Source organism: Variovorax sp. GW821-FHT09B01 (assembly GCF_059418345.1).
Map to the genome: position 1 here is coordinate 219,927 of NZ_JBWKPQ010000004.1, position 56,438 is coordinate 276,364.

53 protein-coding genes (2 of these 53 cut by a window edge) are annotated in these 56,438 nt (G+C 68.3%); 37 read left to right on the forward strand and 16 right to left on the reverse strand.

The window, feature by feature from the left end; all coding sequences use genetic code 11:
• The 3 genes from AC07RV_RS15515 to AC07RV_RS15525 form a co-directional block, all read left to right on the forward strand.
• On the forward strand, window positions 1-2,785 hold the 3' portion of the coding sequence (locus AC07RV_RS15515) for an alpha-2-macroglobulin (RefSeq protein ID WP_296774726.1). Its footprint begins 3,239 nt before the window's first position; 2,785 of the gene's 6,024 nt are visible here — the last part of the coding sequence; its start codon lies off the left edge, out of view; its stop codon occupies window positions 2,783-2,785.
• Between the two features lie 20 nt (window positions 2,786-2,805).
• Window positions 2,806-5,163 (forward strand): penicillin-binding protein 1C, encoded by a 2,358-nt coding sequence (gene pbpC / locus AC07RV_RS15520; protein ID WP_296774727.1) that lies wholly within the window; start codon window positions 2,806-2,808, stop codon window positions 5,161-5,163.
• Window positions 5,164-5,236: 73 nt separating this feature from the next.
• A complete protein-coding gene (locus tag AC07RV_RS15525) occupies window positions 5,237-6,592 on the forward strand; it encodes an esterase-like activity of phytase family protein (RefSeq protein ID WP_296774728.1) in 1,356 nt (451 codons plus the stop codon).
• A gap of 9 nt (window positions 6,593-6,601) precedes the next feature.
• Here the strand turns inward: AC07RV_RS15525 and AC07RV_RS15530 are convergent, their stop codons facing one another.
• The 4 genes from AC07RV_RS15530 to AC07RV_RS15545 all read right to left on the reverse strand — a co-directional run bounded on the left by AC07RV_RS15530 (window position 6,602) and on the right by AC07RV_RS15545 (window position 9,002).
• Window positions 6,602-7,177, reverse strand: coding sequence for a hypothetical protein (locus tag AC07RV_RS15530; protein WP_296774729.1), 576 nt, complete (start codon window positions 7,175-7,177; stop codon window positions 6,602-6,604).
• Window positions 7,178-7,391: 214 nt separating this feature from the next.
• Window positions 7,392-8,003, reverse strand: a complete 612-nt coding sequence (locus AC07RV_RS15535; protein WP_093343537.1) for a DUF3164 family protein — start codon at window positions 8,001-8,003, stop codon at window positions 7,392-7,394.
• Between the two features lie 49 nt (window positions 8,004-8,052).
• Window positions 8,053-8,487, reverse strand: a complete 435-nt coding sequence (locus tag AC07RV_RS15540) for a hypothetical protein (RefSeq protein ID WP_296774730.1) — start codon at window positions 8,485-8,487, stop codon at window positions 8,053-8,055.
• Window positions 8,484-9,002, reverse strand: a complete 519-nt coding sequence (locus tag AC07RV_RS15545) for a hypothetical protein (RefSeq protein ID WP_296774731.1) — start codon at window positions 9,000-9,002, stop codon at window positions 8,484-8,486. Before AC07RV_RS15545 ends, AC07RV_RS15540 begins: the two co-directional genes overlap by 4 nt.
• A gap of 350 nt (window positions 9,003-9,352) precedes the next feature.
• Between AC07RV_RS15545 and AC07RV_RS15550 the strand changes: the two genes are divergently transcribed.
• The 21 genes from AC07RV_RS15550 to AC07RV_RS15650 all read left to right on the forward strand — a co-directional run bounded on the left by AC07RV_RS15550 (window position 9,353) and on the right by AC07RV_RS15650 (window position 32,995).
• Window positions 9,353-10,033, forward strand: coding sequence for an XRE family transcriptional regulator (locus AC07RV_RS15550; protein WP_444852510.1), 681 nt, complete (start codon window positions 9,353-9,355; stop codon window positions 10,031-10,033).
• Window positions 10,034-10,129: 96 nt separating this feature from the next.
• Window positions 10,130-10,717, forward strand: a complete 588-nt coding sequence (locus AC07RV_RS15555) for a lysozyme (protein ID WP_296774732.1) — start codon at window positions 10,130-10,132, stop codon at window positions 10,715-10,717.
• The gene (locus AC07RV_RS15560) at window positions 10,714-11,358 is read left to right on the forward strand and encodes a hypothetical protein (protein WP_296774733.1); all 645 of its coding nucleotides are present in this window, start codon (window positions 10,714-10,716) and stop codon (window positions 11,356-11,358) included. The genes AC07RV_RS15555 and AC07RV_RS15560 overlap by 4 nt, the downstream gene beginning before the upstream one ends.
• Window positions 11,355-11,624: a hypothetical protein gene (locus AC07RV_RS15565; protein WP_281078879.1), complete on the forward strand. Its 270-nt coding sequence runs from the start codon at window positions 11,355-11,357 to the stop codon at window positions 11,622-11,624. The genes AC07RV_RS15560 and AC07RV_RS15565 overlap by 4 nt, the downstream gene beginning before the upstream one ends.
• Before the next feature lie 189 nt (window positions 11,625-11,813).
• Entirely contained in the window at window positions 11,814-12,305 is a 492-nt protein-coding gene (locus tag AC07RV_RS15570) for a hypothetical protein (RefSeq protein WP_296774735.1), read from the forward strand.
• A gap of 229 nt (window positions 12,306-12,534) precedes the next feature.
• Entirely contained in the window at window positions 12,535-13,464 is a 930-nt protein-coding gene (locus tag AC07RV_RS15575) for a phage tail tube protein (protein WP_093343524.1), read from the forward strand.
• A 37-nt stretch (window positions 13,465-13,501) separates the two neighbouring features.
• Window positions 13,502-13,852, forward strand: a complete 351-nt coding sequence (locus tag AC07RV_RS15580; protein ID WP_093343522.1) for a hypothetical protein — start codon at window positions 13,502-13,504, stop codon at window positions 13,850-13,852.
• A gap of 17 nt (window positions 13,853-13,869) precedes the next feature.
• Complete coding sequence (locus AC07RV_RS15585; protein WP_296774738.1) at window positions 13,870-14,220, forward strand: DUF1799 domain-containing protein; 351 nt, start codon at window positions 13,870-13,872, stop codon at window positions 14,218-14,220.
• A 91-nt stretch (window positions 14,221-14,311) separates the two neighbouring features.
• Entirely contained in the window at window positions 14,312-16,531 is a 2,220-nt protein-coding gene (locus AC07RV_RS15590; RefSeq protein ID WP_296774740.1) for a phage tail length tape measure family protein, read from the forward strand.
• Complete coding sequence (locus AC07RV_RS15595) at window positions 16,528-17,151, forward strand: hypothetical protein (RefSeq protein ID WP_093343518.1); 624 nt, start codon at window positions 16,528-16,530, stop codon at window positions 17,149-17,151. The genes AC07RV_RS15590 and AC07RV_RS15595 overlap by 4 nt, the downstream gene beginning before the upstream one ends.
• The gene (locus AC07RV_RS15600; RefSeq protein ID WP_296774742.1) at window positions 17,148-17,771 is read left to right on the forward strand and encodes a hypothetical protein; all 624 of its coding nucleotides are present in this window, start codon (window positions 17,148-17,150) and stop codon (window positions 17,769-17,771) included. The genes AC07RV_RS15595 and AC07RV_RS15600 overlap by 4 nt, the downstream gene beginning before the upstream one ends.
• Window positions 17,768-18,196, forward strand: coding sequence for a DUF6950 family protein (locus AC07RV_RS15605; RefSeq protein ID WP_093343515.1), 429 nt, complete (start codon window positions 17,768-17,770; stop codon window positions 18,194-18,196). Before AC07RV_RS15600 ends, AC07RV_RS15605 begins: the two co-directional genes overlap by 4 nt.
• 128 nt (window positions 18,197-18,324) lie before the next feature.
• Window positions 18,325-25,068: a hypothetical protein gene (locus AC07RV_RS15610; protein WP_492714061.1), complete on the forward strand. Its 6,744-nt coding sequence runs from the start codon at window positions 18,325-18,327 to the stop codon at window positions 25,066-25,068.
• Window positions 25,069-25,112: 44 nt separating this feature from the next.
• A complete protein-coding gene (locus AC07RV_RS15615) occupies window positions 25,113-25,337 on the forward strand; it encodes a hypothetical protein (RefSeq protein ID WP_296774746.1) in 225 nt (74 codons plus the stop codon).
• Window positions 25,338-25,365: 28 nt separating this feature from the next.
• The gene (locus AC07RV_RS15620; RefSeq protein ID WP_296774747.1) at window positions 25,366-26,010 is read left to right on the forward strand and encodes a hypothetical protein; all 645 of its coding nucleotides are present in this window, start codon (window positions 25,366-25,368) and stop codon (window positions 26,008-26,010) included.
• A 64-nt stretch (window positions 26,011-26,074) separates the two neighbouring features.
• The gene (locus AC07RV_RS15625; RefSeq protein WP_296774749.1) at window positions 26,075-26,740 is read left to right on the forward strand and encodes a DUF4376 domain-containing protein; all 666 of its coding nucleotides are present in this window, start codon (window positions 26,075-26,077) and stop codon (window positions 26,738-26,740) included.
• 16 nt (window positions 26,741-26,756) lie between these two features.
• Window positions 26,757-27,950, forward strand: a complete 1,194-nt coding sequence (locus AC07RV_RS15630) for a LamG-like jellyroll fold domain-containing protein (protein WP_296774751.1) — start codon at window positions 26,757-26,759, stop codon at window positions 27,948-27,950.
• A 4-nt stretch (window positions 27,951-27,954) separates the two neighbouring features.
• Window positions 27,955-30,537, forward strand: coding sequence for a phage head spike fiber domain-containing protein (locus AC07RV_RS15635; RefSeq protein ID WP_296774753.1), 2,583 nt, complete (start codon window positions 27,955-27,957; stop codon window positions 30,535-30,537).
• 117 nt (window positions 30,538-30,654) lie between these two features.
• Window positions 30,655-30,960, forward strand: coding sequence for a DUF3649 domain-containing protein (locus tag AC07RV_RS15640; RefSeq protein ID WP_093343508.1), 306 nt, complete (start codon window positions 30,655-30,657; stop codon window positions 30,958-30,960).
• Window positions 30,957-32,630: a PepSY-associated TM helix domain-containing protein gene (locus AC07RV_RS15645; RefSeq protein ID WP_296774755.1), complete on the forward strand. Its 1,674-nt coding sequence runs from the start codon at window positions 30,957-30,959 to the stop codon at window positions 32,628-32,630. Before AC07RV_RS15640 ends, AC07RV_RS15645 begins: the two co-directional genes overlap by 4 nt.
• The gene (locus AC07RV_RS15650; protein ID WP_296774757.1) at window positions 32,630-32,995 is read left to right on the forward strand and encodes a DUF3325 domain-containing protein; all 366 of its coding nucleotides are present in this window, start codon (window positions 32,630-32,632) and stop codon (window positions 32,993-32,995) included. The genes AC07RV_RS15645 and AC07RV_RS15650 overlap by 1 nt, the downstream gene beginning before the upstream one ends.
• 7 nt (window positions 32,996-33,002) lie before the next feature.
• Here the strand turns inward: AC07RV_RS15650 and AC07RV_RS15655 are convergent, their stop codons facing one another.
• Window positions 33,003-34,070 carry an aldo/keto reductase gene (locus AC07RV_RS15655; protein WP_296774759.1) on the reverse strand — a complete coding sequence of 356 codons (1,068 nt, stop codon included), beginning with the start codon at window positions 34,068-34,070 and terminating at the stop codon, window positions 33,003-33,005.
• A gap of 130 nt (window positions 34,071-34,200) precedes the next feature.
• Here AC07RV_RS15655 and AC07RV_RS15660 point away from each other — a divergent pair, with 130 nt between their 5' ends.
• Window positions 34,201-35,175 carry a LysR family transcriptional regulator gene (locus tag AC07RV_RS15660; RefSeq protein WP_296774760.1) on the forward strand — a complete coding sequence of 325 codons (975 nt, stop codon included), beginning with the start codon at window positions 34,201-34,203 and terminating at the stop codon, window positions 35,173-35,175.
• Here the strand turns inward: AC07RV_RS15660 and AC07RV_RS15665 are convergent.
• The 3 genes from AC07RV_RS15665 to speD are packed head-to-tail and all read right to left on the reverse strand — an operon-like array spanning window position 35,117 to window position 37,674.
• A complete protein-coding gene (locus tag AC07RV_RS15665; RefSeq protein WP_093351642.1) occupies window positions 35,117-36,514 on the reverse strand; it encodes an aminopeptidase P N-terminal domain-containing protein in 1,398 nt (465 codons plus the stop codon). The genes AC07RV_RS15660 and AC07RV_RS15665 overlap by 59 nt on opposite strands.
• Window positions 36,515-36,544: 30 nt before the next feature.
• Window positions 36,545-37,258 carry a nucleotidyltransferase family protein gene (locus AC07RV_RS15670; RefSeq protein ID WP_296775094.1) on the reverse strand — a complete coding sequence of 238 codons (714 nt, stop codon included), beginning with the start codon at window positions 37,256-37,258 and terminating at the stop codon, window positions 36,545-36,547.
• A gap of 29 nt (window positions 37,259-37,287) precedes the next feature.
• On the reverse strand, window positions 37,288-37,674 hold the full coding sequence (speD, locus tag AC07RV_RS15675) for an adenosylmethionine decarboxylase (protein ID WP_296774763.1): 387 nt from the start codon (window positions 37,672-37,674) through the stop codon (window positions 37,288-37,290).
• Between the two features lie 172 nt (window positions 37,675-37,846).
• Between speD and AC07RV_RS15680 the strand changes: the two genes are divergently transcribed.
• Both AC07RV_RS15680 and gap read left to right on the forward strand, forming a co-directional pair.
• Window positions 37,847-39,949: a transketolase family protein gene (locus AC07RV_RS15680; RefSeq protein ID WP_296774764.1), complete on the forward strand. Its 2,103-nt coding sequence runs from the start codon at window positions 37,847-37,849 to the stop codon at window positions 39,947-39,949.
• 59 nt (window positions 39,950-40,008) lie between these two features.
• Window positions 40,009-41,010, forward strand: coding sequence for a type I glyceraldehyde-3-phosphate dehydrogenase (gene gap / locus AC07RV_RS15685; protein ID WP_093351635.1), 1,002 nt, complete (start codon window positions 40,009-40,011; stop codon window positions 41,008-41,010).
• A 62-nt stretch (window positions 41,011-41,072) separates the two neighbouring features.
• Here gap and AC07RV_RS15690 read toward each other — a convergent pair whose 3' ends face one another.
• The 3 genes from AC07RV_RS15690 to AC07RV_RS15700 form a co-directional block, all read right to left on the reverse strand.
• Window positions 41,073-41,675 carry a hypothetical protein gene (locus AC07RV_RS15690; protein WP_296774766.1) on the reverse strand — a complete coding sequence of 201 codons (603 nt, stop codon included), beginning with the start codon at window positions 41,673-41,675 and terminating at the stop codon, window positions 41,073-41,075.
• A gap of 23 nt (window positions 41,676-41,698) precedes the next feature.
• A complete protein-coding gene (locus AC07RV_RS15695) occupies window positions 41,699-42,298 on the reverse strand; it encodes a hypothetical protein (protein ID WP_296774768.1) in 600 nt (199 codons plus the stop codon).
• A 125-nt stretch (window positions 42,299-42,423) separates the two neighbouring features.
• On the reverse strand, window positions 42,424-42,732 hold the full coding sequence (locus tag AC07RV_RS15700; RefSeq protein WP_057593255.1) for a putative quinol monooxygenase: 309 nt from the start codon (window positions 42,730-42,732) through the stop codon (window positions 42,424-42,426).
• A 138-nt stretch (window positions 42,733-42,870) separates the two neighbouring features.
• Between AC07RV_RS15700 and AC07RV_RS15705 the strand changes: the two genes are divergently transcribed.
• Both AC07RV_RS15705 and AC07RV_RS15710 read left to right on the forward strand, forming a co-directional pair.
• Window positions 42,871-44,199 carry an Nramp family divalent metal transporter gene (locus AC07RV_RS15705; RefSeq protein ID WP_093351627.1) on the forward strand — a complete coding sequence of 443 codons (1,329 nt, stop codon included), beginning with the start codon at window positions 42,871-42,873 and terminating at the stop codon, window positions 44,197-44,199.
• Between the two features lie 108 nt (window positions 44,200-44,307).
• Window positions 44,308-44,598 (forward strand): YciI family protein, encoded by a 291-nt coding sequence (locus AC07RV_RS15710; RefSeq protein WP_057593253.1) that lies wholly within the window; start codon window positions 44,308-44,310, stop codon window positions 44,596-44,598.
• A gap of 4 nt (window positions 44,599-44,602) precedes the next feature.
• On the opposite strand, the gene AC07RV_RS15715 is transcribed toward AC07RV_RS15710, so the two are convergent.
• A complete protein-coding gene (locus AC07RV_RS15715; RefSeq protein ID WP_444814409.1) occupies window positions 44,603-45,802 on the reverse strand; it encodes a pirin family protein in 1,200 nt (399 codons plus the stop codon).
• Window positions 45,803-45,822: 20 nt separating this feature from the next.
• The gene (locus tag AC07RV_RS15720; RefSeq protein ID WP_296774773.1) at window positions 45,823-46,239 is read right to left on the reverse strand and encodes a VOC family protein; all 417 of its coding nucleotides are present in this window, start codon (window positions 46,237-46,239) and stop codon (window positions 45,823-45,825) included.
• 222 nt (window positions 46,240-46,461) lie between these two features.
• Between AC07RV_RS15720 and AC07RV_RS15725 the strand changes: the two genes are divergently transcribed.
• Window positions 46,462-48,057: a CYTH and CHAD domain-containing protein gene (locus AC07RV_RS15725; protein WP_296774775.1), complete on the forward strand. Its 1,596-nt coding sequence runs from the start codon at window positions 46,462-46,464 to the stop codon at window positions 48,055-48,057.
• Between the two features lie 36 nt (window positions 48,058-48,093).
• Here the strand turns inward: AC07RV_RS15725 and AC07RV_RS15730 are convergent, their stop codons facing one another.
• From AC07RV_RS15730 to AC07RV_RS15740, 3 genes are read right to left on the reverse strand one after another with little or no spacing between them, the layout of a single operon-like run.
• Complete coding sequence (locus AC07RV_RS15730) at window positions 48,094-48,939, reverse strand: DUF6216 family protein (RefSeq protein WP_296774777.1); 846 nt, start codon at window positions 48,937-48,939, stop codon at window positions 48,094-48,096.
• Window positions 48,940-48,961: 22 nt separating this feature from the next.
• Entirely contained in the window at window positions 48,962-49,438 is a 477-nt protein-coding gene (locus tag AC07RV_RS15735; protein ID WP_093351617.1) for an FKBP-type peptidyl-prolyl cis-trans isomerase, read from the reverse strand.
• Between the two features lie 37 nt (window positions 49,439-49,475).
• A complete protein-coding gene (locus AC07RV_RS15740) occupies window positions 49,476-50,402 on the reverse strand; it encodes a LysR family transcriptional regulator (protein WP_296774780.1) in 927 nt (308 codons plus the stop codon).
• Between the two features lie 87 nt (window positions 50,403-50,489).
• Here AC07RV_RS15740 and AC07RV_RS15745 point away from each other — a divergent pair, with 87 nt between their 5' ends.
• The 7 genes from AC07RV_RS15745 to AC07RV_RS15775 form a co-directional block, all read left to right on the forward strand.
• Complete coding sequence (locus AC07RV_RS15745) at window positions 50,490-50,876, forward strand: DoxX family protein (RefSeq protein WP_296774782.1); 387 nt, start codon at window positions 50,490-50,492, stop codon at window positions 50,874-50,876.
• Window positions 50,877-50,912: 36 nt separating this feature from the next.
• Entirely contained in the window at window positions 50,913-51,500 is a 588-nt protein-coding gene (locus tag AC07RV_RS15750) for an NADPH-dependent FMN reductase (RefSeq protein ID WP_296774784.1), read from the forward strand.
• Window positions 51,497-52,360 carry a pirin family protein gene (locus AC07RV_RS15755; protein WP_296774786.1) on the forward strand — a complete coding sequence of 288 codons (864 nt, stop codon included), beginning with the start codon at window positions 51,497-51,499 and terminating at the stop codon, window positions 52,358-52,360. Before AC07RV_RS15750 ends, AC07RV_RS15755 begins: the two co-directional genes overlap by 4 nt.
• Before the next feature lie 100 nt (window positions 52,361-52,460).
• On the forward strand, window positions 52,461-53,663 hold the full coding sequence (locus tag AC07RV_RS15760) for a M20 aminoacylase family protein (RefSeq protein ID WP_093351605.1): 1,203 nt from the start codon (window positions 52,461-52,463) through the stop codon (window positions 53,661-53,663).
• 53 nt (window positions 53,664-53,716) lie between these two features.
• A complete protein-coding gene (locus tag AC07RV_RS15765; protein ID WP_296774787.1) occupies window positions 53,717-54,679 on the forward strand; it encodes a tripartite tricarboxylate transporter substrate-binding protein in 963 nt (320 codons plus the stop codon).
• A 92-nt stretch (window positions 54,680-54,771) separates the two neighbouring features.
• On the forward strand, window positions 54,772-55,236 hold the full coding sequence (locus tag AC07RV_RS15770; protein ID WP_296774789.1) for a helix-turn-helix domain-containing protein: 465 nt from the start codon (window positions 54,772-54,774) through the stop codon (window positions 55,234-55,236).
• A 20-nt stretch (window positions 55,237-55,256) separates the two neighbouring features.
• Window positions 55,257-56,438 carry the 5' portion of a HipA domain-containing protein gene (locus tag AC07RV_RS15775; protein WP_296775097.1) on the forward strand. It continues 132 nt past the right edge of the window, so the window shows 1,182 of its 1,314 coding nt (coding positions 1-1,182); the start codon lies at window positions 55,257-55,259; its stop codon lies beyond the right edge, outside the window.

Sequence of the window (56,438 nt, forward strand, 5' to 3'; positions counted from 1 at the left end):
CAACCGCGTCGAGTACAGCGTGGCGGGCAACGCCAACGTCAGCCGCTCGCTCGACCGCAATGCCGAGCTGCAGCTCACGCTCGACCGCAAGGACTACGAGCCCGGACAGGAGATCGAGGTCAGCATCCGCGCGCCCTACGTCGGCGCCGGCCTGATCACCATCGAGCGCGACAAGGTCTATGCGCATGCCTGGTTCAAGACCGACAAGACCGCCTCGGTGCAGAAGATCGTGCTGCCCAAGGACTTCGAGGGCACCGGCTACATCAACGTGCACTTCGTGCGCGACCCGGCCTCGGACGAGGTCTACATGAGCCCGCTGTCCTACGGCATCGCGCCCTTCGCCACCAGCCTGTCGAAGCGCACGGCCAACCTGCAGCTCACGAGCACCGAGCTCGTGAAGCCCGGCCAGACCGTGAAGATGAAGCTCACCAGCGACCAGCCCACGCGCGCCGTGGTGTTCGCGGTCGACGAGGGCATCCTGCAGGTGGCGCGCTACAAGACGCCCGACCCGCTCAAGCACTTCTTCCAGAAGCGCGCGCTCGAGGTCGGCACCCTGCAGACGCTCGACCTGATCCTGCCCGAGTTCAAGAAGCTGATGCAGGGCGCCGCGCCCGGCGGCGACGGCGAAGGCGAGCTCGGCAAGCACCTGAACCCGTTCAAGCGCAAGCGCGACAAGCCGGTGGCCTACTGGTCGGGCCTGGTCGACGTGAACGGCAGCCGCGAGTTCAGCTACACCGTGCCCGAGAGCTTCAACGGCAGCCTGCGCGTGATGGCGGTGGCCGTGAACGACGAGACCACGGCCGCGAAGAGCACCCGCACCACGGTGCGCGGCGACATGGTGATCCTGCCGAACGCGCCGCTCGCGATGGCGCCCGGCGACACGGTCGAGGTCGGCGTGGGCCTGGCCAACAACATCGCGGGCTCGGGCAAGGAGGCGCCGATCGCGCTCACGCTCACCGCCTCGGGCGGGCTCGAGGTGGTCGGCGATGCGACGCAGACGCTCAAGGTCAACGAGCGCGGCGAGGCCAGCACGAAGTTCAACGTGCGCGCCAAGCCCGGGGAGCAGGCGGTGCTGGGTTCGTCGGCGCTGGTGTTCACCTCCACGCACAAGAACTTCAGCGCACGGCTCGCCACCGAGGTGAGCGTGCGGCCCGCCTCGCCCTTCGTCTCGCTGGTGCAGGCCGGCAGCTTCCAGCGCTCGGGCGAGATCGCGAGCAAGGGCGACTTCTATCCGAACTTCCGCCGCAGCGACCTCGCGGTGTCGGCCGCGCCCTGGGCCTTCGCCACCGGCCTCATGCAGTACCTCGAGGCCTATCCGCATGGCTGCACCGAGCAGATCACGAGCCAGACCTTCCCGGCTGTGCTGCTCGCGGGCCGGCCCGAGCTGCTGAAGGAAATGGCGCGCGGCCGCACGGCCGACCAGGGCCCGCTGCCCGAGGCGCGCAAGACGCTCGAGCGCTACCTCGTGCAACTGCGCGCGCGCCAGACGGCCGACGGCGGCTTCTCGCTGTGGCCCGGCGCGGGTGCCGACCCGTTCGCGACGCTCTATGCGGTGCACCTGCTGGTGGAGGCGCGCGACCACAAGCTGCCGGTGCCGCAGGACCTGCTGCAGCGCGCCAACACCTACCTGCAGGGCTGGCTCGGCAGCGGCGACTCGTCGCTCGATGGCTGGCGCCAGCGCACGCAGGCGGCCTACCTGCTCACGCGCCAGGGCATCGTGGTGCCGGCCGCGCTGGCCAACCTGCGCGAGACCTGGCGCAACCAGCAGGCCAAGCAGACCGCGGGCTGGAGCGACGACCTCGGCGCCGTCTACCTCGCGGCGAGCTACCAGCTCGTGAAGCAGGAGCAGGTGGCCAACGAGCTGCTCAACCCCGTGTGGGCCGACCTGCTCGCGCGCACCGAGAAGAACCAGCGCCGCAACGTCTGGGGCCGCTACTACGACCCGCTGGTGCACGACAGCATGATGCTGCACCTGGTGGGCCGGCACTTCCCCGTGCGGCTCAAGACGCTGAAGCCCGCGGTGTGGGAAGGCATGGCCGGCATGGTGCGCGACGGCTGGTACAACAGCCTGTCGTCGGCCGCGATGCTGATGGCGGTCGATGCCTACTTCGATGCCGTGGCGCAGAACGCCGAGGGCAAGCTCACGGCCTCGGCCATCGATGCGCAGGGCAAGGCCGCGGCGCTCGCGCTCGGCGCCGTCAACCCGGTGGCGCGCGCCGCGGTGCCCGTCGGCACCGCGAAGCTGGGCCTCGCGAACGACAGCGACTTCAACCTCTACTACAGCTGGACCGAGCAGGGCTTCGAACGCAAGCTGCCCGACACCGCGGTGAACCAGGGGCTGGAGGTGTTCCACGAGGTGCTCGATGCCAAGGGCAACCCGGTCACCAAGGCGAAGCTCGGCGAGGAAGTCACGGTGCGGGTGCGCGTGCGCAGCCTCGAACGGCCGCAGATCGCCGACGTCGCGCTGGTCGACCTGCTGCCCGGTGGCCTCGAGCCCGTGCTGCAGGCCGTGGGCGACGACGCCGAGGGCGAGAACGCCGACGCGCCGGTCTGGAAGAAGCGCCTGGGCGGCAACGGCTCGTGGAAGGTGCAGTACGCCGACATCCGCGAGGACCGCGTGGTGTTCTACGGCAGCGTCGACAAGAACCTGCTCGAGGTGACCTACAAGGCGCGCGCCACCAACGTCGGCGACTTCGTGGTGCCCGCGGCCTACGGCGAGGCGATGTACGACCGGCGCATCTACGCGCGCTCGGCCGGCGCGCGCTTCCAGGTGGTCGCGAACTGAGCCGAGGCGGGGGCGAACCCATGACCACGACGCGCGCACGTTCCGCATGGCGAGGCCGGGGTCGCCGCCTGCTGATCGCGGGCGTGCTGCTGGCCCTGCTGCTCGCGCTACTGCGGCTGTGGCCGCATGCGCCGCTCAGCGAGACGGTGGGCAGCTCGCGTGCCGTCTATGCGCGCGGCGGCGAGCTGTTGCGGCTCACGCTCGCGGCCGATGAACAGTACCGGCTGTGGGTGCCGCTAGCGCGCATCTCGCCCACCCTGATCGACGCGGTGCTGCTCTACGAGGACCGGCGCTTCTACGCTCACCCGGGCGTCAACCCCGCGGCGCTGGTGCGCAGCGCCTGGCGCATCGCGAGCGGCGAGCGCCGCCAGGGCGGCTCCACCCTCACGATGCAGCTCGCGCGCCGGCTCTATGGCATCGACAGCCGCACGGCCGGCGGCAAGGTCGCGCAGATCGCCGCCGCGCTGTGGATCGAGGCGCGCCACGGCAAGCGCGAGATCCTCGAGGCCTACCTCAACACCGCGCCCTACGGCGGCAACATCGAGGGCGTGCAGGCCGCGAGCCTGATCTACTTCCGCAAGGACGCCGCCAGGCTCAGCCTGCCCGAGGCGCTCACGCTCGCGGTGATTCCGCAGAACCCGGTCAAGCGCATCGCCGAGCGCGGCCGCAACACCGAGCTGCAGGCCGCGCGCGAACGCCTCTGGGCGCTGTGGGCCGAGCGCGATCCCGCCGCGCGCCAGCATGCGCCCGATGCGCAGCTCGTGCTCTCGGCGCAGTCGCGCGGCAGCCTGCCCTTCCTGGCGCCGCACCTCACCGACATGCTGCTCGCGCAGCCGCGAAGCGATGCCGGCGTCGCGGCGCCGGTCGAGATCCGCGCCACCCTCGATCTGCGCATGCAGTCCACGCTCGAGCGCGTGATGGCCCAGTACCTGCGCACGCATGCCGACGTCGGCATGAACAACGCGAGCGCGCTGCTGCTCGATGCCTCGACCATGCAGGTGCGCGCGTTGATCGGCTCGGCCGACTGGCACGACGATGCCATCGCGGGCCAGGTCAACGGCACCCAGGCCAAGCGCTCGCCGGGCTCCACGCTCAAGCCCTTCATCTATGCGCTCGCGCTCGACCAGGGCCTGCTGCATCCGAAGACCATGCTGAAGGACGCGCCGACCGCCTTCGGTCCCTACACGCCCGAGAACTTCGACCATCGCTTCGCGGGGCCGCTGTCGGCGCAGGAGGCGCTGATCCGCAGTCGCAACGTGCCCGCGGTCGCGGTGGCCGCGAAGCTCTCGAAGCCGGGCCTCTACGACTTCATGCGACTGGCCGGCGTGCAGAAGCTGCAGAGCGAATCGCACTACGGCCTCGCGCTGGTGCTCGGCGGCGGCGAGGTCACGCCCGAGGAGCTCGCGGGCCTCTACGGCACCCTGGCCAACGGCGGCATCGCGCAGCCGCTGCGCTACACCGAGCCTGCGCCCGACGAGCGGCCCGCGCAGCCGTTGCGGCTGCTGAGCGAAGAGGCTTCTTTCATCACGCTCGACATGCTGCGCCAGACGCCGCGTCCCGACACCACCCTGCCCGCGCGGCCCGCCATCGCCTGGAAGACCGGCACCTCCTGGGGCTTTCGCGATGCCTGGACCGCGGGCGTGTTCGGCCGCCACGTGCTGGTGGTGTGGGTCGGCAACTTCGACGGCAGCAGCAACCCCGCGCTGGTGGGTGTCGACGCGGCCGCGCCGCTGTTCCTGCGCATGGTCGACGCGCTGCGCGCCGAGCGGCTCGATCCTGGCGAGGTTGCCGTCACGCAGCCGGCCAACCTGCGCCAGGTCGAGGTCTGCGCAGCCACCGGCGGCCTGCCCGATGCGCTGTGCCCGGTGCGCACGCGCACCTGGTTCATCGCCGGCAAGTCGCCGATCCAGGTCAGCAACTTGCACCGCGCCGTGTGGGTCGACGAGACCACGGGCAAGGTGGTCTGCGGTCCGCAGCCGAACGCGCGCCAGCAGGTGGTCGAGCAATGGGGCAGCGACATGCGCCGCCTGTTCCGCCAGGCCGGCCTGCCGCGCGCCAGCGTGCCCGCCGACGGCTGCGAGCAGAAGGACGCGGGCGCGCCCGAGGCCGCCCCGCTCATCAGCTCGCCGCTGCGCGGCGTGCGCCACACGCTGCGCGTGGCCAGGCCCGAGCCGCTGGTGCTGCGCGCCGAGGCCGCGGCCGGCACGCAGACCCTCTATTGGTTCGCCGACGATGCGCTGGTCGGCCGTGCCGCGCCCGGCGAGGGCCTCGCCTGGATGCCCGACCTGGCCGAGTCGGGGCGGCGCTACGTGCTGCGCGTGGTCGACGATCAAGGCCGGGCCGAGTCGCGTGAAGTGATCGTCGATATCGCACCTTAGTGGCAGTCATGTCACCGCGGCGTCACGCGTGGTCGGCAAGGTCTCGCGTTTTCGACTCGGACTCCCGACCTCCATGAAGAAGACGCGCCTTTCCCTCCTCGCCCTGGCCGCCGCCGCTGCGTTCGCCGCCACCGGTGCCTCGGCCCAGACCGCCTTCCCCGCCACCCTCGCCGGCCATGCCGTGCTGCCCGCGCAGAGCTTCGTCGCCGCGCCCAAGGATGCGCCGGCCGACCTGCAGGTCAGCGGCAAGTTCACCACGCCCAAGCGCGTGGAAGCCATCGGCAGCGTCGAAGGCCTCTCGGGCGGCCGCGGCACCGGCGTGTCGCTGCCCTTCAAGGGCCAGCCGCTGCAGGGCCATTCGGGCATCAAGAAGATGGACGACGGCAGCTTCTGGATCCTCACCGACAACGGTGCCGGCGCGAAGGCCAACTCGCCCGACTTCATGCTCTACCTCAACCACTACAAGGTCGACTTCAAGAGCGGCAAGTTCCAGCGCCTGGCCACCGTGTTCCTGCACGACCCCGACAAGAAGGTGCCGTTCCGCATCGTCCACGAGGGCAGCAAGCAGCGCTACCTGACCGGCTCCGACTTCGATCCCGAGAGCTTCCAGTTCGCCGGCGGCGCGCTGTGGATCGGCGAGGAGTTCGGTCCCTACCTGATCAAGGCCGACCTCAAGGGCAAGGTGCTCGCCGTGTTCGACACCCAGGTCGACGGCAAGGTCGTGCGCTCGCCCGACAACCCGGCCGTCACCACGCCCGGCGTGCCCGGCGGCGCGGTCGACTTCCAGATCAAGCGCTCCAAGGGCTTCGAAGGCATGGCCGCCTCGAAGGACGGCAGCAAGCTCTACGCGCTGCTCGAAGGCCCGGTGTGGAACGCCGAGGCCAAGGACTTCGAGAAGGTCGAGGGCAAGGAAGCGCTGCGCGTGCTCGAGTTCGACGTGGCGGGCGAGAAGTGGACCGGCCGCCACTGGAAGTACGTGCTCGAGGCCAACGGCAACGCCATCGGCGACTTCAACATGATCGACGGCACCACGGGCCTGATCATCGAGCGCGACAACGGCGAAGGCACCAGCGACAAGGCCTGCCCCGAAGGCCAGAAGCGCACCGACTGCTTCCACGACATCGCGAAGTTCAAGCGCGTCTACAAGGTCGAGCTCAGCGACGCCAACGTCGGCGGCCCGGTGCGCAAGATCGGCTACATCGACCTGCTGAACATCGCCGACCCCGACAAGCTCGCGCGCAAGCCGCTCAACGACGGCGTGCTCAAGTTCCCGTTCTTCACCATCGAGAACGTCGACGTGGTGGATGCCACCCACATCGTCGTCGGCAACGACAACAACCTGCCCTTCTCGAGCAGCCGCGAGCCGAACAAGGCCGACGACAACGAGCTGGTGCTGCTCGAGGCGGGGGCGCTGCTGCAGGCGAAGTGAGGGCGGCGCTCATCCGTGCGAAGCCTCCGCGACGATCCGCGAGATCTGCCGCTCGACGAGCCGGTGCTCGGCGGCTAGGACACGGATCGACTTGCCCGCGTCGAATTCCGCCCGGATCCGTTCGTTGCGCGCGGCATTGAGGGCCCTGCGCCCGGTCGGCAGCTCGAAGCGCAGCCCGATCCCGTCGATGCCGTACTCGGCACTCAGCGTGCGCAGGTTCTCGAAACCGATCACTGCGACGAAGGGATGGTCCTCGGCGGGATGGGCGGGGATGTAGATCCTCGAGCCGCCGAAGCGTTCGACGAAGCGCATGGTGGCCGGCAGGCCGATGAGGCGGATGAGCTCCTGCAGCCTTGGCGGCAGCAGGTCGGTCGTCGAGCGGCCGGCGCTCGGCTCCGCGCGGCGCGGCGCCGTCGCGCCGCAGCGGTTCGAGCGCGGCGCGGACCGGACGCAGCTCGCCGGCGAACGGGGCGTGCCGTCCCGGCCCTGCATCAGGCCGCTCCACATGCCGCCGCTGTCCGGCGCGTCGTCCTCCGTGGCATGCACGGGACAGGGGGTTCTGCTCACAAATTCCGGGGGATTCATTTCTGTCGATCTCGTGTTGCGGTCGGTGGAGGGGCGCGCCGGCGTGGCGGCGGGACGGCGGGTCAGATGTCGGTCGGGCCGATCTGCACCTTGGGCGGCGCAGGTGGAGCCGGGTCGTTGGTTTCATGCGGCGGTCCGCATGTCTCGCATGCCGCGGGCGGTGCGCCCGGCTCGAGCGGGCGGCACCAGGCGCAGAGGGTGTGCGCGGGCGCCGTCATGCCGCCGCCACGTCGAGGTGGATGGGCGTGTACTCGCCCGTTGCGTCATCGCGCTCGTAGAAGCGGATGTAGGGCTTGGTCCCGGCGATCCTCATGCTGTCGCCGATGGCCTGCATGGCCTGCTGCCATTTCTCGTCGGCGATCTCCAGCCGTCGCAGCGCGAGCACGCGGGCGGTGTTGATCCGGCCCTGCCGGTCGATGCGGAAGGCATCGTTGACCAGCAGGCGGATGTTGGCGTTGATGTCCTTGCTCCAGTTCTGGATGCATTCGTCTATCAGCGCCTTGGCCGCCTGCAGCCGGCCGTCGAACGAAATGGTGTCCTGCACGCGGCGCTCGACCTTGTGCCGCCCGTCGGCGCTCACCAGCGTCACGTTGCCTTTCTTGCCGCCCCGGTGCACGTCGTAGTCCATGAGGCTGCGCTCGAGGAACTCGTGCACCGTGCTCATCGCCGCGACCTTGAAGCCCACCAGCGCCGCGCTCTGGCGCTTGGCTTCCTCGCAGAGCTGGCGGACCACGTGGTGACGGTCGCGGTCAATGGGCTTGATCGTCGGGCGCGGCATCGACGCCTCGAGCTGCCGATGGCCTGGATGTGCGTGCATCTGTTGCATGTGAACTCCTCTGGAATGGTTGGAAAAAGGGCGGGGCGTTCGGATGGCGTCAGCCACCCGGCGCGCGATAGGGACAGCGGCGCCCGAGCAGGACACTGGGGATGCGGGTGAAGTCCATCGCACCCTGGCGTACCGCGGACGGAACCGGGGGCCGGTAGACACTGGTGCCGAGCATCGGGATCTGGCGCGCCGCGGCGGTCCGTTCGGTCAGCGGCCCGGTTCCCGATTTCCATCGGCGCTTGCCCCGCGCTCCGATGCGATGGATGTGGCCGGCCCTGGCCAGCAGCGACAGCAGCTGGCGCAGTCCCGAGCAGGCCGGGTCGTCGCGGTGGTCGGCGATGCGCGTCCGCAGCACGCGATCGAGCTCCGTCTGCGAAGCCGCGCCGCGGTCCTGCAGGTGGCCGAGGATCGCGCGCCGCGCCGCATCGGCGTGCCGCCCGAAAGGCAGGGGAACGGAATGCCCGCAAGGGCGTGGCTGTGTCATGCGAAAGCTCCTTCGGAACTGAATGCGCAGGCGCGGGGTGCCACGCGTTGCGCGGCGATGGCATAGGTCGGCTGCTGGGGCGCCGAAGGCAGCAGGCGGCATTGGAGAAGGCCGCTGGCATGCAGCGCCTGCAGCTGCGTCTCGATGGCCTCGAGGTCGCCGGCCGAGGACCAGTGGCGCGCCAGATTCGGCGCCGACCACCAGCCGCCTTCCTTGCGCAGCGTCGCGCAGATGCGCCGGGCCAGGACGCTGCCTGCCGCGTGGTCCGCCGCATGGCGGAACGGCTTCGCGCCGGCCGGGCCGTCGCCGCCGTGACCCAGCACCTCGAGCACGCGCCGGGCGATCCGGGTGGTCGTGGCCTGGCCCGTGCCGTATTTCCCGGTGCCATTGAGCACCTGGCTCACCGTGCCGCCGCTCAGGCCGAGCCGGGCGGCGATGGCGGCCTGTCTGCGTCCGTGGCAAGCGGCGCGCAGCAGCACGAACCACCGTTCGTCCATGTAGCCAGGCGCGTTCATCGGGTCATCTCCCCGCTCCGGAGACCTTCCACAGACCCGAAAGCACGCACTTCCGTCCAGTGTTCAAAACCGGTTAGAGTGCGGAGAAGACCAAAAAACACCCAAAACAGTGTTTTTTCGACCCTGATGAGACACATGATCATTGCTTAATCGTATTTTGTGTTTGTTGTCGCAATGATAAACACAAATCGAGTTAAACATTCAAAATGAAACCTATGAAAGGTGTCTTATGGATAAAAGTCGTGTTCTGTGTTGACTGAAACCTGATTTATGTCTAGTGTTGATGCTATGAAGTCGAATCGAGGTTTGTCTTGACACCGCCACCGTCTCCTCCCGTCGACGAAGGCCACGTGAAATCGCGGGTGGGCGAACTGGCGCACGCCCAGGGCGGCCGCGTACGGGATCTGCGCAAGCAAAAGGGGCTGACGATCGAAGACTTGGCCCAGCGCAGCGGCCTGCACTTCAATACCGTCGGTCGCATCGAGCGCGGCGTGAGCGACCCCAGCCTGGAACAGCTCTACGTGATCGCGCTGGCGCTCGGCGTCGATCCCGCCGAGTTCAACCCCTTTCCCGCCGGCAAGGCGGGTGCGCCGCCCTCGGGGCTCGACGACGAGCTGTTCGTGCTGATCGACCTGCTCGATGTCCAGGTCAGCGCGGGAAACGGCGCCTTCAATGGATCGCAGGAGAACATGGGCCGCTTCGCGTTCAGCCGCTCCTGGATGACGCGCAAGGGCGTCAAGCCGGCCAGCGCGAGGATCGTGCATGCGCGCGGCGATTCGATGGCCGACAAGATCAACGACGGCGACATCCTGCTGGTAGACACCGCCATCCGGTCGCTCGAGCAGGACGGCGTCTATGTCATCCAGCTCGACGGCCACGACTACGTCAAGGTCCTGCAACGGGACTTCTCGACCGGCGGCCTGCAGATCATCAGCTACAACCTGGCCTACAAGCCGCAGATGCTGAGCGCGGAACAGGCGGCCGACCTGCGGATCAGCGGCCGCGTCGTCTGGCACGGCGGCGAGATCTGACCCTGCGCTTCATCGGCCGGAGGCCGCCGCCGGCATAGCGCCGCGGCCTTCGCACCCCCTCGGCGGACACCTGTCCGCCTCAGTGTTCGATGCCCCTTGCCAGACCATCTGGTCATGGGCAACAACAACATCCATCCATCGAACGCGTCGCGTCCGCGAGCGCGAGGCGGCATCACCCGGCAGGCACTCGCCACGCTGGCGTTGAGCGCGGCGGGCCTGGTCGGCATCGTCGCGCGCGAGGGTTACAGCGACCGGGCCTATCCGGATCCGGTTCACGGCAGCGCCGTCCCCACGATCGGCTTCGGCTCGACCGACGGCGTGCGCATGGGCGACACCACCACGCCGGTGCCCGCGCTCGAGCGTGCATTGCGCGACATCCGCAGCTACGAGGGCGCGCTCAAGCAATGCGTGAAGGTGCCGTTGCACCAGGGCGAGTACGACGCGTACGTGAGCCTGGCCTACAACATCGGTGCCTTCAATTTCTGCACGGGCGGACGCGAAGGCCGCGTGTCCACGCTCGTGACCCGGCTCAATGCCGAGGACTACGAAGGGGCCTGCAACGCCATCCTGGACTGGAAGTACGCGGGCGGCACCGACTGCTCCGCGCTGGGCAACAAGGTCTGCGCGGGCCTCTGGAAAGACCGCCTGCGCCTGCATGCGCAATGCCTGAAGGCCGCCGGATGAGCAGCAGCTCCAGGGCCTGGCTCCGTCTCGCCGGGGCGATGCTGGCGATCGGCCTTCTCGCGGCGCTCGCCGCCGCCATCCACGAGGCCGGCGCGACACGCGAGCGCCTGGTCTGGCAGGGCAGGGAGGCGCAGCGCAACGCCGCCGCCGCCGAGGCCCTGCGCAAGGAATACGAACGCGGCCGCGCCGCCTCCACCCGCTATCAGCTGGACGCGGGCGCGCTGCAGACCCGCTATCTCGCTCTCGAAGGAATCTCCCATGAACTGCGCCAGCGCGTGGCTCTCGTGCTCCCTCCCGTCACTGCGCGTGATCGCCCTGATCGGGTCCCACGCGGCGCGCCGTCTCCTGCGCCGTTGCCGCACGATGCCGTCGAGGCGGCACCGCCAGGCCCTGTCGGCGACGATCGCCATCGCCTCAGCCTCGCTGCTGTGTGGATGTGGAACAGCGCGCTGGCGGGAACCGACGTCCCTGCCGGTGCCTGCGGATCTGCTGATACCTCCGACGCGGCCTGTGCTGCTGACGCCGGTCTTGTCGTCGACGACGCGTGGGACAACCAGCGGCTCAACGCGCGCGCCTGCGCCGCCGACCGGCTCCGTCATGCCGCGTTGATCGAGTTCCTCACGCAGAGGCCCGTGCCATGAACGATCCGGAAATCCGCGCCCAGGAGCTGTTCCTGCTCGGGCAGATCCACGGCCTGGTGTCGGCGCTCAAGGAGGGCCAGGACCGGCAGAACAGGCGCATGGACGCCGTCGACGCGCGCTTCGACGCACTCGACAGCCGCCTGCGCGCGGTGGAGCAGCGTGCCGCGGCCTTCGGCGCCGCATCGGGCGGTGCCATGGCCATCGCGACCGCCCTGCTCGCGGAGAGCCTCAAGCAGTGGTTTCGCAGCAATGCCAGCGGCAACTGATGCGCGTCGCGCGGCCATCGGCGGACAGATGTCCGCCTCGGCGATCGGGGCTTCGTCGGAGACAGTGGATCCAACGACCGAGAAGAACGCCACCGCATCTTTCTGCCGCCCCGTTCGTCGCCGTTCGATGACTTTTCTTATTGCAACTGCCGTGCATCGTGTGCATGGCATGACCGTCGGAGCCTACGCATGACCTCTCTCGCCGCCATCCGCACCGCCATCGTCCAGACGCTGGGCACCGTGCCCGCCATCGGCCGCGTGCACGACCGCGAGCGCTATCTCGCGGACGAGGCGGCGCTGCGCGCGCTCTTCCTGCACGAGCTGCCCGATCACGCCCTGCAGCTGCGCGGCTGGTGGTTGCGCCGCGCGCAGACCAGCGAACACGCGCTGAATGCGGTGCGTGGTGTCGCCATCGACACCTGGACCCTGCGCGGCTACCTCGCCTTCGACGACGCCGCGGGTTCCGAGCTCGTGTTCGACGCCCTGATCGAAGCCATCCGCGATGCGGTGCGCGCCGATCCGACGCTCGGCGGTGCCTGCGCGCTCTCGCCGCTGAAGGACGAGGACGAAGACACCGAGGACACCGACGGCGTGCAGGTCGCGGAGGTGGGCCTCGTCGATTTCTGCGGCCTCAAGTGCCATGGCGCCACGTTGCGATTGAGGACCTGGCGCTACCTCTGAGCGTCCGCGCTTTTTCCACCCGCTGATGGCGGGTGCCGAACGGCGATGTGTCCGTTCGGTCCCGCCGCTCTCCATCTGCGCCGCATGCACGCATCGGCAAGGACGGCATCGACGCGCCCGTGCGAACCGGGCGGTCGTGCCAGGCGCATCGCGCAATCGGTGCGTGTTTTTCGGCTCTTTCGATTCCATCCCTTTCACCCGCTTTTTCAACCAACGGAGAAACGCAAACATGCCCAAACTCATGCGCAAGATGGCCATCCTGGCCAAGGCCGAAACCGTGCGCGGCACCGACGCCGCACCCACCGGGGCCGCCAATGCGATCCTGGTGAGCGAAGTCACGCTCACGCCCATCGAAGGCGACGTGATCCAGCGTGACAACGTGCGTCCGTACTTCGGTTCGCGTGGCTCGGTGCTCGTGACCCAGTACAGCAAGATCGCCTTCTCGGTCGAAATGGCGGGTGTGGCCGCGGCAGGTGACGTGCCGGCCTATGCTCCGCTGATGCGCGGATGTGCGATCAGCGTCACCACCGCGGCCGGCGTCAGCACCACCTTCGCGCCCACCACCGACGTGCTGGAGTCGCTGACCATCTACGGCAACGTCGACGGCACCGTCTACAAGATGACCGACGCCCACGGCAACGTGAAGGCCGCCGTCGATGCCAAGGGCATCCCGAAGTGGCAGTTCGAATTCACGGGCCTGTTCGTGCCGGCCGCCGATGCACCGCTGCCGACCGCCGACTACAGCAAGTTCATGGACCCGCTGGGCGTGAACAAGGCCAACACCACGCTGAGCCTCGATGGCCTGGGCGTCGCGGCCAGCGCCTTCGCCTTCGACGCGGGCAACACCGTCGTCAAGCGGGACCTGATGACCATCGATGCCGTCGACATCACCGCGCGCGTGTCGACCGGCTCCGTCACCTTCGAGAACACCGCGGTGGCCGTGAAGGACTGGATCGGCATGGCGCGCAGCGGCACGCGCGTCGCGCTCGCGCTCAAGCATGGCCAGGGCGCGACCAACGTGGTGGAGATCAAGTCGCCGCGCGCCCAGATCGGCAAGCCCACCTACAGCGATGTCGATGGCGTCCAGATGATCACCGTGCCGCTCGAGTTCGTGCCCAGCGGCGCGGGCAACGACGAGTGGTCGATCGTCGTGCGCTGAGCGACGGGTTCATCGGAAAACGAAAGGAACACACCAGATGCCCCAGAAACTCAAGCTCGCGATCAAGCCCACCTTCGCCGCGCCGGTCCTGATGCGCGTGCCGGGCGACGGCCAGGTCGAGGAGGTGCGCTTCGATGCGGTCTTCAAACGATTGACGAAGACCGAGAACGACACCCTGCAGCGTCGCCTGGACGACCGCAGCCTCAACGACCGGGAGCTGCTCGACATGGTGCTGGCCGACTGGAAGGGACTGGCCGGCGACGACGGCCTGCCCTTCATCTGCACGCCCGAGAACCGTGCCGCGGCGGTGGAGGAGTGGCCGGGCTTCGAGGCGGCCATCACCTACAGCTACTTCGAGCACGCGTACCCGGCCGCCGTAAAAAACTGAGGGGCGCCGCGCGCTACGTGCTCGGCGCCGACACACGTGTTCACGACGAACTCGACGACGAGCTTCGCACCCAGTGTGCGTCGCTCGGACTCGATCCGGTCCGGCTGGTCTCGCCGGCGGCCGGCAGCGAGGAGATCCGCATCTTCGAGCTCTGGCCGGAACACCAGGAAGCCTTCGAGGTGTTCCACGCCTGCCGCACGCAGTGGCGCGTGGTCGCGGGGCCCGCGGGCACGTGGCACCAGGGGCTCGACTTCGGTGCGGTCGACGTGGCGATGCGGCGCCTCGGCATTCCGCGTGCGCGGCAGCGCGAGGTTTTTCTGCAGCTGCAGGTGATGGAGGACGAAGGCATTGCGGTGCTGAACGCCTAGCGGTGTCGCGGGCCCTCGGCCCATCGAAGAAGCATGGGGCAGACGGATGTCGGCCTTATTTTTTTCTTTCTCTCAAACGGACCATACAGACATGGCTGCTGAAAAAACAACTGGAATCCTCGCCGGCGCTTCGATGGTGACCAAAGAAGTGCCCGCTGCCACGCAAGCGCTGAAAGACCTCTCCAGTGCCGCCGGTGCTGCGAATCTGGCGATGGGCGCCCTCCGACTCGATCCGCGCATCAGGTTCGGCCTGAAAGTCGCGCGCTACATGGGCGAAAGCGGCCTCGAAGGCAAGAGAGAAGACGCCTCCTATTCCCGCGCGAAGACCGCAAGCGGGAACTATGCCGGAGTGACCAACGACGACCTTCGAAGAATGGAGGTCGATATCGCGCGCAATACAGGTGGTTCCCGGGCAAAAGCCGCGGAGGCCTTGAGCAGCCTGGTGGCATCGGGCCAGGTGCAGGCCCGTGTCCTACAGGAAGCGGCGACTGCAGTGGTGCAGATGAATCGGGTTTCAGGCGTCTCGATCAAGGACGGCACGGAGATGTTCTCCCAGGTGGCCGACGAACCCTTGAAGGGGTCCGTGAAACTCAACAAGGGCCGCAACTACCTCACTCCGGACGACATCAAGCAGATTCGCGATCTCGAGAGTCAAGGCAACAACGAGGCTGCCGTCGCGGCCGCTCAAAAAGCTCTTGCTGTCGCAATGGATCGGCGAGCCAGGCAGGAAATCGAGGACATGACGCCCATCGATCGTGGACTGCTGCGCTTCCGCGAGTTGAAGGAGCTTCCCCGGGATCTCGCGCGCAATATCGGTCGCGGCAGCACGTTGCGGGAGGACTATGAGCGCGCCTCGACAAAACGGGACAACCGGCTTCGTCGCGATGGCGGCGTGGGTACGTCGATGGCCGAAACACCGGGTGGAGCTGTCGTTGGATACCCGCGACGCCCCGCGTCATCGACATGGGACCGGGATAGTGAACGCCTGAGGGAACTGCAGGTGTCGCAAGCCCGGTCGGCCGCAGCGCAAGGAGAGAGCGCGAGTCGAGGAAAGGTGGCTGCCGATGCGGCAGTGGAAGAAACGGAAGCGATCGAGCAGGGCAAGCTGACTGACGAGATTGCTCGAAAGGTCGTGGCCTACCAAGGCGGCAAGACACAGTCACCTCTTGCGAGGGGCGTTTCGGGCAATGCATCGAAAGGCCGCGGTGCGGGTACCGGTATCCAGCGCGCCGAGGTCGATGGATTGCGCACTCGCATCGAGGTGGTGTGCGGTTGCAATGAAGGGCCAATGGATCGGGCAAAGCCCGCCATGGCCGCAGACGGCTCGGAGCGTACGTCTGTCGATCCGGAAGAGGCGCACCAGGCGGCTCAGCTCGAAAGCATGCGCAAGAGCACCTCGAGCGTTCTTGACCAGACGGCAGCCCTGAAAGCCAGGAACGAGGAGCAAGGCAAGTCTCAGACCGTTCTGCAGGAACTGGGCATCGCGCAGTTGGAGCAGCAGTACCGCGACCTCGAAGCCACCGACAACGTCATCCCCGGCTATATCGACGCGCTGAGCCGGCGCATCGATGCGGAGAAGAACCTGCTGCAGGTCACGCGCGAATCCGAAGGCATCAAGTCGGCCGAGGACAAGAAGAAGGAGCAGGAAGGCCGTTCCAAGAAGCTCTCTGACGATCTCAACGGCACGTTCAAGGAAGGCATCACGGGGCTGATGCAGGGCCAGGAAGGCGCGATCGACAAGATGGCCGAGTCCCTCAAGAAGAAGGTCTCCGGCGCGCTGGCCGATGCGCTCTACGACGCGACGCTCAAGCCCGCGGTGGAGAAGTTCACCGGCTGGCTGTCCAACTCGATCACGGGGCTGTTCAACGGGGGTGGGAGCGGCGGAGGAAGCGGTGGTGGCGGTGGTGGTGGCGGCAACTGGTTCGGAAGCCTCGTCACCTCCGTGCTCGGATTCTTCGGCGTGGGCAGCGCGAAGGGAAATGTCTTTTCCTCGCCCGGCCTGCACGCCTACTCGAGCAGCATCGTCGACCGCCCCACGTTCTTTCCGTTTGCCAAGGGCATCGGCCTGATGGGCGAGGCGGGGGCCGAGGCCATCATGCCCCTGCGCCGTGGCACCGACGGGCGACTGGGCGTGAGCCTGCAGGGAGGCGGTGCGGCCGCGCAGGCGCTGCACTTCGCGCCCTCGAATGTCTTCTACATCGATTCGCGGTCCGACAGGGGCGCCGTCATGGCCGACCTCGATCGCGTGCTCCAAGCCAACAACGAGGGTCAGATGGAACAACTCAAGCGCATGCGGGTGGTGCCCCAATGAGCATCGTCACACTTCCGCCGAACCTGCCGGTCAAGCGCCAGGATTTCGGCCTGCAGACATTCGACCTGAGCTTCAGCAGCGGCGACACCGGCTCCACGCAGGTGGCCGTGCTGGCACCGCCGCGGCGCACCTGCGCGCTCGTGAGCGAGGAGCGCATTCCCTCGATGAGCGAGGCCGCGCAATGGCGCGCGCTCGCCCACGCATTGCGCGGCCAGGTCAACGTGCTCGCGATCTGCGATCTGCTGCAACCGGTGCCGCGCGGCACGGCGCGCGGCACCTGGACCGCGGTGGCGGCACTGGCCGGTGCATCGTCGCTGTCGATCCAGATGGGGGCCGCGCAGGCCGGCAAGACGCTGCTGCAGGGCGACTGGATCGGCGTCAACCAGGGGTCGGTCCAGCGCCAGCTGCTGCACGTGCAGGCCGACGCGGTCGCCGATGCCGCGGGCCTGATCGTGGTGCAGATCGAACCGGTGCTGCGCGTCGCCGTGGCCGCGGGCAGCGCGGTCGTCTGGGACCGGCCGACCTGCCTGATGCGCCGGACCGACACGAAGAGCAACTGGAGTTCGGAGTCGCGCGCGCAGGGCGGTTTCAGCTTCGACCTGATGGAGTCCTGGGAATGACGGTGAACACCAATTCGGGATTCGACGCGGCCAGCCGTGCCGGCGCCTACGGCGTGATGGCGCTGGCGGAGCTGCAGCTTCGCTCGGGCACGGTGCGCTACACCACCTGGCCAGTCAACGTGCAGACGATGGGACAGTCCTGGCTGGGCCTGGGCAACCTGGGATCGATCGGCGAGCTGCACGAGAGCGAGGACGGCGCGGCCGAGAAGCTCACGCTGACGCTCTCTCCCATCGACGTGGGCACGCGCGCGCTCGCGCTCGGTGATCCGGCCGACTACCAGGACCGGCGCGTGCGCATCTGGATCGCGCTGGTCGATGCGGCCACGCTGCAGATCACCGGCCAGCCGGTGTTGCGCTTCGTGGGCGTGATGGACCAGATGAAGATCGAGCGCGACGGCACGACGGCGTCGATCAGCATGGACTGCCGCACGGCGAGCTACGACGTGCGCAGCAATCCGGCGGCGCTGCGCATGAATCATGCGCAGCACCAGGCACGGCATCCGGGCGAGATGGGCTTCAGCTACCTCACCAGCATCATCGGCAACCCGGCCGTGTGGGTGGGCAAGTGGCTGCAGGCCAATCTCCAGTACCGCCAGCTGCTGGGAGTGGGCTCCAAATGAACGCCGATCTCGACGCCTTCATCGAGGCCCGGCGCGCGCTGCGCTTCGCCTACTTCGAGAACGACTGCGCCACGTTCGCGGCGGACTGGGTGCGCGAGGTGCGTGGCACCGATCCGCTGGCCCCGTTGCGCGCCGACGATGGTGCCCTGGTGCCGCGGCGCCTGTTGACCGCGCTGCGTTACGTGCGGGCCGCCGGTGGTTTCGAGGCCATGGGCAATGCCTTGCTCGGGCCGTCGAAGCCCGGCCTGTGCGCCCAGCGCGGCGACGTGGTGCTCGCCCGCAGTGGCGGCCGCATCGGCCGCGTCTCCGGTCATTGCTTCGGCATCTGCACCGGCACCCACGTCGCTGCGCTCGGCGTGGATCGAATGAACTTTCTTCCCTTGACGGCAGCGGTGGCTGCATGGAGGTCTGCATGCGCGGCGTGACAACTCGTCTTTTTGCGTTCCTGGCGTTGCTGCTGGTTTGCGGCAGCGCGTCTGCCGATCCGGTCAGCGGCTTGATCTCCGTCATCGGCACGGCACTCGCTGGCACTGGGGCATTGGCGTCCTGGGCGATGCTGGCTGTCAGCGTGGTCTCGAGCCTGTCGAAGGCCTCCCAGGCCCGCAAGCAGGCGCGCCAAGCCGCTGCGCGCAAGGCCGCCGAGGACGCCGCCAACCTGCGCGACCGCACCACGACCATCGTGAGCGCGGAATCGCCATGGACCACCATCTACGGCGCGCCGGCACCCGTAGGCGGTTCGATCGTGGCCGTGCTCGACAGCGGCGCGCAGGCGCAGTTCAAGCATGTGGTGATCGTCTTCGCGGCCCACGAGTGCGAGGCGATCGACGAGATCTTCATCGAAGGCACGTCGGTCGGTCGCCCCAACGCGACGGGCTGGACCGACGGCGCCGAGTTCCAGTTGCCACCGCTGTTCAAGGGATGGCCGTCGGAAGGCCCCGCCGTCAACGTCCAGTTCCACACCTCGCCGGGCGGTGTCGATACCGCGGACGTCTTCATGAGGGACAGCCTCAAGGCTACCTTCCCCGACCTCGATCTCTGGACCGATGCGCACCGGCTCAGTGGCTACACCTACGCGGTCGTGACCCTGAACATGCTGTTCGAGCGCTTCCAGGGAGGGCTGCCCGCGATCACCGCGCGAATCCGCGGCAAGAAGGTCTACGACCCACGCAACGGGCAGACCCGCTACTCGCGCAATCCGGCGCTGTGCCTGGCGGACTTCATCCGTTCGGAAGCCGGCTACCTCGCGGCCGCCGACCAGATCGACGAAGCCGCGCTGATCGGCGCGGCCAGCGCCTGCGATGACCAGGTCTATATGGGTGTCGACGCCGAGAACTATGGCAACTCGAACGTCCGCTACACCTGCGACGGTGCCTTCCGCTCCGATCAGGACCGCGAGAGCACCCGCCAGCAGCTCGAGGAGTCGATGGCCGGCTTCTCGCTCGAGACCGGTGGCGTCTGGCGGATCCAGGCGGGCGCGTGGTCGACGGCGGTGCTGAATCTCACGGACGTCGACATGCTGTCGCCGACCGCCGTGGTCCAGACCGCCAACGTCGGCGCGGACCGGATCAACGGCGTGCGCGGCACCTACGTGAACGCGGCGCGCAATGGCGTGAACGAGGACTTCAAGCCCTACCAGAACACCGTGTTCCGTGCGCAGGACGAGAAGGACAAGTTCCGAGACATGGCACTGGCCTTCACCGGCTCTCACGTGCGCTGCCACCAGCTGGCGCGCGTGGCCGTCGAGCAGAGCCGCGGTGGCCTGGTGCTGCGGATCCATCCCAAGATGCTGGCCTGGCACCTGCAGCCTGGCGACCGGATCGTGCTCTCGAGCGCGCTGTACGGCTTCACCAACAAGACCTTCCGCGTGCAGGACTGGAGCTACCAGCGCAACGCGCCGCTGAGCTTGCAGGTGATCGAGGACGTGCCCGCCTACTACGACCTCGCCGACGAGGTGCTGTCGGATGCCGCGCCGAACACCAACCTTCCCAGCCCCTTCATCGCGCCGCAGACGCCGATGGACCTCATGGTGAAGAGCGGGCCGGAACTGATGGTGCAGCAGGGCGGCTCGACGGTGGTGCGGGCGCGCGTGAGCTGGGCGCCCTGGGCCGACGATGCGGCCGCCCGCACGGGTGCGATCCGGGTGCAATGGCGGCTGATGCAGACCGGCGAGGGATGGCAGAGCATCGACCTGCCGGGCGACGCCGTCGAGACCTTCCTGCTCGGACTGTCCGTGGGCGGCGTCTACCAGGTGCGCGCGCGCTTCGCGACGCCCTACGCGGTCAGCAGCTGGGTGATGGTCGAGCACGTGGTGACCGGCAAGACGCAGCCGCCCGGCAGCGTCAGCGGGCTGCAGCTCGGCGTGGAGAACGACGGTGTCCATGCGCGCTGGGCCGAGCCGGCGGGCCTCGACCTGCTCGACTGGAACCTGACCGAACTGCGCATCGGCACGGACTGGGCCACCGCCGCGGAGGTCTGGTCGGGCAAGGCGGTTCAGGCGAACCTCGGCTGGCTGCAGGCGGGCGTGATCAAGCTGTGGGCATCGCATGGCGACACCACGGACCGGTGGTCCACGCCGGTGTCGACCGCCATCGAGATCCTGTCACCCGCGCAGCCCGTGCTGACTGGGCAGGCCTTCCGCGACCAGGTCGAGCTGCAGTGGCCCGCGAGCGGGACCACGCAGCCCCTGCGGGGCTACGAGGTGCGCGTCGGCTCCGTCTATGCGGAAGCACGCGTGCTGAACCTGGTGGACGCCCTCGGCTACAAGTACACCCAGACGGTGCCGGGCACCTACCTGTACTGGGTGTGCGCCGTCGACCTGGCGGGCAATCGCAGCGCGCCGGGCTTCAAGGAACTGATCACGCTGCCGGGCATCGACGAGGCCCTGGAAGAACTGCAGGAGGGGCTGCAGGAAACCGTCGACCAGCTGAAGCAGTCCGACAGCGCCAATGCCGCGGCGATCGCACAGGAAGCGCAGAACCGCGCCGCGGCGCTGGTGGCCGAAGGGCAGGCGCGCGTTCAGGCCGTGCAGGCCGAGGCGCAGAACCGCTTCACGACGTTGCAAGCCGAGGCCCAGACTCGCACGCAACAGATCGCCGGCCTGACCGATGCCATGTCGGACGAAGCCGCGGCGCGCGCGGCGGCCGACACCGCCGAGGTGCAGGCGCGCATCGCCGCCGTGGCGCGAGAGGTCACGGATCGAACCACGGCCGTGCAAGCCGAAGCCACGCTGCGCGCGAATGCGATCACGGCCGAGCAGAACGCACGTGCCGCGGCGCTGATCGCCGAGGCGGCCGCGCGCGGCACCGCGATCTCGAACGAAGCCACCGTGCGCCAGCAGGCCGATAGCGCGCTCTCGTCGCAGTTCACGACCTTGACGGCCTCGCTGTCGACCACGGCCGCGGCGTTGCAGACCGAGCAGAGCGCGCGCGTCAGTGGCGATGCCGCCGAGGTCGGCGCGCGCCAGCAGCTCGCCACCCAGTTGCAGAACGCCGATGCGACGCTGGCCGCTTCGCTCGCCAGCGAGGCGGTGGCGCGAAGCACGGCCGATAGCGCCGAAGCACGCAGCCGCGAATCCTTGTCGGTATCGCTGACGGGGTTGCCGGACGTGGGCGCGAGCCTCGACTATGTGCAGGGCCCGTCGCTCCTGCTCGACTTCGCGGCATCGAGCTATCGCGTCTGGCAGCCCGCCACCATGACCAGCGTCGGTGGCTTGCTGGCCGAGGAGCGCCAGGCGCGCCTGACGGCCGATGCGGCCGAGGTGACGGCGCGCGAGACCCTGCAGGCGCAGCTCACCGGTGGCTACGACGGCACGGATCTGTCGCAGGTCACGAGCGGGCTGATCTTTCAGGAGAGCACCGCGCGCGCCAGGCAGGACGAGGCGCTGGCGCAGCAGATCACGCTGATCTCGGCGGGCGTGGGCGAGCAGTTCGACTACGCGAAGATCTGGTACTTCGATACCGGCGTGGAGGCCTGGGGCGGCAATGGCGCACCGGTCGCCACGGCGGGTTGGCTGCGGCCGGCGAATGCGAGCGACCCGTGGGTGATCTCGCCCACGGGCCTCGCGAGCGCGGGAGCGACCTTCAGCCAGGTGCGCATCCGGATCCGCAAGGTCGGCGCGCCCGTCTGGGCCGGCCAGATCTTCTGGCGCGCGGCCGCCGACACCGGATTCACCGGAGGCCGCGCCGCGACGCTGAACGAGCCGACCTACGATGCCGCCGGCATCGGCATGGTCAACGTGAGCCCCGGCTGGGACGTGACGGTGGACCAGATCCGTATCGATCTCTCGGTCGCGCAGTCGGCCACCGACTACTTCGAGATCGACTGGGTAGCGATCGGCAGGCCGTCACCGGGCGCCTCCAACGCGGCGCTGCAGGCCGAGGCCACCGCGCGTGCGAGCGCCGACGCGGCGCAGGTCACGGCGCGCGAAACCCTGGCGGCGCAACTGCGTGGCAATTACGCCGGCAACGACGTCGGTGCGCTGAGCTCGGGCCTGCTGGCGGCCGAGCGCGACGCGCGCGTCTCGGCCGATGCCGCCGAGGTGACGGCGCGGCAGCAGCTCGCCGCCACCGTGACCGGCAACAAGACGGCCGCGGACGCCGCGATGCTGACCGAGCAGACGGTTCGCGCCAATGCGGATGCGGCCGAGGTCTCGGCGCGGCAGGCCCTGGGCGCGTCGCTGTCCACCAGCCTGTCGACCGTGTCCGCCAACCTCACGGCCGAGCAGACCGCGCGTGCGAATGCCGACACCGCCGAGGTGAGCGCACGCGAGGCGCTGGCCACGCAGATGCGCGGCAGCTATGCCGGCACGGACGTGAATGCGCTGAGCGCGGGCCTGGTCTTCAGCGAACGCCAGGCCCGCATCAGCGCCGACACGGCCGAGGTGACGGCGCGCCAGGCCTTGTCGACCACCGTCGTCAACAACAAGACGCAGACCGACGCGGCGATCGTGGCGGAGCAGTCCGCGCGCTCGGATGGCGACAGCGCGAATGCCAGCGCGATCTCTGCCTTGTCGACCTCGCTGTCGACCACCCTGACCAGCACCACTGCGGCGCTGCAGACCGAGGTCAATGCGCGCGTGCGTGCCGATGCGGCCGAGATCACCCAGCGGCAGGGGCTGTCCGCGGCGCTGACCGGCATGCCCGATATCTCGGGCACGCTGGCGACGGTGATCGGTGCGTCGATGGAGGCGAACTTCCTCGAGGACAGCTACGGCCTGTGGCAGAGCCCGACGGGTGCGATCCTCACGTCCGGCCTGATCTACGAAGAGCGTCAGGCGCGCATCACCGATGACCAGGCGGAGGTGACGGCGCGCCAGGTGTTGGCCACGTCCGTCTCGACGGGCCTGTCGACCGTGACTGCGGGCCTCACTGCCGAGCAGTCGGCGCGCAGCAATGCCGACAGTGCCGAGGTCGCGGCACGCGAGACCCTGGCCACGCAGATCCGCGGCGCCTATGCGGGCGGCGATCTCAACGCGGTCACCGGCGGGTTGATCTACAGCGAACGCCAGGCGCGCGTGGCCGCGGACAACGCCGAGGTCGTGGCCCGTCAGGCGCTGGCGGCCTCGATGTCGACCGGGCTGTCGACGTCCAATGCCGGGCTGCTCAGCGAACAGACGGCCCGCGTCGCGGCCGACGCCGCGCAGGCGGGCTCGATCAGCGCGCTTTCGACGACCGTGAACAACAACCAGACGGCCGGCATGGCCGCACTGACCAGCGAAGCCGATGCGCGTGCACGGGCCGACGCGGCGGAGGTGTCGCAGCGGCAGGCGCTTTCTGCGGTGTTGACGGGGGCGAAGGGGGTCGCCGGTACGCTCTTGGATGTCGTTGGGCCATCGCTGCGCCTCGAATTCGCACAAGCGCCTGGCGCGAAGCTCGGTGCGTGGCAGCCGCTGTCGCTGGAGGGCTTGGCCAGCGGCCTGGTCTACGAGGAACGTGCCGCGCGCATCGAGGAAGATGAAGCCAACGCCGCTGCGATCATCGGAGTGAGGGCGCGGTTGTCGACGGCCGAAAGCAATATCGTCGTCACTGCTGCCGCGACCTCCACGCTTTCGACTTCAGTGAGTTCGATCAACGGCACGATCTCGGCCCAGGCCACGCAGATCAGCCAGCTTTCGACCTCGGCGGGCGCGAACACGGCGGCGATCACGAACACGGTGTCGGCGTTGGCAACGCTCGATGGGAAGGTGAAGAGCAGCTGGCGTCTCAACGTCAACGCCAACAGTCACGTCGCCGGTGTGGTCCTGGACAGCGACGGACGCAACTCCAACTTCGTGGTGCTTTCCGACAAATTCGCCTGGGCAACGCAGAGCGGTACCGAGGTGAAGTACCCGGTGGTGTTCGGCAACGTCGATGGCAAGTCCTCATTCGGCTTTGCGGGCAACATGTTCATCGACGGCGTGCTCAAGGGCCGCATGATCGATGCGGAGCAGATCAACGGTGACCACATCAAGTCCAACACGCTCGAGGCACGGAGCTTCAAGGCGGGGTCGATCACTGCCGATCTGATCAATGTGGGCATGGGCGCGAACATGGCGCCCGACTCGGGAATGATGGCCGGCGCCGGCGGGACGAAAACATACACCCTCGACGCGGTCCCAACCGGCTGGAGCGCTTACGAGACCTTCGCTTCGCAGTCGCAGTTCGGCATGAATTCGCCGGAAGACCATCAATGGCATCTTCCTGGCCAAAGCGCCTGCAGCATCTTTCAGCCGAACGAGATCAACAACTCGGTTCAGAACAAGTCGGCATTCGTGCAGGCGCACTCGCCGAAGATCCCGGTGATTCCGGGCCAGCGCTACGAGTTCTCCGTTTACACCGGTGCGCATCGGTGCATGGTTTGGACCGGCCTGGAGTTCTACGACGTCAACAACAACCAGATATCGAGTATTCAGTCGACCGAGAGCAACGATGCGGAGAAGGTGGGTGGCAAGGTGCTGAGCGGGTGGAAGCGGATCGGCATGTTCGTGACCGCGCCAGCCAATGCGGTGACGGCTTTGCTGGCGATCCGCAAGGGGCCGACCAAGCCCGGGCAGACCGAAAAGACGAGTTGGCTCTTCTACACGATGCCGATGTTTGCAGTGGCCTCGTCGTATCAGACGGTGTTCTCGCCGTACTCGCACTCGGGCCTGGGTACGCAGATCTCGCCTGAGGGCATCGGGACGCCGAGCCTGTCTGCGATCAGCGCCAATATTGGATTGCTGCGCACCGGATCGAATGGCGCTCGCACCGAAATCGAGGCAAACCAGATTCGGGTCTATGACGGTAGCAACCGCATGCGCGTGCGATTGGGGATCTGGTGATGCCGGCCGGTCTTCAACTTTTCGATGCGAATGGGAATGTGGTGTTGGACACGAACGACCGTATGTCGCGGGTGCTGGGCAGCTTCTGGATCAGCGCGTCGGGTTCCCTCACGCACGGCGGGCTGACTACAGGTCAGCCTTTCGCGATCTTCTGTTCACACACCGTGAACTCGATGCCGCGCTTCCAATTTTCGGGTGCATCCATGTGGTGGGACTACCCCTGGGGCGGCTCGCCCGCTTCAGGCTATGTGGTCTTTGGCGTGTACTGATTCGTATGGCACATAGGAGCTCCAATCCATGACTGCAGGCCTTCAAATTTTCGGCGACCACGGCGTGTTGCAGATCGACCAGGGCTACAAAAACCACTTGTTGCGACTGCGCGGTACGGTGGGGATCGGGGCGAATAACTCTGCAACGGTCGAAGCGGGCGACTGCACCCATCCGTTGCTGTGTGTACGGCCCTACGGGGGGTTGGTCCACGTGCGTATCGAAACGATCTCGAACGGCTATTTCCGATGGCGTCTGTACGCGGGAGATGCACCGGCGACGGTGGAGTACTACATCTTCGACGTCGGTCAGCCATACCAGGACATTTCGCCGGGACTGAGTGTGTACGCCGAGGATGGACAGCTCGCCTACAACAGCAACGTCAAGGCGATGTGCGTGCGCCAGATCAATGGCTTCAACTTTGACGGCGGTGTGCCCGAGGGGTCTTTTTGGATTGGCAGCTACGGCGCAGCACTGGTCGCAGGTTCAGGCATCTGGTGGCAAGACGATGGGGTGTGGGTAGCCCGGCTGATGGCGATGGGAGTCATGTACTCGGGGCAGACCTTTCACTTCGGGCCGGTGCAGGTCGCACAGATTCCCTCCAATGGCGGAAGCTCCTATCCAGTCTCTGGTGGCGAGCACAACGTGCTGCAGATCGACGTTGCGAATCTATGAGTCGGCCCTGTGAATAGACCCTGTTCTCCGTATCTCTTCCATTCTCTTCAATCGAAAGATCATCATGAGCGTTACTTTCATCAAGAACCAACCGAATGGCGCACTGTCGCTGATTCATGAAATCCTGCGCATCGAGATTTCGGATGGGGCGGCTGTCGCTTGGATCAACAGCTATGCCACCGAAGCTGCTTGGCGCGCAACGCCCAAGCTGATTAATTGGCAAGACAGCTTCCTGATGCCAATCGCAGAAGTGGGCAATGCGGAGACTTGGCTGATTGGTACAGATGGTCCTTTCTCCGGAGGGACCATCCTTGCGGAGCCGAGCACGCTCGAGGAAAAGCGCAAGACGCTCGTCGCGCGTGCCTCCGCGAAACGCTGGGCCGTGGAAACCGGTGGATTGACACTGCCGGATGGCACTCATCTGCTCACCGCCAGGACCGACCAGGATCGCATCACCTCCATCTTGGTCACTGCTGCCAGCGCGGAAATCGAAACCATCGATTTCAAGGCGCAAAGCGGATGGATACGCCTGGACGTAGAGACCTTGCGGCAGATGGCCGTGCAGATAGCCCGGCATGTGCAAGCCTGTTTTTCCGCCGAACGAGTCCATCACCGGGCAATCGCAGCGCTCGAAACTGACGCGCAGTTCGATGCATACGACTGCGCCACCGGATGGCCTTCCATTGATCTGCGTGCGCCGTCCGTCATCCCGAATTCCCCCAGCGCTTGATTGAGGAGATCCCGTCATGACCACTACGCTCACCGAAAAGACCTTCGCGCAGTTGTTCATCGCCGCCGGCGGTGCGAATGGCTCACGTGTGAATGCACAGGGGAAGATCGAAATTGCAGTTGCGCCTGCCTTCGACTACGACCCAATCACCCTCGCGTCTCGCGGGCTGCGCTTTCGCGGACCTGTCCGCACCAATCTTCTGACGAACAGCCAGCTCAGCGCCCTGGGGGTTGCCGAGGGGACCACGCCGCCCACCGTGGGCGTGGCCACTGTCGATGGAGAGGCGTGTTCGGCGGTGACATTTACCCCGGCCATGGCATCAGGCTATCCGGGAAGTCGCTGGCGCCCCAATAGTTCGGCGGCGGCGATCGTGGCCTCGACCACCTACTCGACGAGTTCCTACGTGAAGCTCAGTCGGCCGCTGGTCGGAAGCGAGGCCATCAACGTCTACTACACAGGCTCGAACGGCATGGGAAGCACGAACATCTCCGCCGTGAATTCGGCCCCATATGCTGAGCGCTTCACCCGGGTTGTGATGGGTAATGCCACGCCCGGCAACACGGGGACCATCTATCCGGTGGTCCATATCGTGTCGACGCTGGCAAGTAACCTGACGGTCTGGATCTGCAAGGGGCAGGTCGAGGTCGGGGCGACCGCATCGAGCTACACACCTGTCCCGTCTACGACACCCATCGCGCGAACTGCTGACCAGATTCACATTCCGAATCTCCAGAGCCAACCTTGGTACAACCCGCGGGAAGGCACGATCTGCGCCCGCGTCGCTCAAGCGACCAACCTTGTTCCCGCCACTTCGATGATCTTCGGAATCACCGATGCGGCTGGGGCGACGAGTCGAATGCTCGTCTACTTCGACGGCGCAGGCGGCATCAGCGCGAATTGCTTCGACCGGGGTGCGCAGCAGGCAGCGACTTCGATCGCAGGCAGCGCGGCGCCGATCGGACAGGTTCGCAAGGTGGCGATGTCCTGGAAGCAAGGGCGCTTCATCGTTCAGTGCGACGACAAGCCAGCGGTCGCCGTCGGCCTTGCATCGATCCCGACCTACACCGGTCCAACGCTATGGCTTGGTCAACGCAACAACGGAGCCGACCCCTTCGACGGCTTCTTTCAAGATTTCGTCTATTGGCCCAAGGCAGCCAACGCGACCGAGATCGTCTCCCTGACCCCCGAAACCGAAACCATCACTGGCTGACCCCATGCCCACGACCCTCACTTCCAAATCCGCGGCCGAGATGTTCGTTTCCAGCGGCGGTGCCAACGGCACGCGCGTGAGCCCGCTGGGCTTCATCGAGTCCGCGGTGGCACCACGCCTTGACTACGACCCCGTTACCAAGGCGGCCAAGGGCCTGCTGATCGAAAGCGGTCGGACCAACATGCTGCGATATGCATCGCGCTTCGACCAGACGGCTGGCTGGAATGTCAATGTCGCTGGCGGTACCCCGCTGGTCAAAGTGGTGCCGAACGCTACGCTTGCGCCGAATGGACACATGGAGGCAGCCAAGCTCATCCTGAGCAGCCAGAGCAACTATGGCAACGGGCGCGTCACGCAGATCGCGACCAAGGCCGCCGCCATCGGAACCTACGTGGCCTCCGTGTACCTGAAATCCGCAGGTGGACAACGGGCGTTCATCTACGTTTGCGGCGCGAGCGCGACGAACTCGATCAGCGCCAACTTCGATCTGCTGGGCAGCACGCATTCGTCGTCCAAGACGGGCTCCTTTGCGATCATCTCGACGTCAGTCACCGACGCGGGCAACGGGTGGCGTCGCTATGCGCTTGTCTTCACCTGCGATGAGTCCACCGCGATCACGTACGCCCTCTATCCAAGCGGGGCATCCATGGGTGCCGGCGATGACATCAACGGTGCCTTCGCCTGGGGCGCTCAACTGGAAGCGGGTACGTTCGTCACTTCGTGCATTCCCAGCGTGGACACGGTGACCGCGCGTGCCTCGATCGCCTCCTGCTATGACGCCAAGGGTGTCATGCGTTACGCAGTGGCCGGGGTGGGGCGAGTGAACTACGATCCGGCCAATCTGATGCTGGCGCCGGCGCTCCTGACGGAGCCGCAACGGACGAACCTTGTGCTCAGCAGTTCGCAGATGAACCGCAATCCGTGGAGTGTCGGCATCACAGGGGGCTCGGCAGGCAAGTTGGCTCCTGACGGCACGCTGCGCGCCATCGAATACGCTGGTGCTGCCACGGGGCCGCTCACCCAGGGCAACATGATTGCGACGAGCAGCGAGATGACGTTCTCGGTGTTCGTCAAGAACGCGGGATTGACCGGGCCGTTGTCGTTCACCTGGCGCAACGACACGACCGCGCTGACCTTCACACCCTACGCGACCGTTTCCGCGGACGGCAATGGCGGCTTGACCGTTTCTGGCACGGGCTGGGATCTGAGGTCGGTGGGCAACGGATGGTATCGGCTGTCGAACACGAAAAGCACAGGCATCGCGGTTGGGGATTCGCTGCGCATATACACAGGCGTGACCGGTGCGGTCTCCGATCGAGGTGCATTTCAGGTTTTCGGTGCGCAGCTCGAAGATGGCTCGGTCGCAACCTCCTACATCCCGAGCAGCGACACCTTCGCCTCGCGCTCCTCGACCGGCACCTACTTCGATGCCCAGGGGAAGATCCAGACCGCCGCAGTGAACGCTGCGCGGATGAGCTACAACCCGGCCGACCTGCTGGCGCCCCCGACATTGCTTCAAGAAGCCGCCAGCACCAACATGCTGACTGTCTCGGATTTCGCGACACCTGGCGGGACGTCGCTGCTGGGTGACGCGGCCTACAGCGATTTCAGCGGCATCGGAATGGTCACCGGGGTGAAGATCGGCCGGCCGACGGTGGCCCAGCAATGGAGTCTTGCCTACAAGACAGTGACCTTGCAGCCGAATACCTCGTATTGCTTGTCGGTGTTCGTGAAGATGGACGATGGCCTGGTCCCCGTCTTCAGATCGGACACCGCTGCTTCCGAGTCGAACGATTTCGCGCTGGCCATCGTCGGCGTCACGCCACCGATGACCAAGTTCATCGTGACGCCTCAGGGTGACGGCGTCTATCGCGTCTCCTGCATCCACACGACGGGCTCTTCTGTGCCTGGAGCGAACGTCGGCGCGGTCAAGTACCCTCAAAACTCGCCTCGTGGTTTCCGGGTCACCGGATACCAGCTCGAGCAGGCTGCATTCGCTTCGAGCTATATCCCCACGGCCGCGGCAACGGTTCTGCGCGCTGCGGAGGTGACGAGCTCGACCGCCGGTACGCGTGCCGCCGACACGGTCGGATCGGCCGCCGTCGCGCGAAGCGCCGACTTCGTCTACATCGATGCCGCCAAGGGTTGGCTCAATGCCGCCGAAGGAGCGGTTGCCCTCGAGGTCGAACTGCCGAAGATGCCGGACATCACGGTGCGGAACATCATGGAACTCGGGGACGGCACGGCGGGCAACCGGCTGTCGATGGGGATGAGCATCCCTGGGGGCGTGTATTGCACTGGCACGGTCGGGGGCACGACCACCGCGACGACCTCCGCGGGGAACGCCGGCGTGCTGTCTCCAGGCGATTACTTCAAGGTCGCCCTGGCCTATGGGGCCGAAGGGTTGCGCTACAGCTTCCGCACGGACGGGCTCCGAAAGAACGCGATGGCAGCCATGCCGCCCATCACGCGCTTCGCGCTCGGCGCGGTCGCCTGGGGCAGCAACCAGGCCTGCCTCCACATCAAGGCGGCCAGCTACTTCCCGCAGCGGCTGACCGATGCGGAGGTTTCGGCGCTGACCGCCTGATCCCCAAAATCCCTCAGGCCCCGGTGCGGATTCGGCGGATGAGTATTATTCTCATCTTTCCGAATCCCCCTTTCCCATGACTTCCCGAACGACTTCGCACGCCGTCCGGCGCGCGGCGTGAGCGCCGGCCTGCGCTACCGCCTCGGCGTTACCTCGCGCGCCGTCGCCGCCATTGCCGGCGGCTACGGCGTGGCCGCGCTCTCCGCCGCGGCGCTCGCGCTATGTTTGCCCGCGGCCTTCGGCATGGCGCGCAGCGAAGCCGCGATGACAGGCACGCTGGCCTCCTTCCTCGTGTTCGCGGTCGCGGTGATGTGGGTGTTTGCGGCGCGCAGCGCGTGGCGCGCCTGGATTGGCCTGGTCATCGCCGCGGCGCCGCTGGGCGCGCTGCTGCTCGTGCTGCCGACGCCGGGAGCGGGCGCATGAAGGAGGGCCTCCGCCAGTCGATGGCCTGGCTGCACACCTGGTCGGGCCTGCTGGTCGGCTGGGTGCTGTTCATGGTGTTCGCGGCCGGCACGGCCTCGTACTTCAAGGACGAGATCACGCTCTGGATGAAGCCCGAGCTGCACGGGCTCTCGCGCGCGCCGGTGCCGCAGGTGCAGGCCACCGAGGGCGCCTACGCCTACCTGCAGCAGCACGCGGCCGACTCGCCGCGCTGGTTCATCACGCTGCCGACCGAGCGCGAACCCTCGACCAGCCTGTTCTGGACCCGGCCCGCGCCGCCGGCCGGCTCGCCGCCGCGCGACCGGCGCGACCGCTTCGGCCGCGCGGTGCTCGATGCGGCCAGCGGCCAGCCTTCGGCGGCGGTGCGCGAGACGCGCGGTGGCGAGTTCTTCTACCGCCTGCACTTCGACCTGCACTACATGCCCGCGATCTGGGGTCGCTGGATCGTCGGCTTCTGCGCGATGTTCATGCTGGTGGCGATCCTCAGCGGCATCGTCACGCACAAGCGGATCTTCAAGGACTTCTTCACCTTCCGACCGAAGAAAGGCCAGCGCTCGTGGCTCGACGCGCACAACGCGACCGCGGTGCTCGCGCTGCCCTATCACGCGATGATCACGTACACGGGACTCGTCACCCTGATGTTCATGTACATGCCCTGGGGCCCGCAGGCGGCATACAAGGACAGCGGCGGCACGCAGACCTTCTTCTCCGAAGCCTTCGCGGGCGGCGTGCGCGAGCAGTTCAAGGCCGCGGGCCAGAAGGCGCCGATGGCACCGGTCGCGCCGATGCTCGCGCAGGCCTCCGCGCACTGGGGCGGCGCGCCGGTCGGCCGCCTCACGGTCAATTCGCCGAACGATGCCAATGCGACAGTCATCGTGCGCCGCGCCGAAGGGCCGCAACTGGGGTCCGAGCAACCGTCGATGGTCTTCAACGGCGTGACCGGCGCGCTGGTCGGTGCCTACGGCGACAGCATGCGGCCCGCCGTCGAGACGCGCAGCGTGCTCTACGGCCTGCACATCGGCCGCTTCGGCGATCCGCTGCTGCGTGCGCTGTTCTTCGTCTCGGGCCTCGCGGGTTGCCTGATGGTCGCGACCGGCCTCCTGCTATGGGCCGTGAAGGAGCGCCAGAAGTTCGCGAAGCGGCTCAAGCAGGGCGGCCGCGTGAGCTTTGGCCTGCGGCTGGTCGACGGACTCAACCTCGGCGCGATCGCGGGCCTGCCGCTCGCGATGGCCGCCTTCTTCTGGACCAACCGGCTGGTGCCGTTCGACACGGCCGACCGCGGCGCGGCCGAGATCGGCTGGTTCTTCGCGGTCTGGGGCGCGGCCGCGCTGCTGGGCCTCGCGCGGCCCACGCTGCGCATGTGGCAGGCGCAGCTCGCCACAGGCGCGCTGCTGTTCGCGCTGCTGCCGGTGCTCAACGCATTCACCGGTCCCGCACCGCTCACGGTCAGCCTGCGCTCGGGACCGAGCGCCATCGCCGGCTTCGACCTGGTGTCGATCGCGCTGGGCCTGGGACTCGCGGGCGCGGCCTGGATGGTGGAGCGCAAGCGTCGCAAAGCCTCTAGCGCTTCGGCGAAGAAGGCCGCGAAGGCCGACCCGGCCGCTGACGCGGTGGACTCGCCTTCGCTCGCCACCTCGGGCCAGGGATCGTGATGAATGCCTTGCTGATCGCGACCGTGTTCGCCGCCTCGCTCGCGGGCTTCTGCGCGCTGGGCCTCGCAATGGACCGCCACAGCGAGGACGTCTTCGGCCGCGGCAGCACGCCCGGCCCGTGGCGCCGCTGGCTGCAGCTCGGCGGCAGCGTGGCGCTGTGCCTGTCGCTCGTCGCCAGCCTGCGCGCCGCCGGCCATTCGATCGGCTGGGTGCTCTGGCTCGGCGCGCTCACGGCGGCCGCGCAGACGGTGGTGGGGCTCTTGAGCTATGCGCCGCGCCGCTTCCACTGGGTGACGTCGGTGGCGGCGGCCATCGCGGTGCTGACGGGGCTCGGTTGCCTCGTGCTGGCCGCGCTGGGCGACTGAGCCTCTCTCACTCGCCGCGGCGCGTCGACGTGCCGCCGTGCAGCACTCCCTGCGTCATCGGCAGCGCCATGAAGTCGTGCGGGAACCCCAGCGCGATCGCGCTCGCCGCGTCGAGCCGTCGCAGCGCCTCGGCATCGAGCTCGACCTCGAGCGCGCCCAGGTTGTCCTCGAACTGAGCGAAGGTGCGCGCGCCGATGATCGGCATCACCGTCGGCCCGCGCCGGTGCAGCAGCCAGGCCAGCGCGATCTGCGCGCTCGAGCGGTCCTGCTCCTTCGCGATCTGCGCCACCACGTCGGCGATGGCGAGCGCGCGTTCGGTCAGTGCGCCGTTGCCCACGGCCACGTCCTTGCGCGTGCCGGTCACACGCGGGTCCTGTCCCTTCGCGTGATCGAGGTCGGCGCGGCTGTATTTGCCGGTCAGCACGCCGCTGCCCAGCGGCGACCAGGCCATCACGCCGAGGCCGAGCTCGCGCGCCATCGGCAGGAGCTCGCGCTCCACGGTGCGTTCGATCAGGCTGTACTCGATCTGCAGTGCCACCAGCGGCGCCCAGCCGCGCAGCTCGGCCAGGGTCTGCATGCGCGCGACCTGCCAGGCGGGCGTGTCGGAGATGCCGGCGTAGAGCACCTTGCCCGCGCGCACCAGGTCGTCGAAGGCGCGCATCACTTCGTCGAAGGGCGTCAGGCCGTCCCAGATGTGCAGGTACAGCAGGTCGATGTAGTCGGTGCCCAGGCGCTTCAGGCTGGCCTCGACCGAGCGCACCATGTTGCGCCGGTGGTTGCCGCCCGCGTTGGGATTGCCGGGCTGCATGTTGAGCGTGTACTTGGTGGCCAGCACCACCGACTCGCGCCGGTCGGCGAGGAACTGGCCCAGCAGCCGCTCCGAGCTGCCGTTGGTATAGAAGTTGGCGGTGTCGACGAAGTTGCCGCCGCGTTCGAGGTAGGCGTCGAACATGCGGCGCGATTCGCCGGCGTCTGCGCCCCAGCCCCAGTCGCTGCCGAAGGTCATGGTGCCGAGCGAGATCGGGCTGACGCGCAGGCCCGAGCGGCCGAGGGTGAGGTAGTCGTTGAGTTGCATGGGGATGTCCTTTCGATTCGGAAAGCGCCGCGGTGCGCGAGCGCCATGGACTCGAATGTCGTCCCACCATTGCGTTGGAAAAAGGCCGCTGTGCTTGATGCTTTGTGAAGGCTCTCTTCATAATGCCCGCATGTCGCCCGACCTTCTCCCCGCCATCGCCGCCTTCGCGCGCGTGGCCCATCACGCCAGCTTCACGCGCGCGGCCGAGGAACTCGGTGTCTCGCCCTCGGCGCTGTCGCAGACCGTGCGCACGCTCGAGGCCAAGCTCGGCGTGCGGCTGCTCGACCGCAGCACGCGCAGCGTCGGCGCGACCGAGCTGGGCCGACAGTTCCTCGAGGGCGCGCGGCCGGCGCTCGCGGCGCTGGCGCAGGCGGTGGAGGGCATCGACGAGGCGCGCGACAAGCCGGCGGGGCTGCTGCGCCTGAACGTGGCGCGGGTCTCGGCCGAACTGCTGCTCTATCCGCACTTCGGCGATTTCGCCGCGGCCTATCCCGACATCGTGCTCGAGCTGGTCTGCGACAACCGCATGGTCGACCTGGTCGAAGGCGGCTTCGATGCCGGCATCCGGCTCGGCGAGAGCCTGGCGCAGGACGTGGTGGCGCTGCCGATCGCGGGACCGCAGCGCATGGTGAGCTTCGCGGCGCCGCGCTACCTCGAGGGGCGGACGCCGCCGCGCACGCCCGAGGACCTGCGCGAGCACCGCTGCCTCAACTTCCGGCTCACCACCGGCGGGCTCTATCGCTGGGAGTACGCGCAGGACGGCCGCGAGCTCGACGTGGAGGTGGCGGGGCCGGTGATCGCCAACGACAGCGAGGTGCTGCTGGCGGCCGCGCGCGCCGGCGCGGGCATCGCGGTGGCCTTCGAGGGCACGGTGCGCGAGGACTTCGACAGCGGCCGGCTGGTGCCGCTGCTCGAGCCGTGGTGGCCGAGCTTTCCTGGCTTCTACCTGTACTACCCGAGCCGCGCGCAGATGCCGCGCAAGCTGCGGGTGTTCATCGATTTCCTGCAGGCGCGGCATGCGCCGCAGACACCGCAGCGCGCGGCGCTCAGGCCCGCATCAGCGCCTCGATCTCGTCCCCCTTCACCGGCACGCCGCGCGAAATGAGCTCGCAGCCGGTGGCCGTGACGATGGCGTCGTCTTCCGTGCGGATGCCGATGTTGTGGAACTGCTCGGGCACGCCGTCGGCCGGGCGCACGTAGATGCCGGGTTCGAGCGTGAGCACCATGCCGGGCTGCAGGATGCGGCTCGGGCGGTTCTTGATGAGCTCGTTCGACAGCGGGTCCTTGCGTTCGCTGACCTCGCCGACCTGCGTGGGCTCGACGTAGCTGCCGCAGTCGTGCACGTCCATGCCGAGCCAGTGGCCGGTGCGGTGCATGTAGAACTGGAAGTAGGCGCGGCTGTCGATCACGTCGTCGAGGCCGCCGACCTTGTTGGCGTCGAGCAGGCCCAGGTCGAGCATGCCCTGCGCGAGCACGCGCACGGCGGCGTCGTGCGGGTCGTTGAAGCGGTTGCCGGCCTTGGTGGCGGCGGCCGAGGCGTCCTGGCTCGCGAGCACGAGGTCGTACAGCGCGCGCTGCGGGCCGGTGAACCTGCCGTTGGCGGGAAAGGTGCGCGTGATGTCGCTGGCGTAGCCGTCGAGCTCGCAGCCGGCATCGATCAGCACCAGCTCGCCGTCGCGCACGGGCGCCGCATCGGCGCGGTAATGCAACACGCAGGCGTTGGCGCCGGCCGCGACGATGGACCCGTAGGCCGGGTACTGCGAGCCGCCGAGGCGGAACTCGTGCAGCAGCTCGGCGTCGAGGTGGTACTCGCGCACGTCCTTGCCCTCGCGCAGCATGCGCGCCGACAGCTGCATCGCGCGGATGTGGGCGCGGGCGCTGATCTGGGCGGCGCGGCGCATGATGTCCTGCTCGTGCGCGTCCTTCACGAGGCGCATCTCGTCGAGCGGGCCGCAGAGGTCGCGTTGTTCCTCGGGGCACAGTGCGCCGTAGCGCACGCGCGCGCGCACCGACTGCAGCCAGCCGTCGACGCGGGTCTCGAGGCCCTTGTGGGTGGCGAACGGATACCAGACGACCGAGCGGTTCTCGAGCAGTTTGGGCAGCTTCGCATCGAGCTCGGTGACCGAGAAGGCCTCGTCGAGGCCGAGCGCGTCGGGCGCGGCGTCGGGGCCGAGCCGGTAGCCGTCCCAGATCTCGCGCTCCAGGTCCTTGGGCGCGCAGAACAGCGTGGCGCGGCCGTCGCCGCCGAGCACCAGCCAAGCATTGGGCTCGGTGAAGCCGGTCAGGTAGTAGAAGTAGCTGTCGTGGCGGAACAGGAAGTCGCTGTCGCGGTTGCGCTGGCGTTCGGGCGCGGTCGGGATGATCGCGATGCCGTCCTTGCCCAGTTGCGAGGCGAGGCGAGCGCGGCGCTCGGCGTAGATCTTCTTGGTGTCGGTGGTGGTCATCGCGTGGAGACTTCCTGTGAGACGGGCTGGCTACGAAGGCCGGTTGAGTTCGGCGAGGCGCTCGGGCGTTCCCACGTCGGTCCAGGGGCCGGTGTAGAGCTCGGCGCTCACCAGGCCATTGTCCATCGCGGCACGCAGGATCGGCGCCAGCGGGGCTTTGATGCCGCCGGGGTTGCCGCCAGGGATGGCGCAGTAGGGCGGCGCGAACAGTGCGGCGCGGTACAGGCCGATGGTCGAGAAGGTGTGGCGCGCGCCGTCCGGCGTGTTGAGCGCGAGGCCCTCGGCCGAGAGGCCGAAGTCGCCCTTCGGGTTGTGCGCGGGATTGGGCACCAGCCACAGGTGCGCGAGCTTGCCGCCCGCCACGAAGCGCTCGACCGCGGCCTGGGTGAAGACGAAGCCGGGCGCGAACACGTCGCCCGCCGCGACCCAGAACGGATCGCCCAGCAGCGGCAGCGCACGCACGATGCCGCCCGCGGTCTCGAGCGCGCCGCCGAAGTCGCGGGCCTCGTCGGAGTATGAAATCGATAGCGCCACCTCGCCGCCCAGCAACGGTTTCAAGCCGAAGTGGCCGGAGATCCGGTCGCCGAGCCAGGCCGTGTTGAGCACCAGCTCGGTGAAGCCGCCGGCCGCCAGCGCCTCCATCGGCCATTGCATCAGCGGCTTGCCGCGGACCTCGAGCAGGGGCTTGGGGGTGGTGTCGGTCAGCGGCCGCATGCGCTCGCCGCGTCCGGCCGCGAGCACCATGGCCTTGGCCGCCACCGTCGCGTCCCGGCTCAAGCGCTGGCCGCCACGCGCCCGCGTTGCAGCTCGTTGCGTTCGCTGTGGCGCGGGCGGAACAGCGAGACCAGGCAGTCCATCAGCGCATGCGCCTTGGCCGAATGGTCGCCGCCGAAGTTGCAGACGTAGACGTCGAGCGTGACGGCGCGCTGCTCGGGCCAGGTGTGCAGGCACAGGTGCGATTCGGCCAGCAGCACGGTGGCGGTGACGCCGCCCGGGCCGTGCATGGTGGCCGGGAAGCCGTGGACCAGCTTGCCCACCGGCTGCAGCCCCGCGGCCGACACCGCCTTGAGGCAGACGGCGCCGAGCGCCTCGCCGTCGGTGAGCCACTGCGCGCCGCATTGGCAGTCGTGAAGGTCGGCGGTGAGGTGCAGCCCGTGCATATGCCCGCGACTTTAGTACATCGCCCATGCGGGAAAACGCGGGTCCGGCCGGCTGCGCAAAATAAGCGAAGAGGGGTGTCAGCAGGCTGTCGGTGCCGGTTCGGGCTCGCCCGGTAAAATCGCGGGTTCTCCCGAGTCCCTCCCACCCAACTCCCCCGAAAGTTCCCTGCCCATGGCCAACCAAGCCCTGATGGCCAACGCGATCCGCGCGTTGGCTATGGATGCCGTTCAACAAGCCAATTCCGGACATCCGGGCGCACCGATGGGGATGGCCGACATGGCCGTCGCGCTGTGGGGCGAGCACCTGCGCTACAACCCCGCCAACCCGCACTGGTTCGACCGCGACCGCTTCGTGCTGTCGAACGGCCACGCCTCGATGCTGCTGTACGCGGTGCTGCACCTGACCGGCTACGACCTGCCGATCGACGAGCTCAAGAACTTCCGCCAGCTGCACAGCAAGACCGCGGGCCACCCCGAGGTCGACGTGACCCCTGGCGTGGAAACCACCACCGGCCCGCTGGGCCAGGGCATCACCAATGCCGTGGGCTTCGCGCTGGCCGAGAAGCTGCTGGCCGCCGAGTTCAACCGCAAGAGCCACGACATCGTCGACCACCACACCTACGCCTTCCTGGGCGACGGCTGCATGATGGAAGGCATCAGCCACGAAGCCTGCGCGCTGGCCGGCGCCTGGCACCTCAACAAGCTGATCGCGCTGTACGACGACAACGGCATCAGCATCGACGGCCAGGTCAAGCCCTGGTTCATCGACAACACGGAAGAGCGCTTCAAGGCTTACGGCTGGAACGTCATCGGCCCGATCGACGGCAACGACGCCAAGGAAGTGTCGAAGGCCATCGCCAAGGCGAAGAAGGAAGAGTCGCGCCCCACGCTGATCGTCTGCAAGACCACCATCGGCAAGGGCAGCCCGAACCGCGCCGGCACCGCCAAGGCGCACGGCGAGGCGCTCGGCGCCGAGGAAATCAAGCTCACGCGCGAAGCCCTGGGCTGGACCGCGCCGGCCTTCGAGATCCCGACCGAGGTTTACGCCGACTGGAACCACAAGGACGAAGGCCACCGCCTCGAGACCGACTGGAACGAGCGCTTCGCCGCCTACGCCGTCGCCTACCCCGAGCTGGCCGGCGAGTTCACGCGCCGCATGAAGGGCGAACTGCCCAAGGAATTCCACCAGGTCGCGTTCGACACCGTGGTGGCCGCGCACACCAAGGCCGAGACCGTGGCCAGCCGCAAGGCCAGCCAGCTCGCGCTGGAATCGTTCACGGCCGCGCTGCCCGAAATGCTCGGCGGCAGCGCCGACCTGACCGGCTCGAACCTCACCAACACCAAGAGCACCGCCGCGCTGCGCTTCGATCCGAAGACCGGCGCCGTGGTCATGAACGTGCCGGCGGTCGAGGCCAAGCCCGGCGCGGAAGACGAAGCCAAGTCCGAGGCGCCGGCCGAAGCCCCGCACGGCACCATCGGCCGCCACATCAACTACGGCGTGCGCGAGTTCGGCATGGCCGCGATCATGAACGGCGTGGCGCTGCATGGCGGCTACATCCCCTACGGCGGCACCTTCCTGACCTTCAGCGACTACAGCCGCAACGCGATCCGCATGGCCGCGCTGATGAAGCACCGCGTGATCCACGTGTTCACGCACGACTCCATCGGCCTGGGCGAAGACGGCCCGACGCACCAGTCGATCGAGCACGCCGCCTCGCTGCGCCTGATCCCCAACCTCGACGTCTGGCGTCCGGGCGACACGGCCGAAACCGCCGTGGCCTGGGCCGTGGCGCTGCAGAACCAGTCGCGCCCGACCGCGCTGCTGCTGAGCCGCCAGAACATCGCCTATGCGGCGAAGAGCGAACTCGGCGACATCAGCCGCGGCGCCTACGTGCTGTCCGAGCCCGAACAGGTCGGCCTGAAGAACAAGAAGACCGCGGCGGTCCTCATCGCCACCGGTTCCGAAGTGCAGCTCGCGCTGGCCGCGCAGAAGCTGCTGGCCGAGAAGAAGATCGCGGTGCGCGTGGTGTCGATGCCCTCGACCACCACCTTCGATCGCCAGGACCTGGCCTACAAGAAGGCCGTGCTGCCGAAGAAGCTGCCGCGCGTCGCGGTCGAGATGGGCTGCACCGATGGCTGGTGGAAGTACGGCTGCGCCGCCGTCGTCGGCATCGACACGTACGGCGAATCGGCCCCCGCGCCGGTGCTGTTCAAGCACTTCGGCTTCACGGCCGAGAACGTCGCCGCCACGGTCGAAGCGGCCCTGCGCGACTGAGCGCCGCGCGCCCTTCTTCCGGTCCGATCACAAGTTTTTCAACCTTAGGAGCAAGTCAGATGGCTATCAAACTCGGTATCAACGGCTTCGGCCGCATCGGCCGCAACGTGCTGCGCGCAGCCGTGCAGAACTTCAAGAACGAGATCGAAATCGTTGCCATCAACGACCTGCTCGAGCCCGACTACCTGGCCTACATGTTGCAGTACGACTCGGTGCACGGCCGCTTCAAGGGCGAGGTCACGGTCGAGGGCAACACGCTGATCGTGAACGGCAAGAAGATCCGCCTGACGCAGGAGCGCGACCCCGCGCAACTGAAGTGGAACGAGGTCGGTGCCGACATCGTGCTCGAGTCGACCGGCCTGTTCCTCACGAAGGAAACGGCGCAGAAGCACATCGACGCGGGCGCCAAGAAGGTGATCCTGTCGGCTCCGTCGAAGGACGACACGCCGATGTTCGTCTACGGCGTGAACGACAAGAAGTACGCCGGCGAAGCCATCATCAGCAACGCCAGCTGCACCACCAACTGCCTGGCCCCGCTGGCCAAGGTGCTCAACGACAAGTGGGGCATCAAGCGCGGCCTGATGACCACCGTGCACGCCGCCACCGCCACGCAGAAGACCGTGGACGGCCCGAGCAACAAGGACTGGCGCGGCGGCCGCGGCATCCTGGAAAACATCATCCCGTCGTCGACGGGCGCGGCCAAGGCCGTGGGCGTGGTGATCCCCGAGCTCAACAAGAAGCTCACGGGCATGAGCTTCCGCGTGCCGACCTCCGACGTGTCGGTGGTCGACCTGACGGTCGAGCTGGTGAAGGAAGCCACGTACAAGGAAATCTGCGCCGAGATGAAGGCGCAGAGCGAAGGCGCGCTCAAGGGCGTGCTGGGCTACACGGAAGACAAGGTGGTGGCCACCGACTTCCGCGGCGACCCGCGCACCTCGATCTTCGACGCCGAAGCCGGCATCGCGCTCGACGGCACCTTCGTGAAGCTCGTGAGCTGGTACGACAACGAATGGGGCTACTCGAACAAGTGCCTCGAGATGGTGAAGGTCGTCTCGAAGTAAGCCTTCGAACCCGCCAGGAAGAACGCGCTCCCCGGAGCGCGTTTTTCATTGGGGCGCCGCCTTCAGCGCAGCTTCTCGTTGCGCCGTATCTCGCTCGCGAGCTGCCCCGCCATGCGCGCCGCGGCGCGGCGCGCGGCCAGGCCGAAGTCGCCCTTGTACTCGCCGAACTCGGCCGTGCCATTGCCGACCGCGCGCACCCGCGTGACCTCGGCGCCCGCGGCATCGGTGACCACGCACTGCACCTCGGCGGTGAACGAGGTCGGCGGCCAGGCCAGCAGCGAGGTGGAGCTCGAGTCGGTCGTGATCTTCGGCGTGAACACCAGCGCGATGCCGGCCGCCTGGTTGGCCTTCACGTCGTTCGCGGTGCGCAGCACCACCACGTCGCGGTAGACGGAGCGCAGCGCGTCGCGCACCGGCTTCTCGAGGTCGCGGTAGGGGAAGTAGCTGACCTTGTCGCCGCTGCCGCCGGGCGTGACCACCTGGGTGTCGCGCTGGGCGTCGGTCATCACGTAGGCCACCTTCTTCTGCACCAGGTGCTGCAGCGAACGCGGTGGCGCCGGGTCGGTGACCATGGTGATCGGATGGGTGCAGGCCGCGAGCAGCAGCGCGCCGAAGGCGAGGGCGGCGATGCCGGCGGCGCGCGCGCAGGAAGAGAGCAGGGACATGGCGGCGCCTCGTGTCGTTGTCGTCATGGCCGGATCGCCGCCACGAACTGCGGATCGGCATAGACCTGGCGCAGCAGCGCGCGCACCAGGCGCGGGTACTCGGCCTGGCCGGCCGGCACCGCCACCGCGGCGCCATAGCCCGATTCGAATTTCGTCTCGCCGCGGTAGGTGCGGCGCAGCCGCTGCGTGTCGCCGCGCGTGACCACGATCTCGACCTCCATGCGGCCGCCGCCGTTGAACACGCCGAGGTCGAGTTCGTTGAGCAGGATGCGCGCCGCGATGCGCGTGGGCGCCTTCGGGTCGAGCACCGAGATCTCGGCCAGGTCGCGCCGCATCGCCTCCTCGAGGTAGAGCGCGAAGCTGCCGTTGGGCGAGACCAGGCGCGTGCTGCGCATGCGCACGTTGTTGACCCTGTCCTCGGGATCGGTGGGCTGGGCGCGTGCCACCGCCACCATGCCGGGGCGCGTGGCCTCGAGGCGGTCGAGCGCCTCGTAGTCGGCCGCGTAGGGCGGTGCCATCAGCGGCGCGCAGCCGCTGGCCAGCAGCACGAGCGCGGCCAGCGCGGCGGGCACCGCGGTGGCGCGCGCGCACCGGCGCAGGCCTTGCGAACGGAAGATCGCCATGTCCGTGGTCCCCTCTCTGTGTCGTTGAACCGCTGCCGGCAAAGGTAGCAGCATCCCGTGCGCACGAATACAACGGAAAGGGGTAGGCGGCGAAGGAGAAAGAAGCGCCTGTCGGGCGCGCGGCCTCAGACCGGTTCGAGCACGTGGATCAGCTTGCTCTCGACCAGTGCCTTGGTCTTCTCGCCATGGGCCTTCATGTGCGGCGCGACCGCGTGGGCCTGCAGGTCGGCCAGCGTCTCCCACTTCTCGATCACGACGAAGGTGTCGGCGCCGAAGCTGGCCTTCGAGGGCGGGATGCCCTGCGCGTCGATGGTGGCGCCGTATTCGATGCAGCCCTTCTCGGCCAGCACCGCGGCACGGTTCTCGGCGAAGGCGGCGAGCAGTGCGGCGCGCTGGCCGGGCTTGGCGGTGATGACGGCGACGACGTGGATCATGGGCGAGGGTCTCCTGGGGATGGGAAGAACGGGCCGAAGCGGCCGCGAGCCTTCGAATCTAAGAGATTCCGCGCGGGCCTGCCGGGGCGCAGGTCCGCTGGGCGACAAGGCCCGGGGCTTGTCCCTATCATCGCGCGCATGTTCTTCCCGCTGCCCCGCACCGCCACCGCGCCCTTCTGTCCGTCCGAGGTGAAAGGCAGCGTCGCGGTGCCGCAGGAGCTGTCCTTCGGCCGCAAGCTGCTGCGCTACGCGGGCCCGGGGCTGCTGGTGTCGGTGGGCTACATGGACCCGGGCAACTGGGCCACCGACATCGAGGCCGGCTCGCGCTTCGGCTACGGCCTGCTGTTCGTGGTGCTGCTCGCGAGCCTCGCGGCGATGCTGCTGCAGACCTTGTGCGTGCGGCTCGGGCTGATCGCGCAGAAGGACCTGGCGCGCGCCTGCCGCGAGCGCTATTCGCCGCGCGTCAACCGCTTCCTCTGGCTCGGCGCCGAGCTGGCCATCGTGGCCTGCGACCTGGCCGAGGTGCTCGGCAGCGCGCTCGCGTTGCACCTGCTGTTCGGCGTCTCGATCCCGGTCGGCATCCTCATCACCGCCTTCGACACCCTGCTGGTGTTGGGCCTGCAGGGCGCGGGCTTCCGGCGCGTGGAGGCGATCGTGCTCGGTCTGGTCGGCACCATCGCGGCCTGCTTCGTGGTCGAGCTCGCGATGGCGCCGCCCAACTGGTTCGGCGTGGCGGTCGGCTTCGTGCCGATGCTCGAGCGGCTGCACCAGCCGGGCGCGCTCTACCTCGCGATCGGCATCGTGGGCGCGACCGTGATGCCGCACAACCTCTACCTGCATTCGTCGATCGTGCAGACCCGGCTGGTGGCGCCGACCGAGCCCGCGCGGCGCGAGGCGGTGCGCTTCTGCACGCTCGACGCGGTGGTCTCGCTGTCGCTCGCGCTGCTGGTCAACGCGGCCATCATGGTGCTCGCGGCCAGCGCCTTCCACGGCACCGGCCACACGGCGGTGACCGAGATCGACGATGCCTACCGGCTGATCGAGCCGGTGGTGGGCAGCGCGCTGGCGGCCACGCTGTTCGGCGTGGCGCTGCTGGCCTCGGGCCAGAGCTCGACCTTCACCGGCACCATCGCGGGCCAGATCATCATGGAAGGTTTTCTCGACCTGAAGATCCCGTGCTGGCAGCGGCGCCTGATCACGCGCGCGCTGGCGCTGGTGCCGGCCTTCGTCGGCGTGTGGTGGTTCGGCGACGGCGGCGTGGGCAAGATGCTGGTGCTGAGCCAGGTGGTGCTGAGCTTCCAGCTGCCGTTCGCGATGTGGCCGCTGATCCGCTTCACGAGCGACCGCGCGCTGATGGGCGGCTTCGCGAACGGGCCGGTGGTGAAGTCGCTGGCCTGGCTGCTGTTCGCGGTGATCAGCGCGGCCAACGTGTGGCTGGTGGCGTCGGTGGTGCTGGGCATCGGCTGAGCGCCGACCGTCGGTCGCGGATTTGCATCCGGTTACCCGGCGCGGCTTCGGGCGGTCATGCGAAGGCCCTAGCATCGGGCCCGTCGCATCACCCAGGAAGCCCCGCGCATGTTCATCGTGACCCTCACCTACATCCGCCCCCTCGAGGAGGTCGACGCGCTGATCGACGCGCACATGGTGTGGCTGCGAAAGCATTACGAGAGCGGGTTGTTCATCGCCTCGGGCCGCCAGGTGCCGCGCCGCGGCGGCGTGATCATCGCGCGCTCGGGCGACCGCGCCGCGCTCGAAGCCGTGCTGGCGCGCGACCCCTTCGTGCAGGGCGAAGTGGCGCGCGCCGAGGTGATCGAGTTCGTGCCGAGCATGACGGCGCTGGGCGCCGAGATGCTCAAGACCTTCTGAGTCTTCAGCGGGCCGGCTTGTCCTCGCGCCCGCCTGGGTGCCGCGCGAAGCGCGCCGGGTCGCGGCCATGCACGGGCGCCGCGTCGTCCCACGGCCAGCCGCCGAACTGCGTGCGGCGGTAGTCGGCCAGGGTCTGGCTGATCTCGGCCTGCGTGTTCATCACGAAGGGCCCGTACTGCACCACCGGTTCGGCGATCGGGCGGCCCTGCAGCAGCAGGAACTCGGCCGTGCCGGCGTCGCCGTTGACGATCTCGACCGCGGTGCCGGCATGCAGCTCGATGGCCGCTGGCCCCTGCACCTCGCGGCCCGCGATGCGCGCCTGCGCACCCTTGAAGAAGTACAGCATGCGCCGCGTGCCTTCGCCGCTGGCGGCCGGCAGCGTCCAGTCGGCACCGGGCGTCATGCGCAGGGTCCAGATCGCCACGTCGGCCTCGGTACGCGCGGCCCACGAATCGGGCGGCGGCGCCAGCGGATCGATGGGCGCGGGCGCACCGGCCTCGGCCGCGTTGCCGAGTTGGCCCGCGATCACCGCGATCTCGGTGCGGCCGCCGCGCGGCGACTCGACCACCAGGCGCGGGATCGCCTCCGACCAGAACATCGTGAAGTGCGGCTCGGCCATCTTGCTGGCGGCCGGCAGGTTCAGCCAGATCTGGAACAGCTCGAGCGGATTCGCCGCGTTGGCGTCGAGCAGCGGGAACATCTCCGAATGCACGATGCCCTTGCCGGCGGTGAGCCACTGCACGTCGCCGCCGCCGAAGCGCGCGGTGGCGCCCAGCGAGTCGGAATGGTCGATCAAGCCCTTGCGCACGATGGTCACGGTCTCGAAGCCGCGGTGCGGGTGCGAGGGAAAGCCCGGCACGGTCTCGCCGTGGTACATGCTCCAGCCGTCCTTGCGGCTGAAGTCCTGGCCGATGTCGCGGCCCGCGAGCGAGGCCTCGGGGCCCATCTGCGCGTTGGCGCGCGGATAGGCGTCGTCGTGGTAGACGCAGAACAGGAACGGGTCGACCGTCTCCCACGGGAAGCCCAGGGGCTTGGTCCCCACGATGGGGTTGTAGCTGGCGGTGGCGGTGGGCACGTCGGCCTTCCTTTCGGGATCGGACGCCGTCGATGGCGCGGCGTCCTTGGCCCCCATGTCGGGGCGCTTGCGCCCATCGGAAGGGCGCGTGCGCGCGACAGTGCGGTTCGCGGATGGAACGATGGGCATCGCCGGACCGCCTGCCGCCCTTATTGCTGGGGCATCTGCGCGTTCGGGTCCATGAACACGAGTTCCCAGAGGTGGCCGTCGAGGTCCTGGAAGCCATGGCCGTACATGAAGCCGAGGTCCTGCGGCGCGCGCGGCGTGGTGCCGCCGGCGGCGACCGCCTTGGCCACCAGCTCGTCGACCTCGGCGCGGCTCTCGCACGAGAGGCACAGCAGCACTTCGGTGCTGGTGCGGGTGTCGGTGATCGCCTTGTCGGTGAAGGTCTTGAAGAAGGACTCGACCAGCAGCATCGCGTGGATGCTGCCTTCCTGCACCACCATGCAGGCGGCATTGGCGTCGGTGAACTGCGGGTTGAAGTTGTAGCCCAGCGCGTTGAAGAAAGCCTTGGACTTGTCGAGGTCCTTGACGGGGAGGTTCACGAAGATCTGCTTGGTGGCCATGGTGTTTCCTGTGCGTCGAAAGAAGAGAAAGAAAAAGGGGGCTTCGGGGCGCTGGACGGGTTGTTGTGTACAGCGTCCACAAATTATGCAAAACAAAATGGACGGTGTCCACATCAATTTGCAAGAAGACGCTTCCGGCCCCCGGCGGCCCGCCCCGATGCCCGCGCGCGCCGTGCGTCGATGGGTGGCGCCACGGCGCGCAGCGTGCATCATGGTCGGCTCATGGAAATCGAATTCAAGTTCCACATCCCCACCGACCGCCTGAAGGCCGTCGATGCCGCGCTGCGCCGCGGTGCCGTGGTGCGCACGCGGCTGCAGGCGCGCTATTTCGACACCGCCGACGAACGGCTGGCCGCGCAGGGCATCGTGCTGCGGCTGCGCAAGGAGGGCCGGCGCTGGGTGCAGACGGTGAAAGCCACCGGCGACAACGCGCTGCACCGGCTCGAACACAACGTCGACCTCGGCACTGCGGGCGCCTCGCCGGGCATCGATCCGCAGCGCCACCAGGGGACGCCGGTCGGCGAACGGCTGGCGCAGGCGCTCGCGGGCGAGGATGGGCAGCCCGCGGCGCTGGTCGAGCGCCAGTCCACCGACATCGTGCGGCTCACGCGCGACGTGCGCAACACCGGGCCCGGTGGCGTCGTCGCCGAGCTGGCGCTTGATGTCGGCAAGGTGGTGGCGCATGCCGGCACGCCCGAACAGCGCGAATCGCCGGTCTGCGAGCTCGAGCTCGAACTCAAGCGCGGCAGCGTGCCGGGGCTGGTCGCGCTCGCGCAGCGCTGGTCGCAGCAGCACGGGCTGTGGTTCAGCACCATCTCGAAGGCCGAGCGCGGCGCGCGGCTGCTCGCGGGGCTCGACGTGGTGCCCGCCGTCAAGGCCGAGCCGCCGCGCTTCGCGAGCGCGCCCGATGGCCGCGCGATCCAGCGCGCCGTGGTCGCGAACTGCCTCGCGCAGATCCTGCCGAATGCCACCGAAGTGGCCGCGGGCAGCGACGACGAGGAACAGGTGCATCAACTGCGCATCGGCATCCGCCGCCTGCGCACGGCCCTGCGCGAACTCGAGGGGCTCGATCCCTCGGGCGCCTTCGACCGCGCGGGCTGGGAGCCGGCGCTGGTCGACTGCTTCCGCGCACTGGGCGCGCTGCGCGACCGCGAGCAGGTGGCGAAGATCGCGCAGCCGAAGCTGCGCGAGGCCGGGGCGCCCGAGGTGGATCCGCTGGCCGGCGAGGCGGCCGGCGCGGACGCCGCGCAGCCCTCACCCGGCGAGGCCGTGCGCGCGCCGGCGTTCCAGGCGGTGCTGGTGGCCTTGATCGGCTTCACCGCGACCGAGGCCCCGGTGCCCGAACCGGCGGCGGAGGGCGCGCCGCCCGCCGTCACGCCGCTGAATCCCGACGACGCCCGCCGCTTCCTGCGCAAGCGCCTGCAACGCCTGCACGAGCAGGCCCTGCGCGACGGCGGCCGCTTCGAATCGCTGGACACCGACAGCCAGCACCGCGTGCGCAAGCGCCTCAAGCGCCTGCGCTACCTCGCCGAATTCGCGGCGCCGCTGTTCGAGACCCGGGACGAGAAGAAGAGCGACGACAAGAGCGCCGCCGAGCGCTACCTCAAGCGCCTGCGTCCCGCGCAGGACGCATTGGGCGAATACAACGACGAGGCCGTCGCGATGGCCCTGTACCGCGAAGCCACGGCGCACGATGCGCGCGCGTGGTTCGCGGTGGGCTGGTTCAGCGCGCGGCATGCGGCGGGCGCGGCGGCCTGCCGGGAGGCGCTGGAAAAGATCGAGGGCGCGCCGCGGTTCTGGAAGAAAAGAAAGAACTGACCTGCTGCAATGCAGGCCGCAGTCGAGCGACGCCGGTCAGTTACCAAGGTCCAGACTTAGTTGAGACCCCGGCAGCGCAGGATCAAGCCGGCGATCGGCCAGACGCCTTGCGGCAGCTCCTGCTGCCCATGCGAAGAGCGCGATCCAGGAAAGCCATGCGCAAAACAGGAAGAGAAGCGCGGCGCTCCAACGCTGCTCTTTCAATGCGTCCTTGAAGAAATTCGCGGACCCTTCATCCTTCAATATCTCGCAGAGGATGCCGACCTCTTGCGGCGTGAAAGACGTGCTGATTTGAATGGCCTCGTTGCTTGCCGAACAGTTGCTCGCGCGCAGCGGTGTCTCATCGAACGGCCATAGAGGCCACAGTGGCTTCACATCCGTGGTCGTCGCCAAGAAGAAACGATTCGTAGCCTTCAGACTCAACAGCGAGCGCGACGAGACCAAGCTTGCTGCAGAGGCAGCGCATAGCAGTACCGCGATAACGAAGCCTGCCAGCTTCACTCCCTGCAAACTCTGCGATGGCAATTTCCTTGTTTTGACCTCGCGCGTATCTGGATCGAAGAACTCGCCACACATGCGCAGGGTTCGCATCTGAACTCCGTTGAGCTTTGCCCAGCGGATGAGCTCTCTCGCTTTCTCCAGACTCGTGACAGGCAGTCCGGCAAACATCCGAAAAGAGACCAGGCTGGTCTGCTCGTCGACGAAAGCCCGGATCTCGGGATCGGAAATCTCCTGATTCCCGTGCACCAGCTGCCAAAGCCGCCGGATCAGCACATGGCGAGATTCCGTCCGCCATATCGCCCACAAAAACACCCCACAAATGAGCAGCGGCGTTGCGATGCTGAAGACTTTGGAGACGTCGGAAATGCTCGCGGAATCCATCGGACGTAGCCGCAGCTAGCGCTCAGTGGTGGTGGCCGTGCGCCCCGTGCACGTGGCGATGCTCGATCTCCACCGGCAGCGCCTCGCGCACGTCCGTCACGGTCAGGCTGAAGCGCAGCGCCTTGCCGGCCCACGGATGGTTGCCGTCGAGCAGCACGACCGGGCCCTTGATCTTCATCACGGTGAACACGTGCTCGCGGCCGTCGTCGAGGCGGCCCTGCAGCTGGCCGCCCACCTTCACGCCCGGCGGGAAGTCGGTCTTGGGAATGCTGCGCACCAGCGTCTCGTCGCGCTGGCCGAAGGCGTCCTCGGGCGCGAGGTTCAGGGTGGTCTGGTAGCCCTTCTCCTGGCCGTCGAGCGCTTCCTCGATCTTGGGCAGCGTGTTCTCGTAGCCGCCATGCAGGTAGGCCATGGGCTCGGGGCTGGCTTCGATCAGCTTGCCCTGGGCGTCGGCGACTTTGTACTTGAGGGTGACGACGGTGTCTTTTGCGATTTTCATCGGGCCATTTTCCGTGCAAACCGATGGGCCGTGACGGCTAGGTCTTCCACGAGCGGAAGGCCTCGGGCAGCGTTTCTTCGGTGCTCAGCTTCTGCGTCACCATCGCGATGAAGGCCGATACCGCGAGCGGCAGGTGCTTGCGGCTCGGGTACAGCACGGTCAGCCCCTGCCCCGTGCGCTGGTAGCGCGGCAGCACCGGCATGAGCCGGCCGGCCGCCACGTCGAGCAGACCCATCGAGGGCGGCAGCAGCGCGATGCCCAGGCCGGCCACCGCCGCCCGGCGCAGCGCCTGCGCGGTGTTGCCGCTGAAGCGGCCCGTGACCTGCACCTCCTCCTCGCCGTCCGGCCCGGCCAGCCGCCAGGTCGCGCGGCCGCTGGGATGCGCCGCGGTCACGCAGTCGTGCTGCGCCAGGTCCTGCAGCGTGGCCGGGGCGCCGCGCGCGGCGATGTAGGCGGGGCTCGCCACCAGGCCGTCGGTGCGCGGGCCCAGCAGCTTGCGGCCGACGTAGCCCGAATCGGGCTGCGCGCCGCCGCGGAAGGCGACGTCGATCTGTTCGGCGATCAGGTCGGCCTTGGCGTCGCTGAGCACGAAGTCGACCCGCACCAGCGGATTCGCGGCCAGGAAGTCGGCCACCCATTCCATCGGGAAGAAATCGAAGAAGTCGGCGGTCGCAGCCACCCGCACCAGGCCGCTGGGCGCATGGCTGCCGGTGATCAGTTCCTGCCCGGCCTCGACCAGTCCATCGACCGCGCCCGCGCAGCGCTCGTGAAAAGCCTGGCCCGCGCTGGTCAGCGTCAGCTTGCGGGTCGAGCGCTGCATCAGCCGCGTGCCCAGCTGCGCCTCGAGCTGCTGGATACGCCGGCTCACGGTGTTGGGCGGCAGCCCGAGGCGCCGGGCGGCTTCGGCAAAGCTGCCATGGCGCACCACCTGCACGAACATGGCGATGTCGTTGAGGTCGAGCATGGGAGTTGAATTCCTTCGAAGGATGGACGAGTGCAATCCGACTCTACCGTCTAGTCGATCAATGGGTGCGACCCTAACCTTGTACCCATGACTTCCTCGTCCTCTCTTTCTCCCCTCCAGCGCCGCATCGTCTGGGGCGTTCGCATCCTCCTGGCGCTGGCTTTCGGCGCGGCCGGCGCCGCCAAGCTGGCCGGCGTGCCGCAGATGGTCCAGGTGTTCGACGCCATCGGTTTCGGCCAGTGGTTCCGCTACGTGACGGGCGTGGTCGAGGTCGGCGGCGCGTTGCTGCTGCTCGTGCCCGCGACCGGCTTTTTCGGCGGCCTGCTGCTGGCCGCGACCATGGTCTGCGCCGTGGCCACGCACCTCGTGCTGATCGGCGGCAACCCCGCGCCGGCCATCGTTCTCACGCTGCTCTCGGCCTTCGTGGCGTGGCGGCTGCGGCCTGTGCCGCGGCCGGCCGCCATCGCGCGCTGATCCCTCTTTCGTTCCCACCCCATTCAGGAGTACCCCATGACCCAACAGCAAAAACCCCTCATCGGCATCGTCATCGGCTCGACCCGCGAAGGCCGCTTCGGCGAGAAGCCCGCGCACTGGATCCGCGAGATCGCGAAGCAGCGCACCGACCTCGCCTTCGAACTGGTCGACCTGCGCGACCATCCGCTGCCCTTCTTCGACGAAGCCGGCGCGCCGGCCTGGGGCCCGGTCAAGAACGAGGCCGCGCAGCGCTGGCAGGCGAAGCTGGCCACCTTCGACGGCCTCGTCGTGGTCACGCCCGAGTACAACCACGGCCCGAGCGCGGTGCTGAAGAACGCGATCGACTGGGCCTACAAGGAGTTCGTGCGCAAGCCGATCGGCTTCGTGGGCTACGGCGGCGTGGGCGCGGCGCGCGCGATCGAGCAGCTGCGGCTGATCGCGGTCGAGATGCAGATGGCGCCGGTGCGCAACGCGGTGCACATCGGCATGGTCGAGTTCCTCGGCATCTGGCAGCAGGGCAAGAGCTTCGAGGACTTCCCGCACCTCGCGCAGGCCGCGGGCGGCATGCTCGACGACCTCGCGTGGTGGACGAAGGCGCTGAAGACCGCGAGGGAGGCCGTATGACCGCCGAAGTTGCAACACGAACCCGCGCCATCGTCTACCGCACGCGCGGCATGAAGCACGGCCCGATCGCGCGGCTCGTGAGCCCGGGCGATCTCGGCGAATTCCTCAAGCCCTTCGTCTTCCTCGACCTGTTCGGCTTCGACACCGAAGGCGGCCACCGCGGCTTCGGCATGCATCCGCACTCGGGCATCGCCACGCTGACCTGGCTGATCGAGGGCGACACGCTCTACGAGGACACGACCGGCGAACAGGGCGTGCTGCGCGGCGGCGGCGTCGAATGGATGCGCGCGGGCAATGGCGTGTGGCACACGGGCGCGCCGGCGCCGGGCGTGCAGCGCGTGCGCGGCTTCCAGCTCTGGGTGGCGCTGCCCGCATCGGAAGAGAACGCGCCCGCGCAGAGCATCTACCTCGCGCCCTCGCAGGTGCCGCGCGAAGGTCCGGCGCGCGTGCTGCTCGGCAGCTACGGCGCGGCGCGCAGCGCGATCCCGGCGCCCGCGCCGATCAACTACCTTGCGGTGCAACTGAAGGACGGCGAGCACTGGCGCTACACGCCGCCGGCCGGCCATACGGTGGGCTGGCTCGCGGTGGAGAGCGGCCGGCTCGACGCGGGTGACGAGGCCGGCGGCCCGATCGGCGACGGCGAACTCGCGGTGTTCGAGGAGTCGGGCGAGGCCATCGAGCTGGTGGCTCGGGGCGACACCTCCTTCGTGCTGGGCTCGGCGGTCAAGCATCCGCACGAGCTCGTGATGGGCCACTACTCGGTGCACACCAGCCGCGCGACGCTGGACCAGGGCGAGGCCGAGATCCGTCGCATCGGCGCGAAGCTGCGGCAGGAGGGCCGGCTCGGCCGGGCCGCATAGCGCAGCGCGGCTCCGACGAGCCGCGTAATCGAGCATGCGCGCGCCGGGCGGCTGCGCCAGAATCGTTCGCTTCCAGAACGATTCAGCCAGCCGCCCCCCCATGAACATCGTCGATTCCTTCGCCGACGTCGCCCGCTTCGTCGACATCCGGCGCGACATCCACGCCCACCCCGAACTCGGTTTCGAGGAACACCGCACCTCCGAGAAGGTCGCGGGCCTGCTCGCCGAATGGGGCATCGAGGTGCACCGCGGCATCGCGGGCACCGGCCTGGTCGGCGTGCTGCGCAAGGGCACGGGCGCGCGCACCATCGGCCTGCGCGCCGACATGGACGCGCTGCCGCTGCACGAGGCCAACGAGTTCGCCCACAAGTCGCGCCACGCGGGCCGCATGCACGCCTGCGGCCACGACGGCCACACCACCATGCTGCTGGCCGCCGCCTGGCACCTGTCGCAGCAGGGCCCGGACGACTTCGACGGCACGGTGCATTTCATCTTCCAGCCCGCGGAGGAGATGGGCAAGGCCGGTGCCAAGAAGATGATCGACGAGGGCCTGTTCGAGCGCTTCCCGTGCGACGCGGTCTTCGGCCTGCACAACTTCCCGGTCGGCGACGTGGGCCGCTTCGCGCTCAACGAGGGCGCGCTCATGGCCTCGAGCAACACCTATCGCATCACGCTGCACGGGCGTGGCACGCATGCCTCGATGCCGCACACCGGCATCGACCCGGTGGCGGCGGTGGTCAACCTCGCGCAGCAGCTGCAGACCATCGTCGCGCGCACCATCCCGAGCACCGAGCGCGCGCTGCTCGCGGTCACGCAGCTGCGCGGCTCGGATGCGCCCAACATCATTCCCGACGAGGCCACGGTCGGCGGCACTATCCGCACCTTCTCGATCGAGGCCATCGACCTGCTCGAGGCGCGGCTGCGCGAGGTGGCCGCGGGCGTGGCGGCGGCGCACGGCTGCACGGCCGAGGTGTTCTTCAACCGCTCTTCGCCGCCGACGGTGAACCATCCGGCCGAGGCACGCTTCGCGGCCGGCGTGATGCGCGAGGTGGTGGGCGACGACATGGTCACCACCGACTTTCCGGCGGTGATGGGCGCCGAGGACTTCGCCCACATGCTGCTGGCGCGGCCCGGCTGCTACGCCTTCCTCGGCAATGGCGACGGCGACCACCGCCTCGACGGCCACGGGCCCGGGCCTTGCATCATCCACAACAGCTCGTTCGACTTCAACGACGAGATCATCCCGATCGGCGCGAGCTACTTCGTGCGGCTGGCGCAGCGCTGGCTCGCGCCGGGGCGCTGAAGCGACCACGCGGATTTCTTCCTTTCTCCAACCCGACGAAAGCGGCCCTACCGATGACCACCCCGTTCGCCCGACGCTCGCTCCTCGCCCTGGCCTTCGCTGCGGCCGTACTGCCCGCGGCGGCGCAGCAGCGCGTGATCCACATCGTCGTGCCCTTCGGCACCGGCGCGGTGCAGGACACCGTGGCGCGCGCCTTCAACAACGAGCTCGGCGCGGCGCTCAATGCCAGCGCCATCGTCGAGAACCGCGCGGGCGCGGGCGGCACCGTGGGCGCGGCGATCGCGGCCAAGGCGCCGGCCGACGGCAACACGCTGGTGCTCGCGGCCGCGAGCCACAACATCGCGGGCTTCCTCTACAGCAAGCTGCCCTACGACCCGCTCAAGGACTTCGTGGGCGTGGCCAACATCGGCAACGCGGGCTACGTGCTTGCGGTGGCCAGCGGCATGAACGTGTCGACCACGGCCGACTTCATCAAGGAGGTCAAGGCCAACCCCGGCAAGTACAACTACGCCTCGGCCGGCAACGGCAGCGCCACGCACCTCGCGATGGCCTCGTTCCTCGCCAAGGCCGGGCTGCAGATGACGCACATCCCGACCAAGTCCACCGGCGAGGCGGTCAACGAGGTGCTCGCGGGTCGGGTGCAGGCGGTGATCTCGTCGAGCATCGGCGTGATGGGCTTCCAGAGCGATCCGCGCATGAAGCTGCTGGCCTCGACCGGCCAGTCGCGCAGCCCCTTCCTGCCGAAGCTGCCGACCGTGGCCGAGAGCGGCCTGCCCGGCTATGCCTTCGATTCGTGGATCGGCCTGCTCGCGCCGGCGGCCACGCCCAAGGCCGAGGTCGAGCGGCTCAACGCGGCCGTCAACAAGGTGATCGCCGACCCGGCGATCCAGGAACGCTTCACGCGGCTGGGCGTGGAGCCGCGCAGCCAGAGCGTCGAGGAATTTCAGAAGCTGCTGCGCGCCGACTGGGATGCGATGGGAGCGGTGGTGAAGGCCTCGGGGGCGAAGGTCGATTGATGGCGAATACAAGCTTTGGCAGATAAAAGGTAAAAATAAGCTAAAACCTATAAATTGACAAAACAAGGAAGGGCCTATATCTTGAAGGCAAGATGGACTACCCCCTTCGTTTTGCCGACCAGCTCCGGGCGCACCTCCAGGCGCTGCGGAAAAAGCGCGGCCTGACGCAGGCGCAGGCCGGCAGCCTCGTCGGCGTCAGCCAGGCCCGGATCGCCGAGATCGAGGCGAATCCGGGGGCCGTCGGCTTCGAGCAGTTGATGAAATTGCTGGCGGCGCTGGGCGCGTCGATCTCGCTGCGCGACGAGGACGAGGTTCCGGCGAATGCGGAACTTCCCGATGGCGACCCGCGCCCGAACGACCGCAACGCGGCGCGCGCCTATGGCCGGGTGCCGTCGCCGGCCGCGCCGGTCGCCCAAGAAAAAGGCGTGGAACCGCCGCCGGCCGCCCCGTCGCCCCCTGAGCCGCAAGCGCTGCAAGCGCCGCGCCCCGCCGCGGATGGCCCCGGGCCCGCCGTCCGCGGGCGCTTCGCCGCCACGCCGAGGAAGGGCTCCTGGTGAGGCGCGCGCTCAAGGCCTGGATGAACGGCGAACTCGTCGGCACCTGGTCGGTCGATCGCGAATCCCACACCTTCCGCTACGAGCCCGCGTGGCTCGCGTCGCCGCGGCGCCGCTCGCTGTCGCTCTCGTTGCCGATCACCACGGCGCTCGAAGTCCAGGGCGAGGCGGTGCGCAACTACTTCGACAACCTGCTGCCCGACAACGAGCGGATCCGCGCGCGGCTGGGCCAGCGCTTCGGGCTCAAGAACACCAAGGTCTTCGACCTGCTCGAAGCCATCGGCCGCGACTGCGTGGGGGCGATGCAGCTGCTGCCCGACGGCGCGGTGCCCGAAGGCTGGGACCGCGTGAACTGCGAGCCGCTGAGCGACGAGCAGGTGGCCGAGCTGTTGCGTGCCGTGCCGACCGAATCGACGCCCGAGCGGCTGCGCGACCGCGACCTGTTTCGCATCTCGCTCGCGGGCGCGCAGGAAAAGACCGCGCTGACCCGCGTCGACGGCCGCTGGTGCCGTCCGCATGGCGCCACGCCGACCACCCACATCCTCAAGCTGCCGCTGGGGTTGATCGGCGGCTCGCGGCGCGTCGATGCCTCCGATTCGGTGCAGAACGAATGGCTCTGCGCGCGGATCGTCGGCGCGCTGGGCCTGCCGGTCGCGCCGACCGCCATCGAGCGCTTCGGCGACCAGCAGGTGCTGGCGGTCGAGCGCTTCGACCGCGAGTGGATGGCGGGCGCGAACGGCGAGCGCTGGATCGCGCGCCTGCCGCAGGAAGATTTCTGCCAGGCGATGGCGCTGCCGCCCGAGCGCAAGTACGAGCAGCATGGCGGCCCCGGCATGACCCGCTGCCTGCAACTGCTGCAGGGAAGCCGCAGCCGGGACGACGGCACGCTGTTCCTGCTCGCGCAGCTCGCCTTCTTCCTGCTGGCGGCCACCGACGGGCATGCCAAGAACTTCTCGCTCCACCTGCAGCGCGGCGACGTCTACGAGATGACGCCGCTCTACGACGTGCTGTCGATGTGGCCCTACTTCGGCAACGGCGCGAGCCAGTTCCAGCCGCGCCGGGCCGAGCTGGCGATGGCCGTGCGCTCGAAGAACGCGCACTACGCGCTGCACACCATCCAGGCGCGCCATTGGTGGGGGCTCGCGATGCGCAACGGCGGCGACGACACCTGGCGCGCGATGCTCGCGATGGTCGAAACGCTCGAC

Coding starts and splice junctions, on each gene's coding strand:
- AC07RV_RS15645 (WP_296774755.1), top strand. CDS start 30,957: ATGAAGGAGGGCCTCCGCCAGTCGATGGCCTGGCTGCACACCTGGTCG.
- AC07RV_RS15740 (WP_296774780.1), bottom strand. CDS start 50,402: ATGCTCGACCTCAACGACATCGCCATGTTCGTGCAGGTGGTGCGCCAT.
- AC07RV_RS15610 (WP_492714061.1), top strand. CDS start 18,325: ATGCTGGCTGTCAGCGTGGTCTCGAGCCTGTCGAAGGCCTCCCAGGCC.
- AC07RV_RS15630 (WP_296774751.1), top strand. CDS start 26,757: ATGACCACTACGCTCACCGAAAAGACCTTCGCGCAGTTGTTCATCGCC.
- AC07RV_RS15635 (WP_296774753.1), top strand. CDS start 27,955: ATGCCCACGACCCTCACTTCCAAATCCGCGGCCGAGATGTTCGTTTCC.
- AC07RV_RS15745 (WP_296774782.1), top strand. CDS start 50,490: ATGACTTCCTCGTCCTCTCTTTCTCCCCTCCAGCGCCGCATCGTCTGG.
- AC07RV_RS15620 (WP_296774747.1), top strand. CDS start 25,366: ATGACTGCAGGCCTTCAAATTTTCGGCGACCACGGCGTGTTGCAGATC.
- AC07RV_RS15660 (WP_296774760.1), top strand. CDS start 34,201: ATGTCGCCCGACCTTCTCCCCGCCATCGCCGCCTTCGCGCGCGTGGCC.
- AC07RV_RS15760 (WP_093351605.1), top strand. CDS start 52,461: ATGAACATCGTCGATTCCTTCGCCGACGTCGCCCGCTTCGTCGACATC.
- pbpC (WP_296774727.1), top strand. CDS start 2,806: ATGACCACGACGCGCGCACGTTCCGCATGGCGAGGCCGGGGTCGCCGC.
- AC07RV_RS15755 (WP_296774786.1), top strand. CDS start 51,497: ATGACCGCCGAAGTTGCAACACGAACCCGCGCCATCGTCTACCGCACG.
- AC07RV_RS15625 (WP_296774749.1), top strand. CDS start 26,075: ATGAGCGTTACTTTCATCAAGAACCAACCGAATGGCGCACTGTCGCTG.
- speD (WP_296774763.1), bottom strand. CDS start 37,674: ATGCACGGGCTGCACCTCACCGCCGACCTTCACGACTGCCAATGCGGC.
- AC07RV_RS15700 (WP_057593255.1), bottom strand. CDS start 42,732: ATGATCCACGTCGTCGCCGTCATCACCGCCAAGCCCGGCCAGCGCGCC.
- AC07RV_RS15545 (WP_296774731.1), bottom strand. CDS start 9,002: ATGAACGCGCCTGGCTACATGGACGAACGGTGGTTCGTGCTGCTGCGC.
- AC07RV_RS15530 (WP_296774729.1), bottom strand. CDS start 7,177: ATGAATCCCCCGGAATTTGTGAGCAGAACCCCCTGTCCCGTGCATGCC.
- AC07RV_RS15595 (WP_093343518.1), top strand. CDS start 16,528: ATGAGCATCGTCACACTTCCGCCGAACCTGCCGGTCAAGCGCCAGGAT.
- AC07RV_RS15535 (WP_093343537.1), bottom strand. CDS start 8,003: ATGCAACAGATGCACGCACATCCAGGCCATCGGCAGCTCGAGGCGTCG.
- AC07RV_RS15735 (WP_093351617.1), bottom strand. CDS start 49,438: ATGAAAATCGCAAAAGACACCGTCGTCACCCTCAAGTACAAAGTCGCC.
- AC07RV_RS15605 (WP_093343515.1), top strand. CDS start 17,768: ATGAACGCCGATCTCGACGCCTTCATCGAGGCCCGGCGCGCGCTGCGC.
- AC07RV_RS15715 (WP_444814409.1), bottom strand. CDS start 45,802: ATGCCCATCGTTCCATCCGCGAACCGCACTGTCGCGCGCACGCGCCCT.
- AC07RV_RS15680 (WP_296774764.1), top strand. CDS start 37,847: ATGGCCAACCAAGCCCTGATGGCCAACGCGATCCGCGCGTTGGCTATG.
- AC07RV_RS15600 (WP_296774742.1), top strand. CDS start 17,148: ATGACGGTGAACACCAATTCGGGATTCGACGCGGCCAGCCGTGCCGGC.
- AC07RV_RS15770 (WP_296774789.1), top strand. CDS start 54,772: ATGGACTACCCCCTTCGTTTTGCCGACCAGCTCCGGGCGCACCTCCAG.
- AC07RV_RS15695 (WP_296774768.1), bottom strand. CDS start 42,298: ATGGCGATCTTCCGTTCGCAAGGCCTGCGCCGGTGCGCGCGCGCCACC.
- AC07RV_RS15575 (WP_093343524.1), top strand. CDS start 12,535: ATGCCCAAACTCATGCGCAAGATGGCCATCCTGGCCAAGGCCGAAACC.
- AC07RV_RS15560 (WP_296774733.1), top strand. CDS start 10,714: ATGAGCAGCAGCTCCAGGGCCTGGCTCCGTCTCGCCGGGGCGATGCTG.
- AC07RV_RS15705 (WP_093351627.1), top strand. CDS start 42,871: ATGTTCTTCCCGCTGCCCCGCACCGCCACCGCGCCCTTCTGTCCGTCC.
- AC07RV_RS15525 (WP_296774728.1), top strand. CDS start 5,237: ATGAAGAAGACGCGCCTTTCCCTCCTCGCCCTGGCCGCCGCCGCTGCG.
- AC07RV_RS15540 (WP_296774730.1), bottom strand. CDS start 8,487: ATGACACAGCCACGCCCTTGCGGGCATTCCGTTCCCCTGCCTTTCGGG.
- AC07RV_RS15590 (WP_296774740.1), top strand. CDS start 14,312: ATGGCTGCTGAAAAAACAACTGGAATCCTCGCCGGCGCTTCGATGGTG.
- AC07RV_RS15765 (WP_296774787.1), top strand. CDS start 53,717: ATGACCACCCCGTTCGCCCGACGCTCGCTCCTCGCCCTGGCCTTCGCT.
- AC07RV_RS15710 (WP_057593253.1), top strand. CDS start 44,308: ATGTTCATCGTGACCCTCACCTACATCCGCCCCCTCGAGGAGGTCGAC.
- AC07RV_RS15655 (WP_296774759.1), bottom strand. CDS start 34,070: ATGCAACTCAACGACTACCTCACCCTCGGCCGCTCGGGCCTGCGCGTC.
- AC07RV_RS15750 (WP_296774784.1), top strand. CDS start 50,913: ATGACCCAACAGCAAAAACCCCTCATCGGCATCGTCATCGGCTCGACC.
- AC07RV_RS15730 (WP_296774777.1), bottom strand. CDS start 48,939: ATGGATTCCGCGAGCATTTCCGACGTCTCCAAAGTCTTCAGCATCGCA.
- AC07RV_RS15690 (WP_296774766.1), bottom strand. CDS start 41,675: ATGTCCCTGCTCTCTTCCTGCGCGCGCGCCGCCGGCATCGCCGCCCTC.
- AC07RV_RS15650 (WP_296774757.1), top strand. CDS start 32,630: ATGAATGCCTTGCTGATCGCGACCGTGTTCGCCGCCTCGCTCGCGGGC.
- AC07RV_RS15565 (WP_281078879.1), top strand. CDS start 11,355: ATGAACGATCCGGAAATCCGCGCCCAGGAGCTGTTCCTGCTCGGGCAG.
- AC07RV_RS15580 (WP_093343522.1), top strand. CDS start 13,502: ATGCCCCAGAAACTCAAGCTCGCGATCAAGCCCACCTTCGCCGCGCCG.
- AC07RV_RS15725 (WP_296774775.1), top strand. CDS start 46,462: ATGGAAATCGAATTCAAGTTCCACATCCCCACCGACCGCCTGAAGGCC.
- gap (WP_093351635.1), top strand. CDS start 40,009: ATGGCTATCAAACTCGGTATCAACGGCTTCGGCCGCATCGGCCGCAAC.
- AC07RV_RS15665 (WP_093351642.1), bottom strand. CDS start 36,514: ATGACCACCACCGACACCAAGAAGATCTACGCCGAGCGCCGCGCTCGC.
- AC07RV_RS15670 (WP_296775094.1), bottom strand. CDS start 37,258: ATGGTGCTCGCGGCCGGACGCGGCGAGCGCATGCGGCCGCTGACCGAC.
- AC07RV_RS15720 (WP_296774773.1), bottom strand. CDS start 46,239: ATGGCCACCAAGCAGATCTTCGTGAACCTCCCCGTCAAGGACCTCGAC.
- AC07RV_RS15570 (WP_296774735.1), top strand. CDS start 11,814: ATGACCTCTCTCGCCGCCATCCGCACCGCCATCGTCCAGACGCTGGGC.